At 68.3% G+C, this 56,139-nt stretch carries 53 protein-coding genes and 1 tRNA gene (2 of these 54 cut by a window edge); 30 read left to right on the top strand and 24 right to left on the bottom strand.

Going from position 1 to position 56,139, the window contains the following annotated elements; genetic code table 11:
• The 4 genes in view from ACW175_RS20030 to ACW175_RS20045 are tightly spaced (at most 56 nt apart) and all read right to left on the bottom strand, a layout consistent with a single transcriptional unit that may run on beyond the window.
• Positions 1–421: the start of an aspartate aminotransferase family protein gene (locus ACW175_RS20030; RefSeq protein WP_492101717.1), read on the bottom strand. It extends 935 nt beyond the left edge of the window; 421 of the gene's 1,356 nt are visible here — the first part of the coding sequence; its start codon is at positions 419–421; its stop codon lies beyond the left edge, outside the window.
• Complete coding sequence (locus ACW175_RS20035; RefSeq protein ID WP_492101718.1) at positions 418–1,872, bottom strand: NAD-dependent succinate-semialdehyde dehydrogenase; 1,455 nt, start codon at positions 1,870–1,872, stop codon at positions 418–420. Before ACW175_RS20035 ends, ACW175_RS20030 begins: the two co-directional genes overlap by 4 nt.
• Positions 1,873–1,880: 8 nt before the next feature.
• Positions 1,881–3,380 carry an aldehyde dehydrogenase gene (locus ACW175_RS20040; protein ID WP_492105016.1) on the bottom strand — a complete coding sequence of 500 codons (1,500 nt, stop codon included), beginning with the start codon at positions 3,378–3,380 and terminating at the stop codon, positions 1,881–1,883.
• Between the two features lie 56 nt (positions 3,381–3,436).
• The gene (locus ACW175_RS20045; RefSeq protein WP_492101719.1) at positions 3,437–4,120 is read right to left on the bottom strand and encodes a GntR family transcriptional regulator; all 684 of its coding nucleotides are present in this window, start codon (positions 4,118–4,120) and stop codon (positions 3,437–3,439) included.
• A 78-nt stretch (positions 4,121–4,198) separates the two neighbouring features.
• On the opposite strand from ACW175_RS20045, the gene aptA reads away from it, so the two are divergent.
• On the top strand, positions 4,199–5,518 hold the full coding sequence (gene aptA, locus ACW175_RS20050) for an omega-aminotransferase AptA (protein WP_492101720.1): 1,320 nt from the start codon (positions 4,199–4,201) through the stop codon (positions 5,516–5,518).
• An 82-nt stretch (positions 5,519–5,600) separates the two neighbouring features.
• Positions 5,601–7,064, top strand: coding sequence for a serine hydrolase (locus ACW175_RS20055; RefSeq protein WP_492101721.1), 1,464 nt, complete (start codon positions 5,601–5,603; stop codon positions 7,062–7,064).
• 3 nt (positions 7,065–7,067) lie between these two features.
• Here the strand turns inward: ACW175_RS20055 and ACW175_RS20060 are convergent, their stop codons facing one another.
• Positions 7,068–8,024 carry a bifunctional helix-turn-helix transcriptional regulator/GNAT family N-acetyltransferase gene (locus ACW175_RS20060; RefSeq protein WP_492101722.1) on the bottom strand — a complete coding sequence of 319 codons (957 nt, stop codon included), beginning with the start codon at positions 8,022–8,024 and terminating at the stop codon, positions 7,068–7,070.
• A 67-nt stretch (positions 8,025–8,091) separates the two neighbouring features.
• Entirely contained in the window at positions 8,092–8,574 is a 483-nt protein-coding gene (locus tag ACW175_RS20065; protein WP_492101723.1) for a hypothetical protein, read from the bottom strand.
• A 141-nt stretch (positions 8,575–8,715) separates the two neighbouring features.
• Between ACW175_RS20065 and ACW175_RS20070 the strand changes: the two genes are divergently transcribed.
• The 4 genes from ACW175_RS20070 (at position 8,716) to ACW175_RS20085 (ending at position 13,602) form a co-directional block, all read left to right on the top strand.
• A complete protein-coding gene (locus tag ACW175_RS20070) occupies positions 8,716–9,099 on the top strand; it encodes a BlaI/MecI/CopY family transcriptional regulator (protein WP_492101724.1) in 384 nt (127 codons plus the stop codon).
• The gene (locus ACW175_RS20075) at positions 9,099–10,745 is read left to right on the top strand and encodes a M56 family metallopeptidase (RefSeq protein ID WP_492101725.1); all 1,647 of its coding nucleotides are present in this window, start codon (positions 9,099–9,101) and stop codon (positions 10,743–10,745) included. The genes ACW175_RS20070 and ACW175_RS20075 overlap by 1 nt, the downstream gene beginning before the upstream one ends.
• A gap of 23 nt (positions 10,746–10,768) precedes the next feature.
• Complete coding sequence (locus ACW175_RS20080) at positions 10,769–12,112, top strand: M56 family metallopeptidase (protein ID WP_492101726.1); 1,344 nt, start codon at positions 10,769–10,771, stop codon at positions 12,110–12,112.
• 107 nt (positions 12,113–12,219) lie between these two features.
• Positions 12,220–13,602, top strand: coding sequence for a pectate lyase family protein (locus ACW175_RS20085; RefSeq protein WP_492101727.1), 1,383 nt, complete (start codon positions 12,220–12,222; stop codon positions 13,600–13,602).
• A 117-nt stretch (positions 13,603–13,719) separates the two neighbouring features.
• On the opposite strand, the gene ACW175_RS20090 is transcribed toward ACW175_RS20085, so the two are convergent.
• The gene (locus ACW175_RS20090) at positions 13,720–14,178 is read right to left on the bottom strand and encodes a hypothetical protein (RefSeq protein ID WP_099575844.1); all 459 of its coding nucleotides are present in this window, start codon (positions 14,176–14,178) and stop codon (positions 13,720–13,722) included.
• A 200-nt stretch (positions 14,179–14,378) separates the two neighbouring features.
• Here ACW175_RS20090 and aroC point away from each other — a divergent pair, with 200 nt between their 5' ends.
• The 3 genes from aroC (at position 14,379) to ACW175_RS20105 (ending at position 16,527) form a co-directional block, all read left to right on the top strand.
• Entirely contained in the window at positions 14,379–15,500 is a 1,122-nt protein-coding gene (aroC, locus tag ACW175_RS20095) for a chorismate synthase (RefSeq protein WP_492101728.1), read from the top strand.
• Between the two features lie 175 nt (positions 15,501–15,675).
• Positions 15,676–16,218, top strand: coding sequence for a response regulator (locus ACW175_RS20100; RefSeq protein WP_492101729.1), 543 nt, complete (start codon positions 15,676–15,678; stop codon positions 16,216–16,218).
• 48 nt (positions 16,219–16,266) lie between these two features.
• Complete coding sequence (locus ACW175_RS20105; RefSeq protein WP_492101730.1) at positions 16,267–16,527, top strand: hypothetical protein; 261 nt, start codon at positions 16,267–16,269, stop codon at positions 16,525–16,527.
• 13 nt (positions 16,528–16,540) lie between these two features.
• On the opposite strand, the gene queE is transcribed toward ACW175_RS20105, so the two are convergent.
• Both queE and queC read right to left on the bottom strand, forming a co-directional pair.
• Positions 16,541–17,173: a 7-carboxy-7-deazaguanine synthase gene (gene queE, locus ACW175_RS20110; RefSeq protein WP_492101731.1), complete on the bottom strand. Its 633-nt coding sequence runs from the start codon at positions 17,171–17,173 to the stop codon at positions 16,541–16,543.
• Complete coding sequence (queC, locus tag ACW175_RS20115; protein WP_492101732.1) at positions 17,170–17,913, bottom strand: 7-cyano-7-deazaguanine synthase QueC; 744 nt, start codon at positions 17,911–17,913, stop codon at positions 17,170–17,172. The genes queE and queC overlap by 4 nt, the downstream gene beginning before the upstream one ends.
• 480 nt (positions 17,914–18,393) lie before the next feature.
• Between queC and ACW175_RS20120 the strand changes: the two genes are divergently transcribed.
• The 5 genes from ACW175_RS20120 (at position 18,394) to ACW175_RS20140 (ending at position 25,400) form a co-directional block, all read left to right on the top strand.
• Positions 18,394–21,228 carry a TonB-dependent receptor gene (locus ACW175_RS20120; RefSeq protein ID WP_492101733.1) on the top strand — a complete coding sequence of 945 codons (2,835 nt, stop codon included), beginning with the start codon at positions 18,394–18,396 and terminating at the stop codon, positions 21,226–21,228.
• A 187-nt stretch (positions 21,229–21,415) separates the two neighbouring features.
• Positions 21,416–22,945: a hybrid sensor histidine kinase/response regulator gene (locus tag ACW175_RS20125; protein WP_492101734.1), complete on the top strand. Its 1,530-nt coding sequence runs from the start codon at positions 21,416–21,418 to the stop codon at positions 22,943–22,945.
• Between the two features lie 130 nt (positions 22,946–23,075).
• Positions 23,076–23,804 (top strand): helix-turn-helix transcriptional regulator, encoded by a 729-nt coding sequence (locus tag ACW175_RS20130; protein WP_099575837.1) that lies wholly within the window; start codon positions 23,076–23,078, stop codon positions 23,802–23,804.
• Between the two features lie 123 nt (positions 23,805–23,927).
• Positions 23,928–24,743: an acyl-homoserine-lactone synthase gene (locus tag ACW175_RS20135; RefSeq protein WP_492101735.1), complete on the top strand. Its 816-nt coding sequence runs from the start codon at positions 23,928–23,930 to the stop codon at positions 24,741–24,743.
• 225 nt (positions 24,744–24,968) lie between these two features.
• Entirely contained in the window at positions 24,969–25,400 is a 432-nt protein-coding gene (locus ACW175_RS20140) for a helix-turn-helix domain-containing protein (RefSeq protein WP_492101736.1), read from the top strand.
• A gap of 117 nt (positions 25,401–25,517) precedes the next feature.
• Here the strand turns inward: ACW175_RS20140 and ACW175_RS20145 are convergent, their stop codons facing one another.
• A complete protein-coding gene (locus tag ACW175_RS20145; protein WP_492101737.1) occupies positions 25,518–25,871 on the bottom strand; it encodes a PilZ domain-containing protein in 354 nt (117 codons plus the stop codon).
• A 247-nt stretch (positions 25,872–26,118) separates the two neighbouring features.
• On the opposite strand from ACW175_RS20145, the gene ACW175_RS20150 reads away from it, so the two are divergent.
• Entirely contained in the window at positions 26,119–27,105 is a 987-nt protein-coding gene (locus ACW175_RS20150; protein ID WP_492101738.1) for a glucokinase, read from the top strand.
• Between the two features lie 98 nt (positions 27,106–27,203).
• Here ACW175_RS20150 and ACW175_RS20155 read toward each other — a convergent pair whose 3' ends face one another.
• Positions 27,204–28,424, bottom strand: coding sequence for a methionine gamma-lyase (locus ACW175_RS20155; protein ID WP_492101739.1), 1,221 nt, complete (start codon positions 28,422–28,424; stop codon positions 27,204–27,206).
• 106 nt (positions 28,425–28,530) lie between these two features.
• Here ACW175_RS20155 and ACW175_RS20160 point away from each other — a divergent pair, with 106 nt between their 5' ends.
• From ACW175_RS20160 to ACW175_RS20175, 4 genes are all read left to right on the top strand, one after another.
• Positions 28,531–28,989, top strand: coding sequence for an Lrp/AsnC family transcriptional regulator (locus tag ACW175_RS20160; protein ID WP_492101740.1), 459 nt, complete (start codon positions 28,531–28,533; stop codon positions 28,987–28,989).
• 92 nt (positions 28,990–29,081) lie between these two features.
• Positions 29,082–30,497, top strand: coding sequence for a sensor histidine kinase (locus ACW175_RS20165; RefSeq protein ID WP_492101741.1), 1,416 nt, complete (start codon positions 29,082–29,084; stop codon positions 30,495–30,497).
• 47 nt (positions 30,498–30,544) lie between these two features.
• On the top strand, positions 30,545–31,948 hold the full coding sequence (locus ACW175_RS20170) for a glycoside hydrolase family 47 protein (protein WP_492101742.1): 1,404 nt from the start codon (positions 30,545–30,547) through the stop codon (positions 31,946–31,948).
• 141 nt (positions 31,949–32,089) lie between these two features.
• Positions 32,090–33,094 carry a glycerophosphodiester phosphodiesterase family protein gene (locus ACW175_RS20175; RefSeq protein WP_492101743.1) on the top strand — a complete coding sequence of 335 codons (1,005 nt, stop codon included), beginning with the start codon at positions 32,090–32,092 and terminating at the stop codon, positions 33,092–33,094.
• On the opposite strand, the gene ACW175_RS20180 is transcribed toward ACW175_RS20175, so the two are convergent.
• The gene (locus ACW175_RS20180) at positions 33,030–33,599 is read right to left on the bottom strand and encodes a hypothetical protein (protein WP_492101744.1); all 570 of its coding nucleotides are present in this window, start codon (positions 33,597–33,599) and stop codon (positions 33,030–33,032) included. The two genes, ACW175_RS20175 and ACW175_RS20180, sit on opposite strands and share 65 nt — an antisense overlap.
• Before the next feature lie 38 nt (positions 33,600–33,637).
• On the opposite strand from ACW175_RS20180, the gene ACW175_RS20185 reads away from it, so the two are divergent.
• Together ACW175_RS20185 and ACW175_RS20190 are read left to right on the top strand one after the other, a co-directional pair.
• The gene (locus ACW175_RS20185) at positions 33,638–33,910 is read left to right on the top strand and encodes a BrnT family toxin (RefSeq protein WP_492101745.1); all 273 of its coding nucleotides are present in this window, start codon (positions 33,638–33,640) and stop codon (positions 33,908–33,910) included.
• On the top strand, positions 33,870–34,151 hold the full coding sequence (locus ACW175_RS20190; RefSeq protein WP_492101746.1) for a BrnA antitoxin family protein: 282 nt from the start codon (positions 33,870–33,872) through the stop codon (positions 34,149–34,151). The genes ACW175_RS20185 and ACW175_RS20190 overlap by 41 nt, the downstream gene beginning before the upstream one ends.
• Positions 34,152–34,191: 40 nt before the next feature.
• On the opposite strand, the gene ACW175_RS20195 is transcribed toward ACW175_RS20190, so the two are convergent.
• The 7 genes from ACW175_RS20195 to ACW175_RS20225 form a co-directional block, all read right to left on the bottom strand.
• Positions 34,192–34,268 (bottom strand) — tRNA-Met (locus ACW175_RS20195).
• A 106-nt stretch (positions 34,269–34,374) separates the two neighbouring features.
• The gene (locus ACW175_RS20200; protein ID WP_492101747.1) at positions 34,375–35,418 is read right to left on the bottom strand and encodes a glycosyltransferase; all 1,044 of its coding nucleotides are present in this window, start codon (positions 35,416–35,418) and stop codon (positions 34,375–34,377) included.
• A 68-nt stretch (positions 35,419–35,486) separates the two neighbouring features.
• Entirely contained in the window at positions 35,487–36,611 is a 1,125-nt protein-coding gene (locus tag ACW175_RS20205; RefSeq protein ID WP_492101748.1) for an NAD(P)/FAD-dependent oxidoreductase, read from the bottom strand.
• Between the two features lie 8 nt (positions 36,612–36,619).
• Positions 36,620–36,910, bottom strand: a complete 291-nt coding sequence (locus tag ACW175_RS20210) for a hypothetical protein (RefSeq protein WP_492101749.1) — start codon at positions 36,908–36,910, stop codon at positions 36,620–36,622.
• 48 nt (positions 36,911–36,958) lie between these two features.
• Positions 36,959–37,237: a type II toxin-antitoxin system RelE/ParE family toxin gene (locus ACW175_RS20215; RefSeq protein WP_492105017.1), complete on the bottom strand. Its 279-nt coding sequence runs from the start codon at positions 37,235–37,237 to the stop codon at positions 36,959–36,961.
• Between the two features lie 5 nt (positions 37,238–37,242).
• Complete coding sequence (locus tag ACW175_RS20220) at positions 37,243–37,548, bottom strand: ribbon-helix-helix domain-containing protein (protein WP_492101750.1); 306 nt, start codon at positions 37,546–37,548, stop codon at positions 37,243–37,245.
• Positions 37,549–37,589: 41 nt separating this feature from the next.
• On the bottom strand, positions 37,590–41,021 hold the full coding sequence (locus ACW175_RS20225) for an indolepyruvate ferredoxin oxidoreductase family protein (protein ID WP_492101751.1): 3,432 nt from the start codon (positions 41,019–41,021) through the stop codon (positions 37,590–37,592).
• A 142-nt stretch (positions 41,022–41,163) separates the two neighbouring features.
• On the opposite strand from ACW175_RS20225, the gene ACW175_RS20230 reads away from it, so the two are divergent.
• From ACW175_RS20230 to ACW175_RS20260, 7 genes are all read left to right on the top strand, one after another.
• Positions 41,164–41,661: an Lrp/AsnC family transcriptional regulator gene (locus ACW175_RS20230; RefSeq protein ID WP_099575819.1), complete on the top strand. Its 498-nt coding sequence runs from the start codon at positions 41,164–41,166 to the stop codon at positions 41,659–41,661.
• 132 nt (positions 41,662–41,793) lie between these two features.
• Positions 41,794–42,687: a pirin family protein gene (locus ACW175_RS20235; protein WP_492101752.1), complete on the top strand. Its 894-nt coding sequence runs from the start codon at positions 41,794–41,796 to the stop codon at positions 42,685–42,687.
• A gap of 75 nt (positions 42,688–42,762) precedes the next feature.
• Positions 42,763–43,062: a hypothetical protein gene (locus tag ACW175_RS20240; protein ID WP_492101753.1), complete on the top strand. Its 300-nt coding sequence runs from the start codon at positions 42,763–42,765 to the stop codon at positions 43,060–43,062.
• A gap of 76 nt (positions 43,063–43,138) precedes the next feature.
• Positions 43,139–44,158, top strand: a complete 1,020-nt coding sequence (locus ACW175_RS20245; RefSeq protein ID WP_492101754.1) for an adenosine deaminase — start codon at positions 43,139–43,141, stop codon at positions 44,156–44,158.
• Positions 44,159–44,204: 46 nt separating this feature from the next.
• The gene (corA, locus tag ACW175_RS20250; protein ID WP_492101755.1) at positions 44,205–45,173 is read left to right on the top strand and encodes a magnesium/cobalt transporter CorA; all 969 of its coding nucleotides are present in this window, start codon (positions 44,205–44,207) and stop codon (positions 45,171–45,173) included.
• 44 nt (positions 45,174–45,217) lie between these two features.
• Positions 45,218–45,406 carry a type II toxin-antitoxin system HicA family toxin gene (locus ACW175_RS20255; protein ID WP_492101756.1) on the top strand — a complete coding sequence of 63 codons (189 nt, stop codon included), beginning with the start codon at positions 45,218–45,220 and terminating at the stop codon, positions 45,404–45,406.
• 4 nt (positions 45,407–45,410) lie between these two features.
• Positions 45,411–45,806 (top strand): type II toxin-antitoxin system HicB family antitoxin, encoded by a 396-nt coding sequence (locus ACW175_RS20260; RefSeq protein WP_492101757.1) that lies wholly within the window; start codon positions 45,411–45,413, stop codon positions 45,804–45,806.
• A 10-nt stretch (positions 45,807–45,816) separates the two neighbouring features.
• Here the strand turns inward: ACW175_RS20260 and ACW175_RS20265 are convergent, their stop codons facing one another.
• The 5 genes from ACW175_RS20265 to ACW175_RS20285 form a co-directional block, all read right to left on the bottom strand.
• On the bottom strand, positions 45,817–46,308 hold the full coding sequence (locus ACW175_RS20265; protein WP_492101758.1) for a DUF2199 domain-containing protein: 492 nt from the start codon (positions 46,306–46,308) through the stop codon (positions 45,817–45,819).
• Between the two features lie 54 nt (positions 46,309–46,362).
• Entirely contained in the window at positions 46,363–47,364 is a 1,002-nt protein-coding gene (locus tag ACW175_RS20270) for a DegT/DnrJ/EryC1/StrS family aminotransferase (protein WP_492101759.1), read from the bottom strand.
• A 154-nt stretch (positions 47,365–47,518) separates the two neighbouring features.
• Positions 47,519–49,069: a class I adenylate-forming enzyme family protein gene (locus tag ACW175_RS20275; RefSeq protein ID WP_492101760.1), complete on the bottom strand. Its 1,551-nt coding sequence runs from the start codon at positions 49,067–49,069 to the stop codon at positions 47,519–47,521.
• 144 nt (positions 49,070–49,213) lie between these two features.
• On the bottom strand, positions 49,214–51,292 hold the full coding sequence (locus ACW175_RS20280; protein WP_492101761.1) for a 3-hydroxyacyl-CoA dehydrogenase NAD-binding domain-containing protein: 2,079 nt from the start codon (positions 51,290–51,292) through the stop codon (positions 49,214–49,216).
• A gap of 419 nt (positions 51,293–51,711) precedes the next feature.
• Positions 51,712–52,938 (bottom strand): serine hydrolase domain-containing protein, encoded by a 1,227-nt coding sequence (locus tag ACW175_RS20285; RefSeq protein ID WP_492101762.1) that lies wholly within the window; start codon positions 52,936–52,938, stop codon positions 51,712–51,714.
• Between the two features lie 134 nt (positions 52,939–53,072).
• Here ACW175_RS20285 and ACW175_RS20290 point away from each other — a divergent pair, with 134 nt between their 5' ends.
• A complete protein-coding gene (locus tag ACW175_RS20290; protein ID WP_492101763.1) occupies positions 53,073–55,004 on the top strand; it encodes an ATP-binding protein in 1,932 nt (643 codons plus the stop codon).
• Positions 55,005–55,213: 209 nt separating this feature from the next.
• Positions 55,214–56,139 carry the 5' portion of a TetR/AcrR family transcriptional regulator gene (locus ACW175_RS20295; protein ID WP_492101764.1) on the top strand. The gene runs 301 nt beyond the window's last position, so the window shows 926 of its 1,227 coding nt (coding positions 1–926); the start codon lies at positions 55,214–55,216; its stop codon lies off the right edge, out of view.

Raw genomic sequence — 56,139 nt, forward strand, 5'->3', positions numbered from 1 at the left:
GGTTGGCGTCGCTGGCCGTGGTCGCGGTCTGCCACAGCGGCAGGCCGAACCGCTCGGCTAAAAGTTTGCCGACGATGACCGCCGAGGCGGTCGGCAGCATGAACCCGGCCCCGCGCTTGATCTGGTCGGCGACGGCCGCCGCCACCGAGGCGTCGCCATGCCCGAACATCGCCGGCGTGTCGCCCAGGCAGAAGTCGTCATAGAGCTTGCCGTCGACATCCGTGACCTGCGCGCCGACGCCCTGGGCGGCGAAGATCGGACTGGGAGAGGCCCAGTCGTTCATCCAGTGCATCGGCGCCCCGCCGCGCCAGACCGCCGAAGCGGCCTTGGCCATCGCCACCGAGCGCGGGTGCTCGGCGAGGAAGCGGCCGCGTTCGCTGGCGAGGAGGTCGGGGAGCGTGCGGGTGAGTTCGGCGATCATCCCACCCCGCCAAAGCACAGGTACTTGGTCTCCAGATACTCGTCCAAACCCTCGGACGAGCCCTCGCGGCCCAGGCCCGACTCCTTGACCCCGCCGAACGGCGCGACCTCGGTCGAGATCAGGCCTTCGTTGATGCCGACCATGCCGGCCTCGATGGCCTCGGCCACCCGCCAGCATCGGCCGACGTCGCGGCTGTAGAAGTAGGACGCCAGGCCGAACGGCGTGGCGTTGGCCAGGTCTATGGCCTCGGCTTCGGTCTCGAACTTCACGATCGGGGCGACCGGGCCGAAGATCTCTTCCTGGAACAGCGCCATTTGCGGCGTGGCGTCGACCAGCACCGTCGGCTGATAGAACAGGCCGCCCAGGCCGTGCAGGTCGCCGCCGGTCAGCACCCTGGCCCCGTCGCGGACCGCCTCGGTCACCAGCCGGTCGACCTTGCACAGCGCCTTGTCGTTGATCAGCGGACCGATCTGCACACCGTCGCCCGTGCCCGGACCGACCTTCAGCGCCGCGACCTTCCCGGCCAGCCGGGCGGCGAAGGCGTCGTGGATCCCCGACTGCACGATCAGCCGGTTGGCGCAGACGCAGGTCTGGCCGGTGTTGCGATACTTGCTGGCGATCGCGCCGTCGACGGCGGCCTCCAGGTCGGCGTCGTCGAAGACGATGAAGGGCGCGTTGCCGCCCAGCTCCAGGCTGAGCTTCTTCATCGTGCCGGCGCATTGGGCGTAGAGGAGTTTTCCGATCGGGGTCGAGCCGGTGAACGACAGCTTGCGCACCCGGCTGTCCTCGCAGAGGGCCTTGCCGATGGCGCTGGAATCCTTGCCGGTGACGACGTTCAGCACGCCCGCAGGCACGCCCGCCTCGATCGCCAGCCGGGCGATGGCCAGGGCGCACAGCGGCGTCTCGGCGGCCGGCTTGACCACCACGGTGCAGCCCGAGGCCAGGGCCGGCCCGACCTTGCGGGTGATCATGGCGATCGGGAAGTTCCACGGCGCGATGGCCGCGCACACGCCCACCGGCTGCTTGATCGAGACCAGGCGCTTGCCTGGCATCGGGGTCGGGATGGTGTGACCGTAGGCGCGCTTGGCCTCGTCGGCGAACCAGTCGATGAACGCCGCGCCATAGGCCACCTCGCCCTTGGCCTCGGCCAGCGGCTTGCCCTGTTCGGCGGTCATCAGACGCGCCAGATCGTCGGCGTGGGCGAGCATCAGGTCGCTCCACCGGCGCAGGATCGCCCCGCGCTCCTTGGCGGTCTTGGCGGCCCAGGCCGGGAAGGCGCGGTGCGCGGCCTCGATGGCCACCCGCGTCTCGCCGGCGCCCAGGTCGGCGACGTTGGCGATCACCGTCCCGTCGGCCGGATCGAGCACCTCGAAGGTCGTGTCGCCCTCGATCCAGAGGCCGTCGATGAAGGCTTCGGTTTCAACGAGATTCAGGCGGGAAGAATGGGTCATGGGGCGGGCTACCTCAACGTCACGGACACCGACTTCAGGTCGGCGTACTTGTGCAACGCATGAAGGCTGCGGTCGCGGCCAAACCCCGACTGCTTGAAGCCGCCGAACGGCATGGTGATGTCGCAGGCGTCCCAGCCATTGACCCAGACCAGCCCGGCCTTCAGCCGCCGCGCGCCGCGCAGGGCGCGGTTGATGTCGGACGTCCAGAGGCCGGCGGCCAGGCCATAGACGGTGTCGTTGGCCAGCTGCAGCGCCTCGTCCTCGGACTTGAAGCTCATCACCCCCAGCACCGGTCCGAACACCTCCTCGCGGGCCAGGGTGCTATCAGGCTCGACCCGGTCGAAGATGGTCGGCTCGACATAGAAACCGCCGGTATCGCGACGGATGCGCTGACCGCCCAGCACCCGGCGCGCGCCCTGGCTGTCGGCGGTGGCGATGTAGTCCAGCGCGGTGTTCATCTGCCGCTCGCTGACCATGGCCCCGAACTGGGTGGCCGGATCCAGCGGATCGCCGACGACCATGGCCTTGGCCGCGGCCACGACCTTCTCCAGGAACTCGTCCTTGATCGAGGCTTCGACCAGCAGGCGCGAGGCGGCCGTGCAGACCTCGCCCTGGTTATAGAACACGCCCCAGGCGGCGGCCTGGGCCGCCGAGTCCAGGTCGGGGCAGTCGGCGAAGACGATCTGGGGCGACTTGCCGCCCAGCTCCAGACTGACCCGCTTCAGGTTCGAGCGGGCCGAATATTCCATCAGTTTGCGGCCCACGGGACCCGAGCCGGTGAAGGCGATCATGTCGACGTCCTTGGACAGCGCCAGCGCCTCGCCCGCCTCGCCGCCCAGCCCCGGGATCACGTTCAGCACGCCCGGCGGCAGGCCGGCCTCCAGGGCCAGTTCGCCCAGCTTCAGGGCGGTCAGCGGCGACTGCTCGGCGGGCTTCAGCACCACCGAATTGCCCATGGCCAGGGCCGGCGCGACCTTCCACATCGCCATGTGCAGCGGGAAGTTCCACGGCACGATCGCCCCGATCACGCCCAACGGCTCGTGGACCGCATAGCTCAGGCGGTCGGCGGGCGAGGTCCCGACCTCGCCATACACCTTGTCCAGCGCCTCGGCGTACCAGCGGCAGGTGTTGATCGCCAGCGGGATGTCGACATTGCGCGCGTCGCTGATCGGCTTGCCGACGTCCAGGCTCTCCAGCAGGGCCAGGTCCTCGGCGTCGCGCTCCATCAGCTCGGCCAGGCGGAACAGCACCTTCTTCTTCTGGCGCGGCCCCTGGTCGCGCCAACGGCCGTCCTCGAAGGCCGTGCGGGCGCTGAACACGGCCAGGGCCACGTCCTCGCTCTGGCAGGCGACCACCAGGTTCAGCACCTGGCCATCGCGCGGCGAGACATTGCGGAAGGTCGCGCCCGTGACGGCCTCGACCCGCGCGCCGTCGATCACCGCCAGGCAGGGCAGCTCCAGTCGGGCGAGACGCTCGGCAATGTCGGCGGGCAAGGTCACGCGGGATATCCGTACTGATTGTGATCACAGTTTGCCTGACCACCCCAAGTGTCAAGCATCCGACTTTATGGGGCCGCGTCTACCGCGACCCGCATCTTTTCCATGCCTTCGGAAAGGTCAGCGGCGATGGCCCGGCGGGCGCCGTCCGCGTCGCCGGCCTTCAGGGCGGCCATGGCCTCGGCGTGGCGATCCGCGACAAGGCCATCGGCCCCCACCCGACCGAACACCACCCGCATGAACGGCCCGATTTGCAGCCACAGGCCGCCGGCCATCGACAACAGCACCTCCGCCCCCGCCCGCTCATACAGGGCGAAGTGGAAGGCGTGGTTGGCCGTCATGTAGCGGTCGACATCGCCCAGCCGCAGGGCCTCGTCGACATCGGCGTCGATGGCCTGCAGGCGCCTGACCAGGCTGGAGTCGGCGTTCGTCGCGGCGCTCGTGACGGCTCTGGCGGCCAGCTCCGGCTCGACCCACAGGCGGGCTAGGGACAGCTGCTCCAGGCGGTCGGCGGTCAAGGAGGGGACGGACAATCGCTTGTTGGCCGGGTTGATCGCCAGGGCCCGCTCGGCGACCAGACGACGGACCGCGTCGCGCACCGGCATCGGCGACACTCCGAGCTCGGCGGCCAGACTTCGCAGGGACACGCCCCTGCCCGGCGCGATGCGGCCGGTGATAAGAGCCTGGCGGATCGCCTCGTACACCCGGTCGTGGACGGCTGTTGAATCCGCGAGCGGCTTTCGGGCCTTCATCTCATCCCGCTCCGTGAGGGCTTGCCAGTTGACCCGCAATTGCGATCACAATGCAAGACCCGGATGGAGTTCCCCGCCATGCCCGATTTCGGCGCCAACGACCTCGACGCCTTCTGGATGCCGTTCACGCCGAACCGGCGGTTCAAGAGCCATCCGAGGATGCTCTCGTCGGCCAAGGGCATGATCTACAAGACGCCGGAGGGGCGCGAGGTGCTGGACGCCACCTCGGGCCTCTGGTGCGTCAACGCCGGTCACGACCGCCCGAGGATCCGCGAGGCCATCCAGCGCCAGGCGGCCGAGATGGACTATGCCCCCTGCTTCAACATGGGCCACCCGCTGGCCTTCCAGTTCGCCGCGCGCCTCGCCCAGATCACGCCGAAGGGGCTGGACCGGATCTTCTTCACGAACTCCGGGTCGGAGTCGGTCGACACCGCCCTGAAGATCGCCCTGGCCTATCACCGCGGCCGGGGCAAGGGGACCAAGACCCGGCTGATCGGCCGCGAGCGCGGCTATCACGGCGTCGGGTTCGGCGGCATCTCGGTGGGCGGCATCCCGACCAACCGCAAGTATTTCGGATCCTTGCTCACCGGCGTCGACCACCTGCCCCACACCCACGGCGTGGCCGGCAATCTGTTCGCCAAGGGCCAGCCCGAGCACGGCGCCCACCTGGCCGACGACCTGGAGCGGATCGTCGCCCTCCACGACGCCTCCAACATCGCCGCGGTGATCGTCGAGCCGGTGGCCGGATCGACCGGCGTGCTGGTCCCGCCCAAGGGCTATCTGGAGCGCCTGCGGGCCATCTGCGACAAGCACGACATCCTGCTGATCTTCGACGAGGTGATCACCGGCTTCGGACGCCTGGCCGCCCCGTTCGCCGCCGACCGCTTCGGCGTCACGCCCGACCTGATGTGCCTGGCCAAGGGCCTGACCAACGCCACCGTCCCCTGCGGCGCGGTCGCCGCCTCGACCCGGATCTACGACGCCATGCTCGAGGGCGCTGATGCCCCGATCGAGCTTTTCCACGGCTACACCTATTCCGCCCACCCCCTGGCCTGCGCGGCGGGTCTCGCCACCCTGGAGACCTATCAGGAGGACGACCTCTTCAATCGCGCCGCGTCGATGGAGGCCTATTGGCGGGAGGCCATGCACAGCCTGGCCGACGCCCGCCATGTCATAGATATCCGCGACCTGGGCCTCGTCGCCGGGGTCGAGCTTTCGCCCCGCCCCGGCGCGGCCACGGCGCGGGCCATGGAGGTGTTCGAGACCTGCTTCGACGAGGGCCTGCTGATCCGCGTCACCGGCGACATCATCGCCCTGTCGCCGCCGCTGATCCTTGAGAAGAGCCACATCGACCGGATGGTCGAGACGCTTCGCAAGGTGCTCGCCAAGGTCGACTAGGCGCGAGCGCACATTACCGATTGTTGTGTTGCCCTCGAGGGCCGGAACATCTGAACTCCTTGCCACACAAGGGGTGCGCCGCATGAACATGATCCGACAGGCCGCGATGACCGTGCTCGTCTGCGTAGCGGCGGCGCCGGCCTTTACCGCGCCAAGCTGGGCCGCGAGCCCGACGGTCGAGCAACGCGTCCAGGGCGTCACCACAGGCCTGCGGGGCGCCGTCGAGATCAAGGGCGCGCCGCCGGCGAAGCAGAGCCTTCAGGGCCAGATGGCGGCCCTGCATGTGCCCGGCGTCGCCATCGCGGTGATCCGGGGCGGCAAGATCGAATGGGCGCGCGGCTTCGGTGTCACCCGCCAGGGTGGCGAGCCGGTGACCGCTGACACGCTGTTCCAGGCCGGCTCGGTCAGCAAGCCGGTCGCCGCCATGGCGGCCCTGGCCGTCGTTCAGGACGGCCGGCTGTCGCTGGACACCGACGTCAACCAGACCCTGAAGAGCTGGACCCTGCCGGCCAGCCCGTTCACCGCGACCACGCCGGTCACCCTGCGGGCGCTGCTGTCTCATACGGCCGGAACCACCGTGCACGGGTTCGCGGGCTACGCGGCCGGCGAGCCTGTCCCCACCCTTCCGCAGGTGCTGAGCGGGACGGCGCCGGCCAACTCCGCCCCCGTCGTCGTCGACCAGGCCGTGGGAAGCGCCTACCGCTATTCGGGCGGCGGCTATTCGATCGCCCAGCAGATGGTTGTCGACGCCACGGGCCAGACCTTCCCCGCCGTCGTCCACGACAAGGTCCTCGCGCCGATCGGCATGACCCGCAGCACCGAGGACCAGCCGCTGGACGCCGCGCGATCGGCCCACGCCGCCTGGCCGCACGACACCAAGGGCGCGCTTATCGCGGGCGGTCCCCACACCTATCCGGAAATGGCCGCCGCCGGCCTATGGACCACCGCCAACGACCTGGCCAGGTTCACGATCGACCTGGCGAAGTCGGCGAACGGCGAGAGCGGCCACGTCCTGTCGCCGAAGACCGCCCGCGAGATGCTGACGCCGGTGAAGTCGGACTACGGCCTGGGCCTGTCGGTCCAGGGCGCCACGGCGCGCAAGTACTTCTACCACAACGGGTCCAACGCCGGGTACAAGGCGGTGATGCTGGCCTATCCGGACACCGGCGACGGCGTCGTCGTGCTGACCAATGGCGACCAGGGCTACCAACTCAGCGAGGCGATCGTCCGCGCCGTCGCGGTCGAATACGGCTGGCCCGACTATCACCCCATCGAGCGCCCGGTCGTCCCCATGCCCCCGGCCGAGCTGGCCAAGTTCGTCGGAACCTTCACGCTGGGCGACGCCGGCGACTTCACGATCCGCCGCGACGGCGACCGGCTGGTGGCCGATATCTGGACGGGCGTCGTCGACCCGCTGTTCCCGGACACCGCCAGCGGTTTCTTCATCACCGCCCAGGATCTGAGGATTGTCTTCAGCGATCCCGACCACGGCGTGCTGAGCCTGCGCGACGACAAGATGGCGTTCACGCGCAAGCCGGCGAAATGATCGCTACCCCTTCGTCCCGAGCGACATCGCCACGTCGCAGCGCTCATAGCGCGCCCCGAAAGTCCGCATGATCTCCGCGTCGTGGACGAAGCCCAGCTTCTCATAGAGGTGGATGGCCGCCGCGCACTTTTGGTTGGTCAGCAGATAGACCTTGTCCATGCCCAGGCTGGCGGCGCGCTCCAGGGTCTTGGCCAGCAGGAACTCGCCGACCTTCAGGCCCCGGGCGCTCTCCAGGACGCCCATCTTGGTCAGCTCGACCCAGCCGTCCTTGGACACCATCAGGGCGCAGGTCCCGACGACGCCCAGCTCCGCGGTCTCGGCGAACAGCACCACCCCGCCCTTGTCGAGGATCAGCTCGCGCGGCCGCGACAGCAGGGCGATGTCGTTGTCCTCCAGGGCGAACATGGCCTGAATCCACTCGGCGTTGATCCGGTAGAAGGCCTCGGCCAGGTCGTCGGAGAAGTCGCGGGCCCACAGGGTCGGCGGGCCGGCGCGTTCGATGCGCGTCAGTAGCGAGGCCTCGGCAAGCCGCGCCTCGACCTGGGTCAGGCCCTGCATGAAGTCGCCGGTGAGCCCCGCGACCAGCTCGGCGGCGGCCGGCTCGATGCGCGGCAGAAGCTCGGTCTGGACGCGGACCAGCAGGGCCTCGCCCTTCTCGGTCAGGGCCAGTCGCCTGGAGCGCCCGTCGCCGGGCACGGGCCGCGCCTCGACGAAGTCGCCCAGCGTCCCGAGGGCGCGGGTGACCGTCGGCTGGGCCAGCTGCAGGCGCTCGGCCAGTTCGCCGACCGCGATCGGGCCGTGCAGGCGAATGGTCATCAGCAGGGACATCTGAGCGGGCTGCACCGGCAAGTCGAGCGCGCGCGCCACCTCGGCGGCGTCGGCCTGCATACGCTCGGCCAGCCGCTTCAGCCGGCTGCCCAGGAACCCCACTCCAAATCCCGCCAGCAGATCGACTTCCATGGCCGCACCCTTCTTCATAGCACGCTATATAGCTAGCTATGAAAAATCCGGATTGGCAAGAGGCCGGTCACATTCTGAAAGGCGGAACGACGACGCAGCGCACCTCGCCCTTCACGACCGTGACCGCCGCCGAACGCGCGCCGGTGAGATCATAGAACCGGTCGCGCCCGCCCAGCGATACGAGCAGATAGTCCGGCGCGCTGAACTTGCAGACCGAATAGCGAACCTTCTCGCCGCCGATCCGGTCGACCAGATGCGTGCAGGACATCGTCCCGCCCAGCCGCCGGTACAGCGCCTCGTCATAGGGCGTCGCCTGCGGGTATCGGCGAAGGCTTCGGAAGATCGCCGGGTCGAGCGGGGCGCAGGCGGGGCCGCCGACACGCCAGACCGCGTCCCTGCGCGCCCGCTCGACACGATCGTGGCGGTCCATGACCCGCCAGCCCGCGCCGATCAGAGCCGCGAAACCGAGGGCGACCGCCACCCAGCGCCAGCGGCTTGGCGCGCGCCCTTCCAGGGGCAGCTTGCCGATACGAACCTGCTCCGTCGCCATATCTAAACTCACGCATGTAAATTAGAAGTACGTGCGTAAATCAGAAAACCGAGCCTGTCACTAGAGAGAACAACGATCACCACGCTTGACGCAAGCTCGTGACATTTGTAGCGTACTCGCGACACCACTGAGGCGCACCCCATGAGCGAACCCTCCGACCTGGAACTGGAAGTGCTGAAGGCCTTCTGGCGCGGCGGCGCGATGAGCGCCCGCGAGGCGCAAAGCCTGATCGAGCCCGAGCTCGGCTGGAGCGCCTCGACCACCCGCACCGTGCTGGAGCGGATGGTGGCCAAGGGCCTGCTGGTCCGCCGTTCCGTGCATGGCCTGGCGGTCTATGAGGCCCGGACAGCCAAGGTCGACGTGATCGGCGGCGTGCTGAACCGCCTGCGGGGTCTGCTGGAGATCAACGGCCGCCTGCCCGCCTCGGCCTTCGCCGGCAGCCAGATCCTGTCCGAGACCGAGATCGAGGAACTGGAAGCCCTGCTCAACACCGCCGGGTCCAAGGTCACCGGGGAGGACAAGTGATGCACCCGCTGCTGACCTCCACCGCCCTGGGCTTGATCGCCGCCTGGCCCGTCGGCGCCCTGGGCTTTGGCCTGGGCCGCCTGGTCGAGCGCCTGACCGATGATCCGCGCCCGCGCGCCGCCGCCTGGAGCCTGGCCTACGCCCTGCCCGCCGGAGCCCTGGCCGCCACGGTGGCCCTGACCTTCGCCCCCGCGGTGATCAAGCCGGCCGCGCCGGCCGCGGCGATCGTTCCGGGTCCGGTCCGCATGGTCGTTGTCGAGATGGCCGCCAGTGGCGAGCAGCCCCACACCGCCCAGGCGTGGTCGCCCTCGCCCGTCCTGATCAACGGCCTGGCCTGGAGCCTGGTCGGGCTCTCGGCCGCCGGCCTGCTGACGCGCGGCTGGCGCTGGAACCGGGGCCGTCGCCGCCTGGCCCGGGTCCGCGCCGACGCCGAGCCGTGTCAGGACTTCGCCCTGGTCGAGGCCGTCCGCCTGCGCGCCAGCCGCCTGCGGGTCAGCGCGCCGCGCGTGCGGATCAGCGCCGCCGTCTCCGAACCGCTGCTGGCCGGCGCCCGCCGCCCGGTGATCCTGCTGCCCAAGGCCCTGGCTCAGAGCGCCGACACCCGCCGGCTGGAACTGGTCTGCGGCCATGAGCTGGCCCACCTGCGGCGCGGCGACAACTGGCGGATCCCGGCCGAGGAAGCGCTGGCGGGCCTCTTCTGGCTGGTCCCGCCGGTCAAGGCCCTGCGCGGCCGGATGCTGGCGGCCCGCGAGGCCGTCTGCGACCTGACCGCGCTGGACGGCGCCGCCCCCGAGGCCCGCCGCGACTATGCCCGCGTGCTCGTGGAGGCCCTGAAGATGAACGCCCAGCCCTCGCCTGGGTTGGTCTTCGAGTCGGCCTTCACCGGCCGCGACCGCAACCTGGCCGCCCTGCGCCTGTCGGCGATCCTGCAGCCGCGAGGCCGCGCCTCCGCCCTGCGCGTCGGGCTGGTCTTTGTCCTGGGCGGCGCCCTGACCGCCGCCACCGGGGCCGGCTCGCTGGCCCTGGCCGACCAGGCCCGCCGCATCGCCCCGCCGCCTTCGCCCGAGACCGTCGCGGCCGTCGACGCGGTGGCGGCCGTCGCCGCCGAGGACGCCGCGCCGGCCGCCGAGGCCGCGCCGGCGGCGGAAGCGGCGCCGGCCTCCGAGGCCGCGCCCGCCGCGTTAGCGCCAATGGCTCCCATGGCTCCCATGGCGGCGCCAATGATCGCCCTCTCGTCGCCCCCCGCTCCGGCAATGGCCCCGCTGCGCGTGTCGTCGGGTCCGAACCCCAACCCGAATCCCCAGCCCAATCCCCGCCCGAACCCAAATCCAAATCCAAATCCAAATCCGAACCCGAACCCGAACCCGAACCCGAACCCTTCAGCGGCTTCGTTCGAAATCCTGTCGGACACGACGGAGACGAACTACGACCAGCGCAAAATGGTCTTCGTCGGCGACGTGATGGTCAGGGGTCAGGTGAATCCGGTGAAGGTCAGCGTTAAGATCGACGGAAGACCCGCCGCCCTTGGCTTCCAGCCGAGCGACCTCCCGCGAGGCGCGATCCAGCGCCTGGAGATGACCGACGCGCGCGTCACCGTGGACGGCAAGGTGTTGATCGACGTCGTCCTCAACAATCCGCAGAAATAACCTCGAGCTCGTGGAGTGACCCCATGAACGCGCTCTTCGCCTCCGCCGCCCTGGGTCTGGTCGCCGCCTGGCCAGCCAGCGGGCTGGGCTGGATGCTCGGCAAGGCCGCCGACCGGCTGACCGACGATCCCCTGACCCGCGCCACGGCCTGGAACCGCGCGGTGGCCCTGCCGCCGACGGTGCTGGGCCTGATGGTCGGGATCTCGGCCCTGCCGAAGGCGGCCACCGATCCAGTCTATCAGGTCGCCCTGACCTCGAAGGCCGTCGCCTCGGCCGGGGCGGCGATGACAGAGGCCTCGGCGCGGGCCCTGTCGGGCGTCGACGGCGTCGAGGCGGCCGGCGCGATCCTGATCCTCGGCGCGCTGGGCGGCCTGGCGGTGGCGGGGGTGCGGCAGGGGATCGGCCGCGCCCGGCTGAAGCATATCGTCGCCAAGGCGCGCCCGGCCTCGCAGGAGCTGACCCTGGCCGTCCGCGCCGCCGCCCGTCGGCTCGACACGCTCCGCCCGGAGGTCAAGATCAGCGACGACATCGACCAGCCGATGCTGGCCGGCCTGACGACGCCCACGATCCTGTTGCCCGCCGAGATGGTCGGGCGGCTCGACGTCCAGCGTCTCGTGCCGATCTGCGCCCACGAGCTGGCCCATCTGAAGCGCGGCGACAACTGGCGGCAGTTGGCCGAGCACCTGCTGGGCGGCCTGCTGTGGATGGTCCCGCCGTTCGCGCTGATCCGCGCCCGCGCCGCCGCCGTGCGCGAGGAACTGGGCGACGCCCTCGCCCTGGACGGCGCCAGCGCGAGCGACCGCCGAGGCTATGCCGAGACCCTGATCGAGGTGCTGCGCCACCGCGCCGCGCCCGCCCTGCATCCCGCCTTTACCGGCAAGGGAAGGAAACCCACCACCATGCGCCTGAAAGCCATCACCGCCCCGCGCGACCCCGCCAGCTTCGCCCGCCGCGCCCTGCTAGGCCTGGCCGGCCTGCTGGCCATGGCCCTGGCCGCCGGGGCCTCGATCGCCCTGGCCCGGCAGGCCGAACCCCACAGCAACACCCGCACCGTGATCACCGACAACACCACGGGCCAGTATGTCGACATCCGCTCGGACTATGTCCGAGTGAGCAATGCCGAGCTCATCAATGGCCGCCTGAAGGTTCCGGACGGCCAGACCTCGACCTATCACGGCAATGTCGAGGTGCGCGGTCGCCTGCGCGCCCCGGCGACGATCGTGCTGCTGAACGGCGAGACGCCGCCGCCCGGCTTCGATCCGACCACCTTGCCGCGTGGCGCGATCAGTCAGGTTCAGGTCGTCAATCGCAGGGTCAAGGACCGCTCGCAGGTGACGCTGAACATCATCATGAAGCCCAGCGTCTAGCCTGGGGTTAAAGCGATGACACCGGTGGACAAAGCCGGTGTCGCCCCGCATCCTCCCCCCGATTGAAGGCGACGCCGCGGACGGTCGCCACACCCTTGGGGACGGACATGCTGGACCGCCGACTTCACCGCGCCGTCGGCGTCCTGACCCTGACCATGACCCTGGCGCTGCTGGCGGGACAAGCGTTAGCGGCGGAGGTGCTGGCCTTTCCGGGGGCCGAGGGCGCGGGACGGCTGGCGACCGGCGGCCGGGGCGGGGCGGTGCTGCACGTCACCAATCTCGACGACTCCGGCCCGGGTTCCCTGCGGGCCGCGATCGAGGCCAAGGGTCCGCGCACGGTGGTCTTCGACGTCGCCGGCACGATCCCGCTCAAGACCCCGCTGAAGATTTCCAACGGCCAGATCACCCTCGCCGGCCAGACCGCGCCGGGCGGCGGCGTGACCCTGCGCGACCAGACCCTGGTGGTCAGCGCCGACGATGTGGTGATCCGCTTCATCCGCTCGCGCCTGGGCGCGGAGAGCAAGGTCGAGGGCGACGCGATCTGGATCAACGGCGGCCGGCGGATCATACTCGACCACGTCTCGGCCAGCTGGTCGGTGGACGAGACCCTGTCGGCCTCGGCCCGCTACGATCGAGAGGGCCCCAATGGGCGAGAGGGGGGCTTCCACGACCTGACCGTCCAGTGGTCGATCATCGCCGAGAGCCTGGCCCACTCGATCCACATCAAGGGCGACCACGGCTATGGCAGCCTGATCCGCGGCGGCGACGGCAGCCGGATCAGCTTCCACCACAATCTCTGGGCCAACCACATGGCCCGCATGCCGCGTCCCGGCAACTACGAGGGCCCGGACAAGGACCCTATCGGGGCGTTCTTCGATTTCCGCTCGAACGTCTTCTACAACTGGGGGCACGACCGGGCGGGCTACAACGCCGACGCCGCCACCCTCTCGGCCTACAACTTCGTCGACAACGCCTATCTCCCCGGCCCCAACTCGGAGAAGCGCATCGCCTTCAAGGAAAGCGATGCGCTGGCCAAGGCCTATTTCGCCGGCAACAGCATGGACGGCGTGGTCCCGGCCGATCCCTGGAGCCTGGTGACCTTCACGATCCCCGAGCCCGCCGGCTATCGCCTCGCGGCGCCGGTCGAGGTGGCGCCGGTGACGCCCGAGCGCGCCGACAAGGCCTATGCCCGCGTGCTGGCCGACGCCGGCGCCTCGATCTGGCGCGACCGGGTCGACCAGCGGATCGTCGAGGGCGTCAAGACCCGAACCGGCAAGGTGATCGACACCCAGGCCGAGGTCGGCGGTTGGCCGGTCCTGCCTGCCGGCGAGCCAGCCCTGGACACCGACCGCGACGGCATGCCCGACGCCTGGGAAAAGACCCACGGCCTCGATCCGCGCAAGGCCGACGGCGCGGCCCTGGCCAAGGACGGCTCGGGCTGGACGAACCTGGAACTCTATCTGGCCGACGCGGCCAGACACCGGGGATAGGAAAGACATCGGGGATAGAACAAGCAGCGTCCGCGCGGCCGCCGATGCGGAAGCGTCACGGTCGGCGACGACTTCCGCACGCGCGTTCAGACGGCCAGGCCGCGCGGACGCGCCGAGTCATTCCGCCGGGCTGAGGACCTTGAAATCGGCCTTGGGGCGCGCCGCGTCGCCGGTCTTCACCGTGAAATCGTAGTCGCTCCAGTAGATCGCGATGATGTTTGGCGAGCTGCTGTTGAACGACACGGTGTGGGACTCACGCCGCGAGGAATAGATGCTCAGATAGTAGACGTCGTGCGTCGCGTCCTCGAAGGCCAGGTACATCGAGCCGCTGAACGCGCCGCTGGGTCCCTGGGCGTCGACGCGGACCTGGTAGCTGTAGAAGCCGGCGTTCGCCAGCAGCTCGATCCCGAACACCGTGCCCTTGTCATTGGCCACGACGCAGTTCTGCGGCGAGTTGCCGTTCACCGTCGCCGATTGACCCACCTGCATGCCACCGGCGGCGGTCGCCGTGTGGTACTTGCCCCGGTCGGAGCATTCGCCGCAATCACCCGAAAAATTCGCCACACCACCGGTCATTTGCTTCTCCCATCGTTTTTTCGTGAGCGATAGGCGCGCCCCGGTTCCGGGGATCGACGCCGATCAGCAAGGTACCAGCCCTTTTCCAAAATACAACTTAGAAGTTTTTCTATGATTTATTCGATTCAAACGAGCATTCGAGCTTGAGCTTTGGGACCCGCGACTTTGCCCCGCCGCGCGTTTCCGCTAGAAGCCGCCCCATGTCGCACAACACCTTCGGTCACCTGTTCCGCGTCACCACCTGGGGCGAAAGCCACGGCCCGGCGCTTGGCTGCGTCGTCGACGGCGTGCCGCCCGGCATCGCCCTGACGGCCGAGATGATCCAGGCGTTCCTCGACAAGCGCCGCCCCGGCAACGGCAAGTTCGTCACCCAGCGTCAGGAGCCGGACGCGGTGCGCATCCTGTCGGGCGTGTTCGAGGACGACCGCACCGACGGCCAGCGCACGACGGGCGCGCCAATCAGCCTGATGATCGAGAACACCGACCAGCGGTCCAAGGACTATGGCGAGATCGCCCAGGCCTTCCGCCCGGGCCACGCCGACTATCCCTATTTCGCCAAGTACGGCGTGCGCGACTATCGCGGCGGCGGCCGCAGCTCGGCCCGCGAGACCGCCGCCCGGGTGGCCGCCGGCGCGGTGGCGCGTCTGGTGATCCCCGGCGTGACCGTCCGCGCCGCCCTGGTGCAGATCGGTCCGCACACGATCAACCGCGACAACTGGGACTGGGCCCAGACCGAGCAGAATCCCTACTGGTCGCCGGACGCGGCGATCATCCCCGTCTGGGAAGAGCACCTGGAGACGATCCGCAAGGCCGGCTCCTCGACCGGGGCCGTGGTCGAGGTCGAGGCCGTGGGCGTGCCCGCCGGCTGGGGCGCGCCGCTTTACGGCAAGCTGGACGCCGAGCTGGCCGCCGCCCTGATGTCGATCAACGCCGCCAAGGGCGTCGAGATCGGCGAGGGCTTCGCCAGCGCCGCCCTGACCGGCGAGGACAATGCCGACGCCATGCGCCTGGGCGAGAACGGTGAACCGATATTCTTGTCCAACCACGCCGGCGGCGTGCTGGGCGGCATCTCGACCGGTCAGGCGGTCGTGGCGCGCGTGGCCTTCAAGCCGACCTCGTCCATCCTGATCCCGCGCCAGACCCTCAACGAGGCCGGCCAGGAGATCGACCTACGCACCAAGGGCCGCCACGATCCGTGCGTCGGCATCCGCGGCGTGCCGGTGGTCGAGGCCATGACCGCCTGCGTGCTGGCCGACGCCTTCCTGCGCCATCGCGGCCAGACCGGCGGCCACGTGTTCGCGCCTGGCGAGAGCCGCCGTTAGAGCGACCAGCGTTCGAAAAACAAGGTTTTCCAGCACTTACCACTGATTAGGCTCAGCTTTCGGGTTGACGTGCATACGATTGCAGCGGTAAGGCTCGATTAACGCATCCCCAGGCGCGCGAATAGCACACGCCATGGTTGTGGTGCGTTTGCGCGATGACCAGGGGGCTCTGCGCGTGCGGTTCGATCTCCTGAAGATCCTGCTGGTCGATGACAACCAGCACATGCGGATGCTGCTGACCGAGATCCTGCGGGCGATCGGCGTGCGCCATGTCTTCGAAGCCATGGACGGCGCCGAGGCGCTGGCGATCCTGCGCACCACCGCGATCGACGTGGTGTTCACCGACCTGTCGATGAACGGCCTGGACGGCATCGACTTCGTCCAACTGGTCCGCCAATCGCCCGACAGCCCCAATCCGTTCGTGCCAATCGTGATGATCACCGGCCACTCGACCGAGCGCCGGGTGCATGAGGCCCGCGACGCCGGCGTCAACGAGTTCCTGACCAAGCCGATCACGGCGCGCGGCGTCATCCACCGCCTGACCCTGCTGATCGAGAACCCCCGCCCGTTCGTCCGCGCCGACGACTATTTCGGCCCCGACCGCCGACGTCGCGACGACCCGCGCTATCGGGGCGAGCGGCGGCGCGAGGACGACAAGCGGGCGCACTATGTCGATGACCCGCGGACCGAGCGCGGCCATCCGACGCGGAGAATTTAAACCTTTCGACCGGTAGAAGATGGTGAACAGCGTTTGACGAGCTTCACCATGACCCTTCGCCGCCTCGCGCCCCCTTCCCGCCTCGCGCCCCCTTCCCGCCGCGCGCCCATGGCCGCCATCCTGACGATGGTCGCGCTCTCGCAGACCGGCTGCCTCGCGGCGGCCGCCGTCGGGACCGTGGCGGGCGCGGCGATCGGCGTCACCGGCGCGGTCGTCGGCGGCGCGGGCAAGGCCGTCGTGGCCACCGGCAAGGCGGTGATCCCCGGCGACGGCAAGAAGGACCGCGATCGCGACAACGACCGCCGCTAATCCGTAGCGGGCCTCAGGGCAGGCCCAGATATTTGTGCGTCTGGACGCTCAAGCGCCATCGCGGGTGGGCCAGGCAGTAGGCGACCGCCAGTTGCGTGTTCCGGTCACGATCCGGCCCGTCCATCGGCTGCAGGTAGAACCGCTCGAAATCCAGATCCGCGAAGCGCTCCGGCAGGGCCTTGTCCTGCGGGTAGACCAGCTTCAGCTCCTGGCCCGAGGTCTGGACCACGGGCGCGTCGGCCTTGGGGCTGACGCAGATCCAGTCGATCCCCGCCGGCGCTTCCAGCGTGCCGTTGGTCTCGCAGGCGATCTGGAAGCCGCGCGCGTGCAGAGCCTCGATCGCGGCGTCGTCCAGTTGCAGGAACGGCTCGCCGCCGGTGCAGACCACCAGCCGGTCGTCCGCCCCGCCGGTCCACTGGGCCTCGACCGCCGCCGCCAGATCATCGGCCGTGGCGAACTTGCCGCCGTTCTCGCCGTCGGTCCCGACGAAGTCGGTGTCGCAGAAGGTGCAGACGGCCTTGGCCCGGTCCTGCTCGCGGCCGGTCCACAGGTTGCAGCCCGAGAAACGGCAGAACACCGCCGCCTTGCCCGCCTGTCCGCCCTCGCCCTGCAGGGTGAGGAAGATTTCCTTGACCGAATAGGTCACGCCTTCACCGGCTCTTCGGGCAACGCCTCGCGTCCCGCCGCGGCCCACGCGACATAGCCCTTCTCGCGCAGCTCGCAGGCCGGGCAGGTTCCGCAGCCGTGACCCCAGGCGTGGAGTTCGCCGCGTTCGCCCTGGTAGCAGGTGTGGCTTTCCTCGATGATCAGCTTAACGAGGTCTTCGCCGCCCAGCGTCTTGGCCAGGGCCCAGGTCTGCGCCTTGGTCAGCCACATCAGCGGCGTCTCGACCCGGAAGTTCCGATCCATGCCCAGGTTCAGGGCGGTCTGCTGGGCGTCCAGCGTGTCGCGGCGACAGTCGGGATAGCCCGAGAAGTCGGTCTCGCACATCCCACCGACCAGGGCGTCGACTCCCCGGCGGTCGGCCAGGGCGGCGGCGTAGATCAGGAACACCAGGTTGCGCCCCGGCACGAAGGTCGAAGGCAGGCCGCGCTCGGTCATCTCGATGGCGCGGTCGGCGGTCAGGGCCGACTGGGCCACCTGGCCGAAGCTCCTGATGTCGAGGACGTGGTCCTCGCCCAGGCGATCGGCCCATCGCGGGAAGCGGGCGGCGACCTCGCGGCGCACGGCCTGGCGCGCTTCCATCTCGATGGAATGGCGCTGGCCATAGTCGAAGCCGACCGTCTCGACGCGCTCATAGCGCTCGAGGGCCCAGGCCAGGCAGACGCTGCTGTCCTGGCCGCCTGAGAACAGAACAAGCGCGCCAGTGGAGGTGTTCGGGCTCATGCGAGCCTCTCGATGTGGAAAAGGGGGAACATGGCCCCTCCTCTACACGAGGCAAGGCCAAGCCGGAACCGCCGGGGCGGGATCGCGGGCGCGGGCGGCCGACTCACGCGATACTCGACCCACGAACACCGACGAAGTCTTTCGCCCGCGAAACATGGCCATATCTCGCTATTGCGAGATATTTTCACCACCTATGACGCCGAGTTCCGTTACGGAAGCTCCAAACCCGATCTTCTAATTCGATGGAAGCTTACCCGCATCAGGAGAACACCACCTCCCGGAAAGTGAAAAGGCGTAACCTATCGCTGTTCACTTACGTTCAGGCCGGTTGACAGCTTTCAAACGCAAGTATGCAATCTCCGAATGCTGCGATGGGTTCGCCGTAAGCCCGCGTAGTGAGAACAGTACGGCGCCGAGGAAACACCGACCCTCGCAGGCTCCACCCATAAGGCGCCGCCGCGGGTCCAGGGAGGGAATTCAATGTCGCAAACTCTGCGTATGCGGAGCCTATTGGTCATGGGCGCTTCGGCGGTCGCGATCTCCGGCTTCGCCGTCCCCGCGTTCGCCCAGCAGGCCGCCAAACCGGCCCCACAGAGCACCACCGTCATCGAGGAACTGGTCGTCACCGCCCAGAAGAAGGAAGAAGCGCTGCAGGACGTGCCGATCGCCGTGTCGGCGTTCAGCCAGGACTCCCTCGAGGCGCAGAAGATCGACGGCGGCCCCAACCTTCAGCAGGCGATCCCGAACGTCACCTTCGCCAAGAGCAACTTCACCAACAGCTTCAACTTCCAGATCCGCGGCATCGGGGCCAAGGCCGTCGGCGCCTCGGCCGACCAGGGCGTCGGCGTCCACCTGAACAACGCCCCGATGCAGTCGGGCAACCTGTTCGAGGCCGAGTTCTACGACGTTGAACGCGTGGAAGTGCTGCGCGGCCCGCAGGGCACCCTCTACGGCCGCAACGCCACCGGCGGCGTGGTCAACGTCATCACCGCCAAGCCGACCGACCAGTTCGAGGCCAATGTCCGGGCCGAGTACGGCAACTACAATTCGATCAAGCTGCGCGGCATGGTCAATGTGCCGATCTTCGGCGACAAGCTGGCCGTCCGCCTGTCGGGCACGTCGCTGAAGCGCGACGGCTTCGTCACCAACACCTTCAACAATCACGTCGTCGACGATCGGGACCTCTATTCGACCCGCGTCCAGGTGATGTTCAACCCGACCGACAAGCTGCGCACCAACTTCCTGTGGGAACGCTTCCACGAAGACGACAACCGCGCGCGCACCGGCAAGCAGCTCTGCACCAAGGACAACGGCCCGGCCACGGTCGGCGGCGTGCCGACCGGCGCGGCGCGCGGCTTCCTGACCCAGGGCTGTCTGCCGGCCTCTCTTTACGGCTCCAGCGCCTACGGCACGGTCAACACCTCAGGCACCCTGACGGGTCTGCTGGGCAACATCTTCGGCTTCACCTCGGGCGACACCAACCTGGGCGACACCACCTCGACCAACCTGCGCGAGATCGAGACGGCGCTGGATCCGCTCTACCGTTCGGGCTCGAACGTCTACCAGTTCACCATCGCCTACGACCTGACCGACGAACTGACGGCCACCTCGATGACGGCCTACAGCAAGGGCAGCGTCTATACGAAGCAGGACTACAACCGGAACGTCTCGCCGGTCCCCTTCAACAACACGCCCTTCACGCCGGGCGGCTTCTTTACCGACCCCCAGGTGGGCGCCACCAACAAGTTCACCACGATCGACGTCTCGTCGGGCCGTTCGGAACAGTTCAGCCAGGAACTTCGCCTGCAGTCGGCCTATGCCGGCCCGCTGAACTTCACCGTCGGCGCCATCCACTTCACCTACCGGACGCTGACCGACTACTACGTGATCGGCAACTCGCTGACCCTGTCGTCGCTGGCGCTGAACGCCTCCAAGGGTCTGTCGCCCACCTGCAACCCGGCGACCACCGCCAACTGCATCGGCATCGACACCGCGGCAGACCCGACCGGCGACGGCCACAACTACTATGACAACCGCACGCCCTACACCCTGGTGTCGGACGCGGTCATGGGCGAGGTCTACTACCAGCTGAACGACGACCTGAAGTTCACCCTGGGCCTGCGCCAGACCCGCGACAAGAAGGCGGTCAAGAACTACTCGACCGTGCTGCTGGCCCCCGGCTACGGCCTGACCCTGAACCCGACCAATCCGGACCAGCGCGCCCGCTTCAGCGAGACCACGGGCCGCGTCGGCGTGGACTACAAGGCTCATCTGGGCTTCACCGACGACACCCTGCTCTATGCCTTCTATTCCAAGGGCTACAAGGGCGGCGGCATCAATCCGGGCGTTCCGGCGGGCGCGGTCGGCATCCGCCAGACCTTCGACCCCGAGTTCGTCAACGCCATCGAGATCGGCGCCAAGAACACCCTGGCCGGCGGCAGCGTGCTGATCAACGCCACGGGCTTCTCGTACGACTACAAGGGCTATCAGATCTCCAAGATCGTGAACCGCACCTCGGTGAACGAGAACGTCGACGCCAAGGTCTACGGCTTCGAACTGGAAAGCATCTGGTCACCGGTGCGAAACCTGAAGCTGAACGCCAACATCGGCTACCTGCACACCAAGATCGCGGATGGCGTCACCTCGATCGACACGATGAACCGGACCCAGTCCAATCCGGCCTATACGGTCGTGAAGGTGGGTCCGAACTCGTCGGCCGTCGGCGCCAACTGCGTGCTGGCCACCGCCGGCGTCGCCACCCTGCTGGCCGCCGGCGCGGGTGGCACCCTGCCCTGGGCCTGCTCGGGCGCGGCGGCCTATCAGGCGTTCCTGTCGACCCCGGCCGCCCTCGGCGGCGCGGGCCTGCCCGCCCCCACGGCGGCCTTCCTGGCCAACGCCACGGGGCTCTACACCTACGGGGCCGGCTACTCGATCGAAGGCACGACCGCGAACCTGTCGGGCAACGAGCTGCCCAATTCCCCGCACTGGACCACCTCGATCGGCGCCCAGTACCGCTTCGACCTGCCCTCCGGCTGGTCGGCGACCCTGCGCGGCGACTACTACCGCCAGAGCCAGCAGTTCGCTCGGGTCTACAACACCGAGTACGACCGCCTGAAGTCGTGGGACAACGGCAACATCACCCTGAAGGTCGAAAAGCCGGAATGGGGTGTCTCGATCGACGCCTATGTGAAGAACATCGGCAACAAGACGCCGATCGTCGACGCCTACACCACCGACGACAGCTCCGGCCTGTTCACCAACGTGATCACCGCCGAGCCGCGCCTCTACGGGGTGTCGATCTCCAAGTCCTGGTAAGTCCAGTTACGCAAGAAAATGGCGGGGCGTCGGGTCATCCGACGCCCCTTTTTCGTCTCGCGCCCGGAGCGTCGACGGAAAGATGAGCGATTTCCCGCGATTACCACGCCGTGACCGCGTTCAACTTAACGACTCCGCAAGGCGAGCCGGGGCAATGTGACGTTCCAAAGTCCCAGCGAAGCGCCGCATGGAAACGCTTTACCGTCTGATCGATCTGAGCGACCCGATCGCCCCCGGCGCCGCCTGCGCCGAGGTCGCCGCGATGTTCGACGCCGATCCGGCCAAGCCCGCGATCGCGGTCGTCGAAGCCGGAAAGCCCGTCGGCCTGGTCTATCGCGACGTGCTCCAAGGCATGATGCGGGTAGCCGCCGAGACCCTGGCCGACAAGCCGGTTTCCCAGGTCATGGACGCCACGCCGCGCATCGTCGCGGCGGCCTCCGACTCCAACAGCTTCGTCAACGCTCTGGCCGACAGCCCCACGCCCGTCTTCCGCACCGCCTATATCGCCGTGGACGAGGCCGGCCGCTATGTCGGCGTCGGCGGCCTCGGCTCGCTGCTCGCCTCTCACCGCCGCCGCCAACGCGACGCCAGCGACGCCATGGGCCTGGTCGAGCGCATGGCCGTCGACATCGGCGCCCACCTGGACGGCGTCCTGGCCATCACCGAACGCCTCGAGCAGCAACGCCTGACGCCCGACGCCTCGGCGTTCGTGCGCGCCATCGGCGACACCAGCCGCGACATGAGCGCGACACTGAGCCGGGCCATCGACCTGCACCGCTCAAGCCACGGCCAACTGCTCTTCAGCCCGACCCCGACCCGCCTGCGCGACCTGGCCGACGCCGTCGAGGCGCGCTGGGCCGAACGCGCCCACGAGGGCGGCTCCACCCTGCTGGTCTCCTATGACGGCGATCCCGAATGCGGGGTCGAGGTCGACGGCGAGCGCCTGCTGCAGGTGTTCGACATCCTGATCGAGAACGCCCTGGCCGCCGGCCGCGGCATGATCGAGGCCCGCCTGACGGCCCGCTGCCAAGGCGACCACGTCCAGCTGGACGGCCTGGTGCGCGACAATACCGAGGGCCACGCTGACGAGCGCCTGACCCTCATCGCCGACCCGCTGGGCACGACCAGCCAGCAGGACCGCAACGAGATGGCCCTGGGCGTGGGCCTGGCCCTGGCCCACCGCGTCCTGCGCGCCATGGGCGGCCCGCTGCACGCCGAGGCCAATCGCGGCTCCGGCCTGACCGTCGGCTTCGGCCTGACGCTCGCGCCCGCCGCCACCGAGGCCGAGGTCCACGAGGAACAGGCCGTCGCCAGCCGCGCCGCCCACATCCTGATCGTCGACGACAACGCCACCAACCGCATGGTCGCCGAGGCCCTGTGCGACATGTTCGAGTGCACCTCGGAACAGGCCGTCGATGGCGTCGAGGCGGTCGAGATGGCCAAGAGCGGTCGCTTCGACCTGGTGTTGATGGACATCAAGATGCCGCGCATGGACGGCGTGGCCGCCACCCGCGCCATCCGCGAAGTGGGCGGTCGCGTCGGCGGCATACCGATCGTGGCCCTGACCGCCAACGCCGATCCGGCCGACGTCCAGACCTATGTCGCCGCCGGCATGCAGGACGTGGTCGAAAAGCCGATCAAGCCCGAGCGCCTGGCCACCGTGCTGAGCGCCCTGCTGAGCGGCGACGAGGACCAGGACGAGGAAGAGGCCGCCTAAAAGGCGGCGTCCCGACTTTTCCCGCGACAATTGGAAACCGGTTTCCAACGCTACCCTGGATAGCACACGCTTGGCGCCGAGGCGTATCCAAGCCTAGCTTCGCCTTTCGCGTGAGTACGGAGCGGCGTGCGTGCTGAATACGGCGGAACAACAGGCCTGGGCGTTTCTCAGCCAGGCGCCGCACCTGGGCTCGGCCCATGAGGTCGAGACCCATTTCGCCCAGGCGATCGGGGCTTTCGGCTACGACCGGTTCTGCGCCACCCTGGTCAATGCCGAGCACTACGGCAAGGAGCCGCCCACGCTGAGCCGCCGTGACTTCGACGGCTGGGACCAACGCTACTGGAGCGAACGCTACGTCGTCCACGATCCGTGCGTGAAGCTGCTGCTGAAGTCGCCCCGATCGTTCGCCTGGACCGACGCCAAGCCGCTCGGCGACGGCCGCGCCCAGTCCATGTGGGGCGAGGCCTCGGAGCTGGGCATGAACGACGGCTATGTCGTCCGCGTCTTCGGTCCGGCCGGGCAGGAAGTGCTGATCCGCATGTCGACCGAGGCGCGCGACACCGATCCGACCGCGCGCGCCGTCATCGACAGCCTGGCCACGGTGTTCGGCACGATCATGCTCAAGCACTGGGAAATGCAGGACGACAATCCCGGCTACGGGATCATCTCCGAGCGCCAGGCTCAGTGCCTCTACTGGGCCAGCCGCGGCAAGACCGACTGGGAGATCGGCGCGATCCTGGAGCTGTCGCCGCGCACGGTTCACCACCACATCGAGGCCGCCAAGAAGCGCCTGGGCGTGGTCAAGCGCCAGGAAGCCGTGCTCAAGGCCGGCGAGCTGGGCCTGCTCAGCAAGCTCTGATCCAGACCTCCGACGCTCTGGCAAGCATCCTCCGCGCGCATGGCTTAGGCCTTTTGGCCTATCGTGCGCCGAAGGCATCATGCCCCCTAATGCAGGCCGTCCAAGCCAGTAAGGGGGCCGGCCATGATCCACATCATCACTTCCGAGAACCGTCATCTCTACGGCCCGCAGCTGTGGGCCATGCACGAGGAGCGTCGGCGCCAGTGCGTCGAGAAGAACGGCTGGGTCGACCTGGTCGTGCTGGCGGGCGGCGAGGTCGACGACTATGACGACCACCGCGCCATCTATCTGCTGGGCTTCAACGACGCCCTGGAGCTGGAAGTCGGCCTGCGCCTGAGGCCGACCGACGACCGCTGCATGCTGGCCGACAAGTTCGCCCACCTGATCGCGCCGGGCGAAACGCCCAAGAAGGGCGCTGACGTCTGGGAGGCCTCCCGCCTGTTCACCACCGAGACCTATCGCCAGCGCAAGGGCCCGGGCCGCGGCGAGCGCGTGTTCGAATGCTGGGCCGCCGCCTTCGAACTGGCCCTGCGCCATGGCGTGACCCGCCTGGTCGGCATGATCGACATGCGGCTCTATCCGGGCATCCTGAACTCGCCGATCGACACCCGCCTGGTCGGCATTCCCCGTCCCTACCCCTACGGCGTGGTCGCGGGGTCCGAGATCGCCGTCTCGCGGGATCTGCTGGATCGCGTGCTGGAAGCGATCGGGCGAGAGTCGCCGATCGGCTACGAGATCGACGCCCTGGACATGAAGGCGTTCGGCGATCTGGCCTCGGTGCAGCGCCAGGTCACCCGGGCCATGACGCCGCAACTCTCGGCCGGCGCGCCCCGCGACGAGACCCTGGCGGCCGAGACCTTGTTCCGGCTGCACGACAACAGCGGCGAGGCGCGGCGCATCTGGAATGACCGCGCGGGGGGCGCGCGCCTTCACGCATAGGATTTGCGGCGTGCGCAGATGCACGGACTGTGGTCTACTCGCCTTGAACGGCAGCGGATCGCTCTTCGGTTGGCGGCGAATCGTCCGCTCGGCGACTAATCTTTCCGGATCGGGGAGGCTAGCCAAGCCATCGCGACGTAACGCCGCGCTATGAACGCCCCAGCTTCCGCCGACGTTACGGTCGTGTCATTTTCTCCGAACAACCGTTGGAGGCGGAAAAAACAGATGAGCGAAGAAACCGAAGGCCGACGCCCCAACCCTGTCGACATGCACGTGGGCGGCCGTGTCCGCATGCGTCGCAAGCTGCTTGGCGTGAGCCAGGAGCAACTGGCCGACAGCTTGGGCCTGACCTTCCAACAGGTGCAGAAGTACGAACGCGGCGCCAATCGCGTCAGCGCCTCGAAGCTGTACGAGATCGCCAAGACCCTACAGGTCCCGGTCTCGTTCTTCTTCGACGGCCTGGCCGATCCGATGAGCGGCGCGGAAGTCGATGACGCCGCCCAGCACGCCGAGAAGGTGGTCCAAGAGTTCCTGACCACGCCGGAAGGCCTGGAACTGGCCGAGGTGTTCCCGCGCATCGGCCGCGGTCGCGTCCGTCGCCAGGTTCTGGACCTGGTGCGCGCGATGGCCGATGAGGCCTCTCGCGAAACCGCCTGAGGCCAAGCGCGCTCCGCTCAAGCGCGCCCCACTCTAGCGACACATGAGAAGACCTCGGCTGGGGGGCCGAGGTCTTTTTCATATCCAGGGCCCTGCTGTCCTAGTCCAAAAGATAACCTAGCCGGTCGGGGCGTCCGATTGCGAGGCCAGCCAGATCCGTTTGGCGGCGCCCGCGACGGCTGGGGTCAGGCCGCGCAGGTCGTAGGTCTTGGTGATGCGCAAGCCGATATCGCGATCCCGCTGCCAGGCCACCGTCACATCGTGAGCCAGACCAGCGACCAGATCGACCAGTTGCGCCTTTCCCGGAGGCGCGGCGCCGGACAGCATCTGGATGCGCGCGCCGCTGCTCGACAGGTCCCGGATCACACAGCCCCACGCGAAGGCGCCGCACAGGATCTTGCCCGACCTCTGGGTTTGAATACGGACGGCTGTCCGTCGATCTTGATCGCCGCCTGACGCGTACTTCGCCATGCGGGGATAAACGCACGCCGCGGTTAATCGGCCGTCTAAATTTAGGATTTTAGTCGTAAAGGTTAACGCCACGAGGTCCCGCCTCCGTGCTTCCCCCGGCGCCGCTCCAGGGTCGCCCGCCTGGCGTGCGCGCGATGACAACCTTGTCATTATGCAACCCCGCGACGATAGGCGCATTTCACGGAACAATGTTACCGGTACAACAAGCGTGCGCACGGATGAAAACCGGCGCGAGAGGAAACGACCCATGGCGAAAGGCTCGGTGCTTCTGGCCGACGTGAACGGCCGTGACCTGGCGGTGGCCGTGGTCCGTCCTGGCGATCCTCCGCGTGATCATCGCGAACTGCCCTGCGCCTCGCTGCGCGAGCTGGAGCGGCATCTGACAGCGACCCTGGGCGGACGCGGCGACCTGATCGGCGCTGCGATCTGTGGCGCGGGTCCGGAAATCGACGGCGCGATCGCGCTGACGGCCGGCGACTTCTCCATCACGCAGTCCTGGCTGCGAGCCGTGCTGAAGACCCCGCGCGTGGCCTTGCTCAACGACTTCGCCGCCTGCGCCCTGGGCGCGCCGCGCCTGTCGCCGGCGGCCATGACCGTGATCCGCGACGGCAAGCCGGCCAAGGCCGCCCAGATCGCCGTGATCGGCCCCAATCTCGGCCTCGGCGTCGCCGCGCTCACGCCGCACCGTCTCGACGGCTGGACGCCCGTGGTCAGCGAGGGCGGCCACGTCGACTTCATGCCCGGCGAACCGCGCGAGGTTCCGGTCTTCGACGCCCTGCAGGCCAAGTACGGCCGCGTCTCGGTCGAGCACTTCCTCTCGCAGGCGGGCCTCGTCGACATCCACGCCGCCCTCGGGCCGGCGAACGGCGGCAGCGGCGAGGTCGACGGCGACGATCTGATCCTGTCGCGCGCCCGCGATGGCGACGCCCGGGCGCGCGAGGCCCTGTCGATCTTCAGCGGCTTGCTGGGCGCCTTCGCGGGCGACGCGGCCCTGATGTTCGCCGCGCGTGGCGGGATCTACATCAACAGCCCGCTGATGGGACGCATCGACAGCCTGATCGACACCGCCGCCTTTGGCCGCCGGTTCGAGGACAAGGGGCGGATGAGCGGCTACCTCAGGGATATCCCGGTCTATCTGACGCGCGGGCGCTGCACCTTGCTGGGCCTGTCGGGTCTCTTCACGGCGAGCGACATGAAGTACGCGGCCAACGAGGTGAAGTTTCTGGACTGCTAGAGCGTTTTCCGACGAAGTGGGCACCGGTTCGTCGTCAGAAAATGCGTTAAAACAGAGACCTAGAGCATTTCACCGATCCAGTTGGATCGGAAAATGCTCTAGGCCAGCGCCTCCAGCCGCACCGCTTCCAGCGCGCCTTCCAGGTCCTCCAGGATATCGGCCACATCCTCGAGACCGACCGACAGCCGCACCAGTCCCTCGCCGATGCCCGCCGCCGCGCGCTCTTCGGGCGAATAGGGCGAGTGGGTCATGCTGGCCGGGTGCTGGATCAGCGTCTCGGCGTCGCCCAGCGACACCGCCCGGCGGATCATCGACAGACGGTTCATCATCGCCACCCCGGCCGGGTGGCCGCCCTTCAGTTCGAAGGCGATCATGCCGCCGCCGGCGCGCATCTGGCGTTCGGCCAGGGCGTGCTGCGGGAAGCTCCGCAGCCCCGGATGGAAAACCCGCGCGACGGCCGGATGCGCCTCCAGCCAGCGCGCGACCGCCTCGCCGCTCTCGCTATGGCGCGCCATGCGCAGCGTCAGGGTCTTCAGGCCCCGCATCACCAGGAAGGCGGTGAACGGCGACATCACCGCGCCGGTCATGTCCTTGACGCCGACCAGCCGCACGCGGGCCATGTCCTCGACGCCGCCGACGGCGATACCGCCCACGAGATCGCCGTGACCGCCCAGATACTTGGTCGCCGAGTGGACGACGATGTCGGCGCCCAGGGCGAGCGGCCGGGTGAGGACAGGCGTGGCGTAGGTGTTGTCGACCACCACCTTGGCGCCGGCCCCCTTTCCTCTGGAAGAGTGGGCGATCCGGCTGATGGCGGAGATATCCACGAGGCGCATGTTCGGATTAGCCGGGGTCTCGAAATAGACGATCCGGGTCCTGTTCGAGATCGCCTCGGCCAGGGCTTCGGGCCGGGTCATGTCCACGGTCCGCACCGTCACGCCGAACCGGGTCAGGCCGTCGCGCAGGAAGGCGAAGGTGCAGCCATAGAGCGTCTGGTCGGTGATGACCTCGTCGCCCGCCCGCAGGAAGCTCCACAACGTGGCGGTGGTCGCCCCCATGCCCGAGGCCGTGGCGACGGCCGCCTCGCCGCCCTCCAGGCTGGCCAGGCGGCGCTCCAGCAAGTCGGTCGTCGGGTTGGAGATCCGCGAATAGAAATGGCCTTCCCGCGTCCCGGCGAACATCTCGCCGCCGGCCTCGGCGCTCTCGAACGCGAAGGTCGAGGTCAGGTGCAACGGCGGGGTCAGCGCCCCGTGCTCGTCGGCGGGGTCATAGCCCGCATGGATCGCCCGCGTGGAAAAGCCGCCCTGGTCGTTGCGCATGTCTCTCTCCCTGTCACGCGAGAGTGGCGCGAACCTGGGCGCCATGGATTGCGAAGTCTGCCACGATGAGCTTCAGTTTTGGCAGATTCTGCTCAAGAGACGCCCCATGGACACCAAGGACCGCCAGATCATCCGCGAGCTGCAGAAGGACGGCCGCCTGACGAACCAGGAGCTGGCCGAGCGGGTGAACCTGTCGCCCTCCCCCTGCCTGCGGCGCGTGCGCAACCTGGAGGCCGAGGGGGTCATCACCGGCTACACGGCCCTGGTCGACCAGAAGGCCTATGGCCTGCCCATCACCGTCTTCGTCCGCGTGCGGCTGAACAGTCCCAGCCAGGACCTGATCACCGGCTTCGAGGCCCAGGTGCAGCGCATCGACCAGATCCTGGACTGCTTTCTGCTGGCCGGCAGCGACGACTATCTGTTGCGGGTGATCGTCGACAGCCTGGAGGCCTATGAGACCTTCATGCGCCGCAAGCTGCACGCCATCCCCGGCATCGCCTCGATCGACACCAGCTTCGCCTATGGCGTGGTCAAGCAGACTCGGGTGTTCCCGGTGGCCGGCTGAGCCCACCTACCTCAGGGTGCGGCAATTCGTCCGACAACCTGTCACGGGAAGTTCAGCCCATACGGCCGCCGTGAGCGCTACCATGGGCGGCGATGATCAATGAAGCGCCGCCTCTTTCTGGGTCGCCCAGCGTCACCACGGCGCTGAAGCACGCGCCGTTGGGCATCGCGATCTTCGACAACCAGATGCGCTACCTGGCCGCCTCGCGGCAGTACCTGACCGACCAGCACCTGCCGCCCGACATGCCGCTGATCGGCCGGCGACACTACGACGTCTTCCCCCATATCCCGCGAAAGTGGCGCGACCTGCACGCCCGGGTCCTCGCCGAGGGCGTCGAGCTGCGCCACGAGGGCGACCCGTATGTCGACCGCGACGGCCGCACCGAATGGATTCGCTGGTCGATGGCGCCCTGGCGCACGGACCCCACCGACGACGGGGCCGGCGAGATCGGCGGCCTGGTGCTCTACACCGAGGTGGTCACGGCCAATATCGAGGCGCGACTGAAGCTGGAGGCCGCCGAGGCCCGCTACCGCGCCGTGTTCGACCAGGCGGCGATGGGCGTGGCGCGCCTGACTCCCACCGGCGAGATCCTGGAAGCCAATGACAGCTTCTGCGCCCTGCTCCGGCGCGACCGCGACGCCCTGCTGGGCGTTTCGCTGCAGAGCCTTGTGCATCCGGACGTGCTGGATCAGACGCTCCTGTCGAGCGCGGCCCTGCTGTCGGGCGAGATCGAGACTTGCTCGGCCGAGCGGCGGTTCCTGGTCGGCCAGGGCGACCTGTGGATCCACCTGACCGCCTCCATGGTCCGCGTCGACGGCCAGCCGGCCTACATCCTGGCGATCATCTCCGACATCAGCGTCCGCAAGGAGGCCGAGAACGCCCAAGCGCGCCACCAGAGCCAGCTGCGCCTGCTGATCAACGAGCTGAATCACCGGGTCAAGAACACCCTGGCCACGGTCCAGTCGATGGCCGCCCAGACCCTGCGCAACGAGCCCGACCCGGTCGTGGCCTTCGAGAAGTTCGAGGCCCGCCTGCTGGGCCTGTCGGGCGTTCACGACATCCTGACCCGCGAGAGCTGGCACGGCGCCGAGCTGGGGGAGGTGGTCGAGCGCGCCCTGCGCCCGTTCGACCAGGCCAGCGCGCGCTTCACCATCGAGGGTCCGGCCGTACGCCTGCGGCCCGGCGGGGCCCTGACCATGGCGCTGATCCTGCACGAGATGGCCACCAACGCCCTGAAGTACGGGGCGTTGTCGAACGCCGGGGGCCGGGTGTCGCTGTCGTGGACCTATGACCCCGACAGCCGCGCGCTGGAGCTCCTCTGGACCGAGACCTGCGGTCCCGTCGTGACCCCGCCCACCCGCAAGGGCTTCGGCTCGCGCCTGATCGAGCGCAGCCTGGGCGGCGAGCTGAAGGGCGCGGCGACCATGGACTATCGCCCCGAAGGCTTGAGCTGCATCCTGCGCGCCCGCCTGCCGGAGAGTCCGGCGAACGAAGCCTCGCCGGTTTAGGTCAGCGCCTCTCGCCGAGGCCCGCGGTCGCCGTTAGGTTTGGTTCCATGACGCTCGCCCGACTCACTCGCCGCTCCGCCTTCGCCGCCCTCGCCGCCGCCGGGCTCACGCCTGGCCTGGCCCTGGCCGCTCCCCCAAAAGGCGCGCCCAAGGAGGACTGGAAGGCTCTGGCCGCCGATGTCCGCAAGGAGTTCCAGTGGGCCTGGCAGGGCTATGTCGCCAAGGCCTGGGGCAAGGACGAGATCAATCCCGTCAGCGGCACGTCGCAGTCGTTCTTTGTCGAGGGCCACGATCTTGGCCTGTCGCTGGTCGAGGCGCTGGACACCCTGTGGATCATGGGTCTGGACGCCGAGTTCCAGGCCGGCGTCGACTGGGTGAAGTCGTCGCTGGACTTCGACGTCAATGGCGAGGCCCAGGTCTTCGAGACCAATATCCGCCTCGTCGGCGGCCTGATCTCGGCGCACCTGGCCTGCGGCGACCCCGTGCTTCTGGCCAAGGCCAAGGACCTGGCCGACCGCCTGCTGAAGGCGTTCGACGCCTCGCCCCACGGCCTGCCCTGGCGCTATGTCAACCTGAAGACCGGCGCGGTCCGCGATCCCGAGACCAACCTGGCCGAGATCGGCACCTACATCACCGAGTTCGGGGTGCTGAGCCAGCTGACCGGCGACAGGCGCTATTTCGACGTCGCCAAGAAGGCGATGAAGCACGCGCTCGACAAACGCTCGAAGCTGGGCCTGATGGCCGCCAACATCGACGCGCGCACCGGCGAGTGGATCAGCCGCGCGGCCAGCATCGATATCTATGCCGACAGCTTCTACGAATACCTCTGGGACGCCTGGGAACTGTTCGGCGACGAGGACTGCAAGCGCTGGGCCCAGGAAGTCACCGCCGCCCAACTGGCCCACCAGGCCAAGCGCTACGACGGCCGCCTGTGGTTCCCAATGGTCGACTATGAGACCGGCGCGGTGCTGAACACGTCGCAGAGCGAACTGGCCGCCTACTATGCCGGGCTGCTGGCGCAGGTGGGCTACAAGAAGGAAGGCGACGACTACCTGGCCTCGTTCACCGAGATGCAGGCGACCTACGGCGTCATCCCGGAATCGATCGATGTCGCCACCCGCCAGGCGCGCCGCAAGGCCACCGGCCTTCGCCCCGAATATGCCGACGCCTGCCTGAACCTGTGGCTGCTGGACCGCGACGACCGCTATCGCCAGCTGACGGCGATCCACTACCGCGAGATGAAGGCGACCAGCCGCGCGACCTATGGCTACACCGCGCTGAAGGACATCACGACCAAGCCGATGACCCAGGGCGACAACTGCCCCGGCTACTGGTGGTCCGAGCAGATGAAGTACTACTACCTGATCTTCTCGGACACGCCGCGCATCGACTACGCCAAGCTGCAACTGAGCACCGAGGCCAACGTCCTGCGCGGGTTCCGGAAGGTTTGAGGCCTTTCACTCCAGGACAAGTTCTCGCACTGAAAGCCTGAGGCGCCCTCGCCTTGGCGGCGTCATCCCAATGAGTCCGAACCGCCGCACGCCTGTCGCCTGAATCAGCGATGCAGTGGGAAGGGCTGGGGAGCTTGGACCATGCGACTTCGCGCGCTTTCGATCGCCATGACCGTCGCGGTCGCGGCCGGTTCGGCCCATGCCGCCGACCTGCGTGACCGCCTCTATGATCCGGCCGACGGCGTCATGGTCGTGGCTCACCGCGCCTGCCATGCGCCGGCCCCGTCGCGCGGCCTGACCAGCGCCCTCCCCGAGAACTCTATCGCCGCCCTGGAGCGCTGCATCGCCCTGGGCGTCGACCTGGTCGAGATCGACGTGCGCCGCACCCAGGACGGCGCCCTGGTCCTCATGCACGACGACAAGGTCGACCGCACCACCACCGGCAAGGGCAAGGTCGCGGACCTGACCCTCGGCGAACTCCAGGCCTTTCGCCTGAAGGCCGACGGCCAGGCCACCGACGCCGCGCCCCCGACCCTGTGCGCCTTCCTCAAGGCCGCCCGCGGCCGCATCCTGGTCAATCTCGACATCAAGGACGGCCCGCTCTCGGCCCAGGTCGCCCGCGTGGTTCACGACGTCGACGCCGACGACTGGGTGCTGTTCAAGGCGCGCGCGGATCTGGGCGACGCGCCGATCGCCGACCAGCCGCTCTACAAGACCCTAGCCTTCATGCCGATCGTCGGCGGCAAGGGCGGTCGGCGCACCGAGCAACTGGCCGCGATCACCGCCGCCCAGGCCTCCGGCGCGCGGGCGATCCCGGCCATCGAAATGGACGCCCTGAAGGCGGACGGCTTCGTGGCCGTGCGCGACGCGGCCCGCGCCGCCCGCGTCCGCGTCTGGACCAACAGCCTGACCGGCAAGGGCCTGAAGGGGCTACCCGACGCGGCTGGCGACAGCCATGCCCTGACCGATCCCGGCAAGGCCTGGGGCGGCCTGATCGCCCAGGGCGTCAGCGTCGTCCAGACCGACTACCCGGCCGCGCTGCTCGACTATCTGAACGGCCAGGGCCTGCGCGGCGGGACCATCACCGTCGCAGACGCGCGATCGTCTTCTCCAGAGCCGAGCGCCGCTTCGCCCAGGAGCCGCTGAGCGCGGCCGCCTCGGCGTCGAGATCGCGGCGACGGCGCTCAAGGTCGGCCTCGGCGTCGCGTTGTTCGGTTTCGGCCGTTTCCAGCGCGGCCTCGGCTTCCGCGAGCGCCTGCTTCCGCTGGGCCTCGGCCTGGTCGTCGACCTTCGGTTTCGGCTTGGCCTTCGGCAACTTGTCGACCGCCGACTTCAGCCCGCCCTCGGCCCGCCGGATCACCGCGCCCGGCGCGGCCAAGGCGGCCTTCGCGTCGGGCGCATCGGGCGCCTCCTGAGCGACGCCTTCCTTGAACAGATCGCGATCCGTCTCCCAGGCCGCCAGGGCCTTGGCGCGCGAGGTCTCCGCCACCGTGTAGCGATGGAAGCCGTCCGACCACGTAAAGACCTTGAGCGCGCGCGCCATGGAGCGAGAACGAGTGGCGCCGAGAAGCCGTTGCTTGCTCACCCCGATCGCGCTATTTTCGTAGCTACAAGAATTGATATCGCAAATGGCGATCTTTAAGCTTAACACACCCTATGAGATAGTTTTGTCGGAGGAACGCTTCCGACATGGATATCGAATTCGATGAGGAGAAACGCCGCCAAACGCTGGAGCATCGCGGCTTGGATTTCGCGGATGTGGCTTCAGTGTTCGACGGGCCAGAGCTTACATCTCTCGACGACCGCGAGGACTATGGAGAAAATCGCTTTCAGACAGTCGGCCGACTACACGGACGCCTGATCATGGTCATTTGGACGCGACGCGGAAATGCGCGGCGCATTATCTCGATGAGGAAATGCAATGCCCGAGAACAACGAAAATTCGGAAAGCTCGTGGGTTGATCCCGATGACGCGCCCGAATGGACCGAAGACCAGTTCGCTCGTGCTCAATTCAGCATTGGGGGCAAGGTCATCCGGCCCGCCAACGGCACGCTGACGCGGCCTGGCCGCCCGAAATCCGACAATCCCAAGAAGCAGGTCACCTTACGCCTGGACCAGGAAGTGATCGAGAAGCTGCGCGAAGGCGGTCCCGGCTGGCAGAGCCGGGCGAACGAAATCCTCAAGAAGGCCGTCTGCGCCTAGCTTGGAAGAGTTTGAATTCTAAGAAGAAACTCTTCCGTCCTGGTGGCGGGGGGCGGGATCGAACCGCCGACCTGTGGGTTATGAATCCACCGCTCTAACCATCTGAGCTACCCAGCCATCGCCAGGACGGACGGGGGTCATACTCCCGAGCGCGCTTCGCATCAAGCCTTAGAGTCGAGGTGGGTCTGGCGGCGAAACCGCGCACAGTTTCGCCTGACCCACTTTACGAAAGCATTCCGTCAAGCGCCGCTTCCAGGCGCCGGGCCAGCGCGTCGGGGCCATAGTCGCGCAGCACCAGCTCGCGGGCCGCCGCGCCCAGACGCCGGGCGGCGGCGCGGTCGCTGATCAGCTCGCCCAGGGCCTCGGCCAGGCGGTCGGGATCATCGTCCGGCACGAGGCGGCCGGTGACGCCCTCCTTGAGGATCTCGACCGGCCCGTCGATCTCGGTAGACACCACCGGCAGGCCGACGGCCATCGCTTCCAGCAGGGTCAGCGGGAAGCCTTCCTGGTGCGACGGGAAGGCGAACAGGTCGCCCGTGGCCAGGAAGCCCGCGACGTCGTCGGTCCAGCCCGTCAGCTTCACGCACGGATCGAGATCGAGTTCCTTGATCAGCGCCTCCAGGCCGGCGCGCTCGTCGCCCTCGCCGGCGATCTCGCAGGTGACGTCGAGGTCCCAGGCGCGCAGCTTGCCGACGGCCCGGATCAAGACGTCGAAGCCCTTCTTGGCGTGCAGCCGACCGGCGGCGACAATCTTCACCGGGCCCTCCTCGCGCGCGAAGGGCCGGGCCTGGACGGTTGGCGGCTTCACCGCGTTCCGCACGACATGGACATGGTCGGCTGGCGCGCCGCGCTCCAGGGCCAGGTTCGCCAGGTGCTGACCGACGCACAGATAGTGGGTCCCCGCCGTCACGTCGAAGCTGGGCTTGTGGACGCAGACGGCCTGGACCACGTCGGCCGACGCCGCCTTGGCGAACAGCCGCGCCGGGCGCTGGCCGTGACTGAGGACGATCGCCGGCTTGCTCGTCCGGACCACAGCCCGCGCCGCGCCGAGGGTGATCGGGTCCCAGTCGGTGAAGGCGGGCATCTCGGCCAGCGGCGGCGTCCGCCCGGCCTGAGCCAGCGCCACCTTGCCGCCCTTGCGCACGACGCCGACGCAGCGTCCGCCGCGCTTGGCGGCCCAGGCCTCGAGGATCGGCTGGTAGTCGAGGAAGACCTGCTCCAGACCGCCCAGACCCTTGCCCAGCATGGCGTGCAGCAGGTTGGTCAAGGCGGACTCCAGGGGAAGCTGTACGGCGGCGGACCATCGGCGCGGGCCGATCCGGTGTCAACGCGAAGCTAGAGGGCCGGCTCCCCCAGCAGGCGGGCGGCGACCGTCTCGCCGATCGCCAGGGAGCTGGTCAGGCCGGGACTTTCGATGCCGAACAGCGCCATCAGGCCTGCGAAGCCGTGGTCCTCGACGCCGCGCAGCTGGAAGTCGGGCTGCGGTTCGTCCGGCCCGTGCAGCTTGGGACGCACCCCGGCATAGTCGGACTGCAGGGCGCCGTCGGGCAGGCCCGGCCAGAACTTGCGGATATAGGCGGCGAAGACATCCGCCTTGGCCGGATCGACCGAATAGTCTGGCGCGGGGACATATTCCAGGTCCGGCCCGAACACCGCCTGGCCGCCCAGGTCGTTGCGGTAGTGAGTGCCCAGCGCCCCGTGGATAGGCGGCGGATAGATCAGCCGCTGGAACGGCGCCTTGCCGGTCAGGCGGAAATAGACGCCCTTGCCGTAGTGGGCCTTGGGGATGTGATCCGCCGGATAGCCCTCGATCCGCCCGGCGACGTCCTGCGACGACAGGCCCGGCGCGGTGACCAGCAGGCGGCAGGTCAGGCTGGTGGGATCCGCGCCGCCGGCCCGGATCGTGAAGCCGCCGCCCGGTAGCGCCTGCGCGCCCTCGAACGGCGTGCCCAGCACCACCGCCCCGCCGGCGGCCTCGATCTCGCCCTGCAGGGCCAGCATGTAGTCGTGGCTCGCGAAGACCCCGCTCCGCGGCGACAGCAGCGCCGCGTGGGCGTTGAGGCCGGGCTCCAGGGCGCGGGCCTGCGCGCCGGTCAGCCGCTCCATGCCCTCGACGTCATTGGCCAGGGCCTGGTCCCAGATCGCGTCCAGGCGCGGGATCTCGTCGTCCGACGTCGCCACCACCAGCTTGCCGCAGCGCTTGTAGGCGACATTGTGCTTGTCGAGGAACGCATACAGCAGCCGCCGCCCCTGCACGCACAGCCGCGCCTTCAGCGATCCGGTCGGATAGTAGAGCCCGCCGTGGATGACCTCCGAATTGCGCGAAGACACGCCCTGTCCGATGTGGCCCTGCTCTTCCAGAACGGCGACGATCAGGCCGCGTTTGGCGAGCGCGTAACCGCAGGCCAGGCCCACGGCGCCCGCGCCGACCACGACAGCGTCGAAATCGAATTCGGTCATGGCGGCGCCTACGACCCGGCTTGCGCCTTCAGGTCCGCCAGCATGTCGGACAGCGAGCGCTTGCCGCCGATCCAGTCGGCGGGGTCCTGAGTCTCGACCACTTCCAGCTTGTCCAGCAGGGCCTCCAGCTTCTCCGGACCGCCAACGATCTCCGCCGCCCGGCGATAGTTCAGCTCGGCCAGTTCCGCGGCCACGCCCTCGTCCAGAGAGGCGAACTCACCCCGCTCGACCCGCGCCTGCAGGTCGGCGGCGTCCTCGGCGCTGAGGGTGACGGTCACGGGCTTGGCGGAATTGGTCATGGCGGCAAGCCTAGCACGATGCGCCGGGCGCGCCACGCGGGTCCCTGATCATTTCAGCGCCACGGGCCTACGCGCGCCATGTCGGACACTGAGGATGAGGATGTCCGTCGCTCGTATCCGATACAGGATCACATAGGGCGGAACCGTCACACCACGTACGGCCGAGCCGTATCGCGGCTTCAGTCCGTAACCTTCAGGCGCACTCGCCAGGCTCTCGCAGCGCTGCAGCAACTGCGCGACGAAAGCCACGGCGGCCTGGGGCTTGTCGCGCTTTATGTCCTCGCCAATACGACGGATTTCCTTGGCGGCCAGCGCGCTGAGCCGCACTGGTTTCAAGCGCGGTCGTCCTGGGCGGCAAAGCGCTCATATTCGTCTTTCAGCGCGTGCAGGAACTCGAAAGCGTCGACCTCGCCGACATGCGTTCCGGAATCGGCTTCGATCCGGCCCGCCAGGGCCTGAAACGCCGCCTCGCCCCCAACCAATTCGACGGCGCGAAAGTGCTCAAGCTCCAAGAGCGCGGCCGTGACGGCCTCATCCAGGCTGCCGAACTCTCCTGAGGCAACGCGCGCATTCAGTTCCTCCACCGCGCTGCTGGGAAGGGTCACCGAAACCGAGGCGTCGCGAACCGGCTTGTTCATGGCGGGAAGCCTAGCACAGACTTCCCGCCACGATACGGTGGTCAGCTACCGCCCCACTGCGCCCACAGCTTGGCCTCGGCCGCTTTCGCCGTGACCACCGAGGCGTCCTTGACGTGGCCGTAGCCGCGGATCTGTTGCGGGATCTCGGCGATCTTGACCGCCAGCGACAGGCTCTCCGGGGAGAGGCCGGCGGCCAGGCGGTCGAGGGTCGTCTCGTAGGACGCCATCAGGCCGCGCTCCATCTTGCGCTCCTCGGTGTGGCCGAAGATGTCGAGCGCGCCGCCGCGCAGGCCCTTCATCCTTGCCATCATCGGGAAGGCGGCGTCGAGCATCCAGCCGCCGAAGGCGATCTTCTTGGGCTTGCCGTCCGGGCCCTTGGGGGCCAGCAGCGGCGGAGCGAGCCAGACCTTGGCCTTGCCGCCCTTGAAGGTCCCGGCCAGCTCGGCCTTGAAGCGACCGTCCGTGTACAGACGAGCGACCTCGTACTCGTCCTTGTAGGCCATCAGCTTGTAGAGATTGACCGCCGCCGCCCGGGTCAGGGCCTCGCCGCCAATGCCGGCTTCGGCCGCGCGGACCTTTGCCACCTTGTCCGCGTAGCGCTGGGCGTAGGCGGCGTTCTGATAGGCCGTCAGCTCCTTGATGCGGTGGGCGATCAGGTCGTCCAGCGGCATGGTCTCGGGCGTGGCGACCTTGTCTTCCTTGACGGTGATCGAGGCCGGGTCGTGGGCGACGCGCCGGCCCAGCTCGAAGGCCTGCAGGTTGGCCTCGGCGTCGACGCCGTTCAGCTTGATGGCGCGATAGAGGGCGCGGCTGGAGACCGGGATCACCCCGCGCTGCCAGGCGAAGCCCACCATGATCATGTTGGCGTAGATGGCGTCGCCGAACTCGGTTTCCGCCAGGCGCTGGGCGGGACAGGCGTCGAAGCTATTGGTCGCGCCCTTCACCCGGCGGGCCATGGCGCTCGAGTCGAACTTGACGTCTCGGCTGGTGACGAAGTCGGCCGTGGGGGCGAAGTCGCTGTTGCCGAAGGCGCGCGTGCGGTCCTTGGCGTAGAGCGACAGGCCTTCGGGCGAGGCGGCGACCAAAAGGTCGCAGGCGATCAGCACGTCGGCGCTGGCGGCCGGGACGCGGCCGCCGACGATGGTCTCCTCGGTCTCGCCGATCTTGACGTGGCTGAACACCGAACCGCCCTTTTGGGCCAGGCCGGTCATGTCGACCACGCTGCCGGCGCGGCCGTCGATATGGGCGGCCATGGCCAGGATCGAGGCCACGGTCGTGACGCCGGTGCCGCCGACGCCGGTGAACAGGATCTTGCGCACGCCGGTCAGCGGCTCGAACTCGGGCAGCGGCGTCGACTCGGCGGTCAGGGCAGCCGGCGTCTTCTTGGCGTTGGCGCTTTCCGCGCCTTCCAGCGTGATGAACGAGGGGCAGAAGCCCTCGACGCAGCTGTAGTCCTGGTTACAGGACGACTGGTTGATCTTGCGCTTGCGGCCAAACTCCGTGGCCAGCGGCTCGACCGAAACGCAGTTGGACTTCACCGAGCAGTCGCCGCAGCCTTCGCAGACCAGCGGATTGATGAACACGCGCTGCGTCGCCTTGGCCATCGAGCCGCGCTTGCGGCGGCGGCGCTTTTCGGTGGCGCAGGTCTGGTCGTACAGCAGCACCGTCACGCCGGCCGTGTCGCGCAGCATCTCCTGCACGCGCATCAGGTCCGAGCGTGGGAAGACCTCGACGCCCGGGGCCAGGTCGTTGACGCCCTCGTAGCGGTTCAGCTCGTCGACGACGATGACGGTCTTGGTCACGCCCTCGGCCGCCAGCTGGCGGGTGATCTGGGCGGGGGTGAAGCCGCTCTCGGCGCGCTGGCCGCCGGTCATGGCGACGGCGTCGTTATAGAGCAGCTTGTAGGTGATGTTGGTCTTGGCCGCGATCGCGCCGCGAATGGCCAGCGAGCCGGAGTGGTTGTAGGTGCCGTCGCCCAGGTTCTGGAAGACGTGCTTCTCCGAGGTGAACGGCGCCGCGCCGACCCAGGTCAGGCCCTCGCCGCCCATGTGGGTGTTGAGGTCGGTCATCGGGTCGTTGAACCCGGCCATGTAGTGGCAGCCGATGCCGGCGAGCGCGCGCGAGCCCTCGGGCAGCTTGGTCGAGCTGTTGTGCGGGCAGCCCGAGCAGAAGAACGGCTTGCGGGCCTGGTCGGCGGCCAGGCTGACGGCGGCGACGCCGGCGGCCGAGACGCGGTTCAGATAGGCGCGGGCCCGCTCCATGTGCGGGCCGTCGGGCAGACGGTCATAGATGGCCAGGGCGATTTCGGCCACCGACAGCGAGCCGAGCTCCGAGAGCAGCGGCGCGCCGCGTTCGTCGACCTTGCCGATGATGCGCGGGCGCGCCTGGGCGGGCAGATCATAGAGGGCCGCGCGCGCCTGGGGTTCGATCAGACCGCGCTTGTGCTCGATGACCATCAGGGTCTCGAGGCCGGCGGCGAAGGCCCGCAGGCCCAGCGGCTCCAGCGGCCATGGCATGCCGACCTTGTAGATGGAGACGCCCAGGTCGGCGGCTTCCTGCAGGGTCATGCCCATGGCCGTGAAGGCCTCCAGCACGTCCTTGTAGGCCTGCCCCTGGCAGACGATGCCCAGGCGCGCCTTGCCGACCTTCACGTGCGAGGCGCCCAGCACCACGCGGTCGATATGGTTGGCGCGGGCGAAGGCCAGGGCCGCCGGGAGCTTGTGGAGCCGCATCCGCCGCTCCTTCTCCATCGGCTGGTCCTTCTGCCGGATGCCCAGCCCCCCGGGCGGAAAGGCGAAGTCGGGAATGATGGCCTGGTGGCGATCCAGCGAGACGTCGATGGTCACGCCGCTGTCCATGGTGTCGGCCAGGGCGATCATGCCCGTCCACAGACCCGAGAACCGCGACATGGCGATGCCGAGAATGCCGTAGTCCAGCACTTCTTGAACATCGGCCGGCGACAACACCGGCATCTCGAAGTCCTGGAAGGCGAACTCGGACTGCGACGGCAGGGTCGAGCTCTTGCAGGCGTGGTCGTCGCCGGCCACCGCCAGCACGCCGCCGGTCGGGAAGGTCCCCGCGAAATTGGCGTGCTTGAAGACGTCGCCCGTGCGGTCGACGCCGGGCGCCTTGCCGTACCACATGCCGAACACGCCATCATAAAGCGCGCCGGGGAACAGGTTGGCCTGCTGACTGCCCCATACGGCGGTGGCGGCGAGGTCCTCGTTGAGGCCTTCCTGGAAGACCACGTCGTGCGCGGTCAGCAGTTTCTTGATGCGCGCGGCCTGCTGGTCGAGGCCGCCCAGGGGCGAGCCGCGATAGCCGGAAAGATAGCCCCCGGTGTTCAGGCCCGCGAGGCGATCCAGGCGCTTGCGATCCAGCAGGACCCGCAGCAGCGCTTGCACGCCAGTGATGAAGGCTCGACCATTTTCGAGCACGTATTTGTCGTCGAGAGTGACTTCAGAGTGCCGCATGGCAAAAATTTTCCTCCGGGGTCTTCTCGCCCGTAACGCAATATCTTATAGAAGCGCGGAAATTGTTTGCCCAAGGCGTGCCCGACTCAGGCCCCCTTTGCGCAAAATTGGAGCGTCAACGCCCACTTGGGGGAGGAATTTCTTGTCCGAACAACTCGACGCCGTGGATGCCAAGATCCTGGATCTCATCCAACACGACGCCGGACTGTCCGTCGCGGAGATCGCCGAGCGAGTCGGCCTCTCGTCCAGCCCGTGCTGGCGCCGGATCAAGCGCCTTGAAGACGCCGGCGTCATCCAGCGTCGCGTCACGATTCTGGACCGCGAAAAGCTGGGCCTGGGCTTCGAAGTCTATTGCACCGTCAAGCTGTCCCTTCCGACCAAGGAAAATCTGGACACGTTCGAACAGGCCGTCGCCAAGTGGGCCGAGGTCGTGCAGTGCGCCACCGTCACCGGCGCCGCCGACTACGAGATGCGCATCGTCACCCGCGACATGCACGCCTTCGACGAGTTCCTGCGCGAGAAGCTGCTGTCGCTGGGGCTGGTCAGCAACATCGAGAGCCGCATCGTCATCCGCGGCGTCAAGAACTCGACCGCCGTGCCGCTGGGTCTCGTGAGCCCGTACGTCAGCCCGCTGAGCTGAGATCCTCATTAGTTTATCGTCGTCATCCCGCGCATGAAGCGCGGGATGACGTGTGTGGGCGTTGGGGAGGATTTATCCAAGCATCCCCCACAAACCCCCGCTAAACTGCGCCCACCCTTCCCGGAGCGCCCCATGATCGACCTCGTCTTCGAAGCCCGCCGCCGTGATCTCGGCAATTTCGAAGTGGGCCGCATCCTGCCCTTCCACGCGCACCGCATGGTCGGGCCGTTCACCTTCCTCGACCACATGGGTCCGGCGGCCTTCCAGCCCGGCTTCGCCAAGAACGCCGACGTGCGCCCGCACCCGCATATCGGCCTGTCGACCCTGACCTATCTGTTCGAAGGCGAGATCACCCACCGCGACAGCGTCGGCTCGCTGGCGGTGATCAAGCCCAACGAGGTCAACTGGATGACGGCCGGCTCGGGGATCACCCACTCCGAACGCTTCGAGGGCCTGCGCGAGCACGGCGGGCGCATGGACGGCATGCAGGCCTGGATCGCCCTGCCCAAGGAATATGAGGAGATCGCCCCCAGCTTCACCCACCATGAAGGTCCGGCCGACCTGCCCTACTATGAGAGCGGCGGACTGAAGGCGCGACTGATCGCCGGCGAGGCGTTCGGCGCCAAGTCGAACGTGCCGGTCTATTCGCCGCTCTTCTATGTGCACTGGGAGCTGGAGCCGGGGACCACCGCCGCCCTGCCCGCCGAATATGCCGAACGCGCCGCCTATATCGCCGCCGGCCGCGTCGAGGTCGACGGCCGCGAACTGGTCGAGACCCAGATGGCGGTCTTCGCCCCGGGCGACACCATCGTCTTCAAGGCCATCGAGCGCTCCACCGTCATGCTGATGGGCGGCGAGCCGGTCGGCCCGCGCTTCATCGAGTGGAACTTCGTCTCCTCGTCCAAGGACCGCATCGAGCAGGCCAAGGCCGACTGGAAGGCCGGCCGCATGAAGCTGCCCGACCTGGACCACGACGAGTTCATCCCCCTGCCGGAAGGCCCGCCGCCTCCGCCCCAGCCGCTGTAGAGCGCGCGCAACCGAACCTCGGCCTTGGGATTATCTCCTGACCCGGCGCCAAGGCCGGAGAGGGAGAAGACGCTCATGCGTATCGTGACGATCGCGGCAGTGGCCGCTCTGGGCCTGACGGTCATGGCCTGCGAGAACAAGGCCGAGAAGGCCCAGGAAGCGACCACCGAAAGCGCCGCCGCCGCCAATCAGGCCGCCGCCGCCTCGCAGGCCGCGACCGACGCCGCCAACGCCACGGCCGACGCCGCCGCCGCGCCGACCGAAGCGTCCAAGGAAGCCGCGGGCGATGCGGCCGCCGCCGCCGGCAAGGCCGCCGAGGAAGCCGGCGACGCCGCCAAGAAGGCCGGCGAAAAGGCCAAGGACGCCGCGCACTAATCCAAACGCCGTCGTCCCGCGCATAAAGCGCGGGATGACGGTTGATTGCAGGCGCGATGGCGGCTCATAAAACGCCATGACCGACACCGCCCTTACCGAATTTGTCCGCGGCCTGCCCAAGGCCGAGCTGCATATGCACATCGAGGGCAGCCTCGAGCCCGAGCTGATGTTCGAGCTGGCTCAGCGCAATGGCGTCACCCTGCCCTTCGCCTCGGTCGAGGACATCCGCGCGGCCTACGCCTTCTCGAACCTGCAGGACTTCCTGGACATCTATTACCAGGGCGCGGGCGTGCTGATCACCGCCGAGGACTTCAAGGACCTGGCCCTGGCCTATTTCAAGCGCCTGGCGGCCGATGGCGGGACCCACGCCGAGATCTTCTTCGATCCCCAGACCCACACCGATCGCGGCGTCGCCTTCGGCGTGGTGATGCAAGGCCTGCTGGCCGGCATGGACGAGGCCGAGAAGACGCTGGGCGTCACCTCCAAGCTGATCCTCTGCTTCCTGCGCCACCTGTCGGAAGAGGCCGCCTTCGAGACCCTGGAACTGGCCAAGCCGTGGCTGGACAAGATCGCCGGCGTCGGCCTCGACAGCTCGGAAGTCGGCCACCCGCCGGCCAAGTTCGCCCGCGTGTTCCAGGCCGCCCGCGACCTGGGCCTGAAGATCGTCGCCCACGCCGGCGAGGAAGGCCCGCCCGAATATGTCTGGGAGGCCATCGACCTGGTGAAGGTCGACCGCATCGACCACGGCAACCGCGCCCTGGAAGACGAGGCCCTGACGGCGCGCCTGATCGCCGACGGGACCACCCTGACGGTCTGCCCGCTGTCGAACCTGAAGCTATGCGGCGTGCCCAGCCTGGACGTCCACCCGCTGAAGAAGATGCTCGCCCTGGGCCTGAAGGCGACCGTGAACTCCGACGATCCGGCCTATTTCGGCGGCTACCTGCTGGAAAACTACATGGCCACCGCCGGCGCCGTCGGCCTGACCCGCGAGGAGATCGTCACCCTGGCCAAGAACAGCTTCACCGGCTCGTTCCTCGACGCGGCAGAAAAGGCCCGGCGCGTGGCGCAGGTCGAAGCCTACGCGGCCAGCCACTGAGCGCGTGAGCCTCTCCCTGTGAGCCTCTCCCTGTGAGCCTCTCTCTGTGAGCGTCGTCGCCGCCAGCGCCTATATCGACGGCCAGATCGTTCGTCCGCTCAGCCTGGGCGATCCCGACAGCCTGCGCCCCCGCGAGGGCGAGTTCGTCTGGATCGGCCTGGTCGAGCCCGACGAGGCAGAGCTGCGCGTGCTGCAGCAGGCCTTCCGCCTGCACCCGCTGGCGATCGAGGATGCGCTGAACGCCCGCCAGACGCCCAAGGTCGATGTCTATGGCGATCAGCTGTTCGTCGTCGCCAAGACCGCGCGGCTGGACAACGACCGCATCGAATATGGCGAGACCGACTTCTTCGTCGGGCGCCAGCACCTGATCACCGTGCGCCACGGCTCGGCCCGGGCCCACAGCGGGCTGCGCGCCCAGCTGGAGGCCGCCCCGGCCCTGCTGTCGCACGGCGTCGACTACGTGCTGCACGCGGTGCTGGACTTCATCGTCGACGGCTACATGCCCGTCGTCGACGCCATCGAGGAGGAGCTCGCCGGCTTCGAGCGGCGAGCGCTGGACGCCTTCCTCAGCCGCGCCGAGATCGCCCGCATCTTCAACCTCCGCCGGGCGCTGATGAAGTTCAAGAAGCTGCTGGGCCCCATGACCCAGGTGGTCAGCGCCCTGGAGCATCACGAGCTGCCCTGCATCGACAGCGATGTCCGGCCCTATTTCCGCGACGTCCGCGACCACATCCAGCGCACCGAGATCCTGGTCGACAGCCTGCGCGAGGTGCTGACCTTCGTGTTCGAGATCAGCAGCCTGCTGGAACAGCAGCGCCAGGGCGTCATCACCCGCCAACTGGCCGCCTGGGCCGCCATCCTGGCCGTCCCGACCGCCGTGGCCGGCATCTACGGCATGAACTTCGAGCACATGCCCGAGCTGAAGTGGGAATATGGTTATTACGGCGTGCTGGCCGTGATCGTCGGGGTCTGCGCCATGCTGTACAGGCGGTTCAGGAAGACGGGCTGGCTTTAGGCTCGCCTTGACGGTAGCGAAATCATACTCATAAATACACACTCATGAATAGTCGTGAGGTGATCTCCGCGCTGGAGGCCGACGGCTGGGTCGAGGTAGCCCGGCGCGGCTCCCACGCTCAGTTCAAGCACCCCACGAAGCCGGGTCGCGTGACCGTTCCGCATCCCAAACGAGACCTTCCGGTCGGGACGCTGCGGTCGATCGAACGGCAGTCGAGCCTGATCCTGAGGTGAGCCAATGACAAGCTATATCGCCCTCATCCACAAGGACGCCGACAGCGAGTTTGGGGTCTCCTTTCCCGACCTGCCCGGGTGCGTCAGCGTCGGCGCGACCCTGGAGGAGGCCCGCGCCAATGCCGAGGAGGCCCTGCTCCTTCACGTCGACGGCATGGTCGAGGATGGCGAGTCCATTCCCGCGCCCTCGACCCTGGACGAGGTGATGGCCAATCCCGTGAACCGCGATGGCGCGGTGATCATCGTGCCCCTAGAGACCGCCCAGCCCAGGACGGTGCGGGTCAATATCACCCTGCCCGAGACCACGCTGCGCGATATCGACGCCTATGCCGAGACCCACGGCTTCACACGCTCGGGCCTGCTGGCGCGCGCCGCCAAGCGAATGATCGACGCGGCGTAGTGGGCCGCCTCTAACCTTCGCAAACCTCCAGGATTTCGTGATGCCGCGCGGTGTCGATGCCGTCGCGCTGGTCCTGGGCCAGGCGGCTCTTGTCGCCTTCCAGCAGGATCAGGGTCGGCGGCTCTTCCGGGGTCTGGAACTGGATCAGCAGGCGGGTCCCCAGCGTCGTGCCCGGGTACGGCGCGAGGCGGTTGGCCAGTTTCGCCGGATGCGGCGGCTCCTCGCGGCCGTCAGCGTCGTAGAGGTCGAGATAGCGCTCGAAGACCTCGGCCTCGACCTCGGCCCAGGCGCCCCAGCCGAAATAGTCGTCCGTCCCCTTCAGGGGGGTGGGCAGGATGCAGCGGATGAAGACCCGGTCGCCCCACTGGCAGAGGTCGTCATTGTAGCGGACCTGGACGTCGCGCTCGGCCTCGGGGATCGCCCAGACCTCGTCGGGCAGGGTGAAGCCCCAGTCGAGGGACAGGGATTCCAGGGACTGGGGCTCTTGAGACTCTTCGGCCATCGCAACCTTCGGCGTGAATATGCGCCGATGCTTAGGCCAAGTCGCCGCTCGCCTCTAGGCCACCGCGTCGCGCAGGACGTCGCACAGGCGGTCCAGGCCCTCGATGTCGAGGTCGGGATCCAGGGCGATGACCACGGTCGAGGCCGCCAGGTGGTCGGCGGTCGGGGTGTCGTCGGCGGCCAGGGCGCGGTCGCGGACCGAGCAGCTGGCGGCGATCCCGGCCGCCTGGAGCTTCCAGGTCACGGCGCCGGCGTCGTCGGTCGGCAGGGACAGCGCGCAGGTCCGCGAGATCCAGCTCATGCCCCAGCCCGGCTGGAAGCCGACGCCGCTGTCCAGCAGCAGGACGCGCAGTTGCTGAGCCGCGCCGCACAAGCGCTGGCGCAGGCCTGGCCAGGCGGCCAGGCCGTCGTCGCCGGCGAAGGGCGCGGCCTCGATGGCGTTGATCGGGGTGGCGTCCTCGCAGGCGACGAAGACGCCCTGCCCAGCGGGCAGACCCACCAAAGCAGGAACAGGCGCGGCGATCACCACGTCGAAGGCGCCGGCGGCGTCGATCAGGATGGGCAGGCCGGTCTCGGCGCGGAAGGCGGCCCAGGCGCGCATGTCGGGGGCGCGGCCGTGGGCGGCGGCGGGCACGATCGCTTCCAGCGGCCCGGGCGCGTCGGGCAGGCGTTCGCGCAGGTGGCCGGTGTCGAACATGGCGCTGAACGGGTCGACATCGACCAGCCAGGGCTTGAGACCCGCAGCGGCGATGCCGGCCAGGGTCTCCGGATCGGCCAGGGCCGAGACGACGCAGACGCCGCCTTGGCGCACGCTCAGGGCCTTCAGCGCGCCGGCCGTGGCCTCGACGCGATCGGCGAAGGCGCGCACGGCGACGGGACGGGCGAAGCGGGCGGCCAGGCGCTGGTCGAGGTCCGCGCCGTGTCCGGCGACGCCCAGGGCGGCGGCGACGGCGTCGAAATCGATCGGCGCGCCAGAAGCACGGAGGAACGTCTTCGCCCCATTCCCTTCTTGAGTGGGAGCGGCGATCGGAGCGGCGGCGGCGGATTTCGGGAGCATGGGTTTAGAACGCATTCCACGACGAACCGGGCGACCTCCATGGCCGCACCATATGGTTAAGCAACCGTATTCATCGATTCCGGCAGGCCTAATGCGGCGCGCCGTCGCGGCAAAAAGTTCAGTGACTAGGCGAAACTTGCCCCGGAACTCGCCCCTAAACCTGTCCTGGAGCCTGCCATGAGTCGCGCAGTTCGCGCTTCAGCACCTTGCCGATGTGGCTGCGCGGCAGGCTGTCGACGATCTTCACGTCGGCCAGCCGCTGGGTCTTGCCGACCTGTCCATTGACGAAGGTCTTGATCGCCTCGGCGTCGGCCTCGCCTTTCACGGCCACGAAGGCCACCGGGGTCTCGCCCCAGGCGTCCGACGGCACGCCGACCACCGCCGCCTCGACCACCGCCGGATGCTGGACCAGCACCGCTTCCAGGTCGGACGGATAGATGTTGAAGCCGCCGCTGATGATCATGTCCTTCTTGCGGTCCATCAGGGTCAGGAAGCCCTGCTCGTCGAACCGGCCGACATCGCCGGTGCGGATGAAGGTCCAGCCCTCGGGCGAGGTCCAGATGGCCTCGGCGGTCTTGTCCGGGCGGCCGTGATAGCCGTTCATGGTCGCGGCCGAGCGGCCGACGATCTCGCCGACCACGCCGGGACCGACCTCCCCGCCGTCCTCGTCGATCAGGCGGATGTCGTGGCCGGGCGCGGGCTGGCCGACCGTGTGCAGCTTGTCCGGATGCTCGTGGGCGATGAGGATGCAGGTGCCGCCGCCCTCGGTCATGCCGAAATACTCGACCAGGCCGCCGGGCCAGCGCTTCAGCACCTCCCCCTTCAGTTCAGCGGCGAACGGGGCGCTGGTGCAGAACTTCAGGTGGGTCGAGGACAGGTCGTAGCGGTCGAAGTCCGGCCGCTCCATCAGGCGGCGGTACTGCACCGGCACCAGCATGGTGTGGGTCATGCGGTGCTTCTGGGCCAGCTCCAGATACTTGCCGGCGTCGAACTTCTTCATCAGTACGACGGTCCCACCGCCGGCCAGGGTGGGGAAGAAGCAGACGAGCGTGGTGTTCGAATAGAGCGGGGTCGACAGCACGGACACCGCATTGGGGCCGTAGCCGACCGCGTCGCCCCGGAAGACGTGCTTCCAGCGCATGCCGTGCGACTGGACGATGCCCTTGGGCGTGCCGGTGGTGCCGCTGGAATAGATGATGTTGAACGGATGCTCGGGGCTGATCGCGACCGGGCGCGGCGTCGCGTTTTCGGGCGCCAGCCAGGCGTCGAAGGCGTCGCCGGCGCCTGAACCGTCCAAGGCGATGTGGCGGACGGCGATCGGCGCGGGCTTCTGCGCTTCGGCTACCCCGGCGTCGAGGAAGAACAGCCTGGCCCCGCAGTCGGCGACCATGCCGGCGATGGCCTCGGGCGTCGAGGACGGCGCGATCGGGGCCACCGCGACGCCGACGCGCAGGCCGCCGACGAACACCGCCGCATAGGGGATGGACGACAGGGCGCAGACGGCGATGGCCTCGCCGGGGGTGATCCCGTCACGCTGCAGGGCGGCGGCGACGCGGTCGACCAGCGCGTCGAACTCCGCGTAGGTCACCGCCTCGCCGGTCTCCATGATCACGGCCGGATGGTTGGGGCCTTCCTGAGCGCGCTGGCGCAGGATGTCGCCCATCACGCCGTAGTCGGCGGACATCATGGCGGCGATGGTGGTCATGGGGACGCCTCTAGCAAACTCCCTTCCCCCTTGGATGGGGGAAGGGTCGGGGATGGGGGTGACACCGTCGGACGTGGGAGCGGGGCGTTGCCGCCGCATCACCCCCACCCCTGCCCCTCCCCCATCAAGGGGGAGGGAAGAGTTTTAAGCGTCCTTGAAGCCCTTGCCCTCGGCCACCAGCCGCTCCAGCAGGGCCGACGGCTTGAAGTCGTCGCCGTGCTGGGCGTGGAACTCCTTCATCTTGGCCAGGATCTTATCCAAGCCGACCAGCTCGCCCCAGAACATCGGACCGCCGCGATAGACCGGCCAGCCGTAGCCGTTGATCCAGACGATATCGATGTCGGACGCCCGGATGGCCTTGCCCTCTTCCAGGATCTTCGCGCCCTCGTTGACCATCGGATAGAGGCAACGCTCCAGGATCTCCTGGTCGCTGATCTCGCGACGCTGGATCTGGCGCTTCTCGGCGAAGTCGCGGATCACGCCCTCCACCTCGGCCGACGGCTTGGCGTTGCGGTTCTCGTCGTAGTCGTAGAAGCCCTTGCCGTTCTTCTGGCCGCGACGGTCCATCTCGCACAGCACTTCGCGCACGGTGGACGAGCTGGTCTTGGCCGGGTCCCAGCCGATGTCGAGGCCGGCCAGGTCGCTCATGGCGAACGGCCCCATCGGCAGGCCGAAGTCGTACAGCACCCGGTCCACGTCCCAGGGCATGGCGCCTTCCAGGATCAGCTTCTGGGCCTCGCGCTGGCGCTGGGCCAGCATCCGGTTGCCGACGAAGCCGTGGCAGTTGCCGACCAGCACGGCGACCTTGCCGATCTTCTTGCCGATCTGCATCGAGGTGGCGATCACCGACTTGTCGGTCTTGGCCCCGCGCACGATCTCCAGCAGGCGCATGACATTGGCCGGCGAGAAGAAGTGCAGGCCGATCACGCTTTCCGGCCGCGAGGTCGAGGCGGCGATCACGTCGATGTCGAGATACGAGGTGTTCGAGGCCAGGATCGCGCCCGGCTTGGCGATCTTGTCCAGCTTGCCGAAGACTTCCTTCTTGATCTCCATCAGCTCGAACACGGCCTCGATGATCAGGTCGCAGTCGGCCAGGTCCTCGAGGTTCATCGAGGGCGTCAGCAGGCCCATCCGCTTTTCGACGTCATCCTGGGTCAGGCGACCCTTCTTGGCGGTGTTCTCGTAGTTCTTGCGGATGATCCCGACACCGCGCTCGAGGTTCTCCGGCTTGGCCTCGATGATCGTCACCGGAATGCCGGCGTTGAGGAAGTTCATCGAGATGCCGCCGCCCATGGTGCCGGCGCCGATGACGCCGACCTTCTTGACGGGGATCAGCGGGGTGTCGTCCGGCACGTCGGGGATCTTGGCGGCCTGGCGTTCGGCGAAGAATACATAGCGCTGGGCGGCCGACTGGCTGCCGGTCATCAGCTCCATGAACAGCCGGCGCTCTTCCTTCAGGCCCTCCTCGAAGGGCAGGTTCACCGCCGCCTCGATGCATTTGATGTTGTTCTCCGGGGCCATGAAGCCGCGGAACTTCTTGGCGTTGGCCTTGCGGAAATCGGCGAAGATCTCGGGCTTGCCGCGCGCGGCCTCGACCTTGTCGTTCAGCTCGCGGACCTTGTTCAGCGGCCGGCCCTCGGCCAGCACCACGCGGGCGAAGGCGATGGCCCCGTCGCGCAGGGCGCCTTCCTCGACCAGGGAGTCGAACAGGCCCATGGCCAGCGCCGCCTTGGCGGGCACGTGCTGGCCGCTGGTGACCATCTCCAGCGCCTTTTCGACGCCGACGATGCGCGGCAGGCGCTGGGTGCCGCCCGCGCCCGGCAGCAGGCCGATGTTCACTTCGGGCAGGCCGGCCTTGGCCGAGGGCACGGCGACGCGGTAGTGCGCGACCAGCGCCACTTCCAGGCCGCCGCCCAGGGCGGTGCCGTGGATCGCCGCCACGACGGGCTTGGGCGAGTTCTCGATGACCGCCTGCACGTCCTGCAGCGACGGGCCGGTCATGGCCTTGCCGAACTCGGTGATGTCGGCCCCGGCGATGAAGGTCTTGCCCTCGCAGATCAGCACGATCGCCTGGACGGCCGGATCGGCGATGGCCGCGTCGAACGCGCCCTTCAAGCCTTCGCGGACGGCGGCCGACAGCGCGTTGACCGGCGGCGAGTTCAGCGTGACGACGCCAATGTCGCCTTCGACGGAAAGATCGGTGACGGCGTTGATCGCGGCCATGGCGTTTCGACCCCTATTTTTGTTTGAACGGTTGTTTGAAGCCAGCGTGCACGCTCGCGCGAAGATGTCCAGACCTCCGCGACGGCACGAGCTTTCGGGACGCATCGGGACAGGGCGCCGTTGACGAATTTCGCCACATACTACAAATTCGAAATCACGGTTTCAGCCGAGATCATCCGTGGGGGTGGATGCGGCGTCGAGGGGCTGATCGACGCCGCATTTACCTGAAATCCAGAGAGAATGATCCGCGCTGGGGAGGGCGTTCGCGGGAAATCACAGTCTTCGGATGCGCCTTGCACGCGTCCCGATAGTTCGAAGCCGGTGAAATCCGCGAGCGTGGCGCGTTGCCCGCAATGCGTCGGACTTTGGTAAAGCGCAACTCGGCGCGGGAGCTGCCTCCCGCGCCGCTTTCTTGCGCGTCAGCCCCCCGCTTCGGTGAAGCTCGAATAGACCAGCGTCCGCAGCTCCCGGCGGATCGGGTACGAGGTCGACGGCATCAGCTGGGTCATGAACACCACCGCCAGATCCTCGACCGGATCGATCCAGAACGCCGTCGAGGCCATGCCGCCCCAGAAATATTCCCCCAGCGAGCCCAGGTTCTTGGTCCGGGCCTGGTCGATGGTCATGGCGAAGCCGAGTCCGAAGCCCAGGCCTTCGAACACCGCCTCGCTGAACAGCGACTTGGAGACCTGGACCAGTTCCTTGCCGCCCGGCAGGTGGTTCATGGTCATCAGCTTGATGGTCTTGGGGCTGAGCAGGCGCGCGCCGTCCAGTTCGCCGCCGTTCAGCAGCATCCGGCAGAAGCGCATGTAGTCGTCGGCGGTCGAGATCAGGCCGCCGCCGCCCGACTTCATCGACGGATCCTTGAAGAAGTGGCTCTTCTCCGGATCGTCCTGCAGCACGACCCGGCCCGACGGCGTCAGGGCGTAGCAGGCGGTGAAGCGGTCGCGCTGGCTTTCGGGCACGAAGAAGCCGGTGTCGACCATCTTCAGCGGGTCGAAGACGCGGGTCTTCAGGAAGACGTCGAAAGGCATCCCCGAGATCTTCTCGACCAGATAGCCCAGCACATCGGTCGAGACCGAATAGTTCCAGGCCTCGCCCGGCGAGAACTCCAGCGGCACGGTCCCCAGCGTGTCGACGAAGCCCTGCAGGCCGCCTTCGCTGTCGACGCCGTCCAGCTTCAGCTTGCGATAGGCCGCGTCGACATTGGTCCGCTGCTGGAAACCATAGGTCAGGCCCGAGGTGTGCCGCAGCAGGTCGATCGTTCGCATCGGCTCGCTGGCGCGCTTCGATTGGAACGCGCCCTCGACCCCGGCCGCGAACACACCCAGGTCGCGCCAGGCCGGGATGAAGCGGTGCACCGGATCGTCCAGCGACACCAGGCCGTCCTCGACCAGCATCATGAAGGCCACGCTCGTGACCGGCTTGGTCATCGAGTAGATGCGGAACAGGCTGTCGGCCTTCAGGGGCTTTCCCCGCTCGACATCGGCGCTGCCCAGCACCGAGGTGTAGGCCAGCTGGCCGCGCCGCCAGACTTGAGTAAGGGCGCAGGGCAGTTTTCCGGTGTCGATATACTTGGACTGGATGAAGCTATCGATGCGCTTCAATCGTTCGCTCGACAGTCCGACGGCTTCTGGCGTGCTCAAGATCCTGGTCTCCCCTTGCGACCTGTTCCGGTCGTGTTTGCGTACCGCTAAATCGAAATCGAAGACGGGGCTTTTTGCCGCAACGTAAACTTTACCCGATCCTGCGAGTATCGATTGAAAACGAGGAAACGGGGATGGGCAAGGTCTTGGACGCCGAGGCTGCCTCCAGAATTGAAGCCGCGGCCGCCGACTGGTTCTTCCAGAGCAGCCTCGACATGTTCGTCGTCCTGGAAAGTCGCACGATCGCCCGCGTCAATCCCGCCTGGGTGCAGCTGACCGGCTGGTCGCCCGCCGAGTCGGTCGGCCGGCACATGCACGACTTCTTCCACCTGCATGACAGGCCGGTCATCGAGGACATCGGGCGGGCGCTGGACGCCGGCGGCCAGGCGTCCGGCGAGCATCGCCTGGCCCGCAAGGGCGGCGGCTGGCTGTGGGTGCGCTCGAAATCCAAGGTGCTGGAAGGCGGCGGTCTGATGATCGTCTACCAGGACTTCAGCGAGGACCGCGCCCGCGAGATCGCCCGCCAGCAGGCCGAGCGCTCCAACGAACTGGTGCGCAGCGCCGCCGGCGTCTACGTCTGGCGCTTCGATCCGCGCAAGGGCGTCTATGTCTTCGAGCAGGACATCCCCACGCCCAGCGCGCCGCGGGGCGGGGTGCGGACCATGACCATCGCCGAAATGACGATGTCCATCCATGCCGAGGACCGCGAGCGGGTCTGGGAGGTCTTCTCCCATACCCTGCGCACCGGCGAGCATGTCGAGATCGACTACCGGTACCTTGATCCCGCGACCGACAAATGGGCGCACATGCACTGCGCCTGGCGCGGCGTGCGCGGCGCCAGTCCGAACGCCTGGGACGTCATCGGCATCAGCCAGGACGTCACCGAACTGGTCGCGGCCCGCGACGCGGCCCTGGGCGCGGCCGAGGCCAAGAGCCAGTTCCTGGCCAATATGAGCCACGAGATCCGCACGCCCATGAACGGCGTGCTGGGCGTGCTGCACCTGTTGAAGACCGAGACGCTGAGCGACGACGGCCGCCGGCTGCTGAACGAGGCGCTGGGCTGCGGCGAGATGCTGTCGGAGCTGCTCAACGACATCATCGACTTCTCGAAGATCGAGGCCGGCAAGCTGGAGCTGGGTTCCGAGCCCGTCGATCCGGCCGAGCTGCTGGTCGGGGTCGCCGACATGCTGCGGCCCCAGGCCGAGGCCAAGGGCCTCTATCTGCGCGTCGAGACGCCGCGCCAAGGCGAGGCGGGCGAGTTGGGCTGGGCGGCCACCGACCCGCTACGCCTGCGCCAGGCCCTGTTCAACCTGCTGGGCAACGCCGTGAAGTTCACGCTGGAGGGCGGCGTCGTGGCGCGCCTCTCGGGCCAGCGCACGGATGACAGGCTCCGCCTGCGCTTCGAGATCACCGACACCGGCGTCGGCATCGACGAGGACTCCGGCAAGCGCCTGTTCGAACGCTTCCGGCAGGGCGACGGATCGACCACCCGCCGCTTCGGCGGCTCGGGCCTGGGCCTGTCGATCTGCCGCCGCCTGGCCGAGATGATGGGCGGCGAGGTCGGCTTCACCAGCGAACACGGCAAGGGCTCGACCTTCTGGCTGGAGGTCGAGGCCGACGCCTGCGCTGAACCGGCGACGCACGCCGACGAGCCCGACGCCGCGCTGTTCGACGGCCTGAATGTGCTGCTGGTCGAGGACAACGCCACCAACCGCCTGATCGCCGGCCGCATGCTGGAGGCGCTGGGCGCGCGGGTGGCCACCGCCGAGGACGGGGTCCAGGGCGTGGCCGCGGCCCGCGCGGGCTTTGACCTGATCCTGATGGACATCCAGATGCCCGTCATGGACGGCGTCGAGGCCACCCAGCGCATCCGCGCCCTGAAGGGGCCGGCCGGCAAGGTCCCGATCCTGGCCATGACCGCCAACGCCCTGGCCCACCAGCAGGCCAGCTATCTGGCGGCGGGCATGGACGGGGCGATCGCCAAGCCCTTGTCGCCCCTGGCCCTGACCCAGGCCATCGTCCGCGCCCTGACCGCCGAGCCCTCGGCGGCGCTGAGAGCGTCTTGATCAGGATCGCGGTCCCCGGCGGCGCGCACGCGACCAAAACCCGCCACGCTGAAACATTCCTGACAAACCATGACGCTAGGTCAGCGCCAATTGTCCCTCGACGGACGGAGCGCCCTTTAAGCCGGCCCTCCTCGCGCCTAGATTGGACCGGACAGTCCAGTCACCGGCGCGGCCGCCGATTTTTGGTGACGGGACCTGGGGATGTGACGATGGATGACGGTCGGGTCGCGGGGGCGGCGACAGCGCGCTACGCCCGCAAGAAGGAGACGATCCTGGCGGCGGCCACGGCGATCCTGAACCGCCAGGGCGTGCGCGGCATGACCCTGGCCGACGTCGCCGCCAATGTCGGGCTGAACACCACCAGCGTCACCTACTACTACCGCAAGAAGGACGACCTGGCCGCCGCCTGCTTCATGCGCGGCCTGGAACGCTTCGAGGCCATGGTCGAGGAGGCCGCCGCCGAGGCGACGCCCGCCGCGCGCATCCTGAAGTTCCTCGACCTCTACCTCGATCTGAACCGCCGGGTCCGCCTGGGCGAGGCCACGCCCCTGACCAGCTTCGCCGAGATCAAGGCCCTGAAGGAGCCCCTGCGCGGCTCGGTGGTCAACGCCTTCAACGACCTGTTCCGCCGGGTGCGCGGCTTCTTCGACGATCCCAGCCTGGCTCATCTGGACAAGCGCCAGCGCACCGCCCGCACCCACCTGCTGATGGAGCAGGTGTTCTGGTCGGGCCGCTGGCTCCGCCGCTACGATGTCGACGACTATGGCCGCGTGCGCGACCGGATGGGCGACATCCTGCTGAACGGCCTGCCCGCCGCCGGCCAGGTCTGGGCCCCGCGCGCCCTGCCCGACCCGACACCGGTGTCGCCCGAAGGCCAGGAATGGCGCGAGACCTTCCTCGTGGCCGCCACCCGCCTGATCAACCAGCGCGGCTATCGCGGCGCCTCGGTCGAGGAGATCTCGGCCGCGCTGAACGTCACCAAGGGCTCGTTCTACCACCACCACGACGACAAGGACGCCCTGGTCGCCGAGTGCTTCGAGCGGACCTTCACCGTCACCCGCCGCTCGCAGCTGGACGCCCGCGACCTGCCGACCGACAACTGGACGCGACTGGTCTCGACCGCCGCCGGCCTGAC

This window comes from Caulobacter sp. FV1ye6ST (assembly GCF_058681225.1).

What these genes read in the sequence shown, in the direction of transcription:
- ACW175_RS20190 (WP_492101746.1), top strand. Translation starts at nt 33,870, where the DNA reads ATGCCCGAGAACAACGAAAATTCGGAAAGCTCGTGGGTTGATCCCGAT.
- ACW175_RS20275 (WP_492101760.1), bottom strand. Translation starts at nt 49,069, where the DNA reads ATGACCACCATCGCCGCCATGATGTCCGCCGACTACGGCGTGATGGGC.
- ACW175_RS20160 (WP_492101740.1), top strand. Translation starts at nt 28,531, where the DNA reads ATGGACACCAAGGACCGCCAGATCATCCGCGAGCTGCAGAAGGACGGC.
- queC (WP_492101732.1), bottom strand. Translation starts at nt 17,913, where the DNA reads ATGAGCCCGAACACCTCCACTGGCGCGCTTGTTCTGTTCTCAGGCGGC.
- ACW175_RS20155 (WP_492101739.1), bottom strand. Translation starts at nt 28,424, where the DNA reads ATGCGCAACGACCAGGGCGGCTTTTCCACGCGGGCGATCCATGCGGGC.
- ACW175_RS20175 (WP_492101743.1), top strand. Translation starts at nt 32,090, where the DNA reads ATGCGACTTCGCGCGCTTTCGATCGCCATGACCGTCGCGGTCGCGGCC.
- ACW175_RS20140 (WP_492101736.1), top strand. Translation starts at nt 24,969, where the DNA reads ATGAGCGAAGAAACCGAAGGCCGACGCCCCAACCCTGTCGACATGCAC.
- ACW175_RS20290 (WP_492101763.1), top strand. Translation starts at nt 53,073, where the DNA reads ATGGGCAAGGTCTTGGACGCCGAGGCTGCCTCCAGAATTGAAGCCGCG.
- ACW175_RS20225 (WP_492101751.1), bottom strand. Translation starts at nt 41,021, where the DNA reads ATGCGGCACTCTGAAGTCACTCTCGACGACAAATACGTGCTCGAAAAT.
- ACW175_RS20145 (WP_492101737.1), bottom strand. Translation starts at nt 25,871, where the DNA reads ATGGCGAAGTACGCGTCAGGCGGCGATCAAGATCGACGGACAGCCGTC.
- ACW175_RS20065 (WP_492101723.1), bottom strand. Translation starts at nt 8,574, where the DNA reads ATGGCGACGGAGCAGGTTCGTATCGGCAAGCTGCCCCTGGAAGGGCGC.
- ACW175_RS20280 (WP_492101761.1), bottom strand. Translation starts at nt 51,292, where the DNA reads ATGGCCGCGATCAACGCCGTCACCGATCTTTCCGTCGAAGGCGACATT.
- ACW175_RS20070 (WP_492101724.1), top strand. Translation starts at nt 8,716, where the DNA reads ATGAGCGAACCCTCCGACCTGGAACTGGAAGTGCTGAAGGCCTTCTGG.
- ACW175_RS20150 (WP_492101738.1), top strand. Translation starts at nt 26,119, where the DNA reads ATGGCGAAAGGCTCGGTGCTTCTGGCCGACGTGAACGGCCGTGACCTG.
- ACW175_RS20205 (WP_492101748.1), bottom strand. Translation starts at nt 36,611, where the DNA reads ATGACCGAATTCGATTTCGACGCTGTCGTGGTCGGCGCGGGCGCCGTG.
- ACW175_RS20255 (WP_492101756.1), top strand. Translation starts at nt 45,218, where the DNA reads ATGAATAGTCGTGAGGTGATCTCCGCGCTGGAGGCCGACGGCTGGGTC.
- ACW175_RS20090 (WP_099575844.1), bottom strand. Translation starts at nt 14,178, where the DNA reads ATGACCGGTGGTGTGGCGAATTTTTCGGGTGATTGCGGCGAATGCTCC.
- ACW175_RS20210 (WP_492101749.1), bottom strand. Translation starts at nt 36,910, where the DNA reads ATGACCAATTCCGCCAAGCCCGTGACCGTCACCCTCAGCGCCGAGGAC.
- ACW175_RS20135 (WP_492101735.1), top strand. Translation starts at nt 23,928, where the DNA reads ATGATCCACATCATCACTTCCGAGAACCGTCATCTCTACGGCCCGCAG.
- ACW175_RS20220 (WP_492101750.1), bottom strand. Translation starts at nt 37,548, where the DNA reads ATGAACAAGCCGGTTCGCGACGCCTCGGTTTCGGTGACCCTTCCCAGC.
- ACW175_RS20120 (WP_492101733.1), top strand. Translation starts at nt 18,394, where the DNA reads ATGTCGCAAACTCTGCGTATGCGGAGCCTATTGGTCATGGGCGCTTCG.
- aroC (WP_492101728.1), top strand. Translation starts at nt 14,379, where the DNA reads ATGTCGCACAACACCTTCGGTCACCTGTTCCGCGTCACCACCTGGGGC.
- ACW175_RS20265 (WP_492101758.1), bottom strand. Translation starts at nt 46,308, where the DNA reads ATGGCCGAAGAGTCTCAAGAGCCCCAGTCCCTGGAATCCCTGTCCCTC.
- ACW175_RS20240 (WP_492101753.1), top strand. Translation starts at nt 42,763, where the DNA reads ATGCGTATCGTGACGATCGCGGCAGTGGCCGCTCTGGGCCTGACGGTC.
- ACW175_RS20105 (WP_492101730.1), top strand. Translation starts at nt 16,267, where the DNA reads ATGACCCTTCGCCGCCTCGCGCCCCCTTCCCGCCTCGCGCCCCCTTCC.
- ACW175_RS20075 (WP_492101725.1), top strand. Translation starts at nt 9,099, where the DNA reads ATGCACCCGCTGCTGACCTCCACCGCCCTGGGCTTGATCGCCGCCTGG.
- ACW175_RS20245 (WP_492101754.1), top strand. Translation starts at nt 43,139, where the DNA reads ATGACCGACACCGCCCTTACCGAATTTGTCCGCGGCCTGCCCAAGGCC.
- aptA (WP_492101720.1), top strand. Translation starts at nt 4,199, where the DNA reads ATGCCCGATTTCGGCGCCAACGACCTCGACGCCTTCTGGATGCCGTTC.
- ACW175_RS20270 (WP_492101759.1), bottom strand. Translation starts at nt 47,364, where the DNA reads ATGCTCCCGAAATCCGCCGCCGCCGCTCCGATCGCCGCTCCCACTCAA.
- ACW175_RS20185 (WP_492101745.1), top strand. Translation starts at nt 33,638, where the DNA reads ATGGATATCGAATTCGATGAGGAGAAACGCCGCCAAACGCTGGAGCAT.
- ACW175_RS20235 (WP_492101752.1), top strand. Translation starts at nt 41,794, where the DNA reads ATGATCGACCTCGTCTTCGAAGCCCGCCGCCGTGATCTCGGCAATTTC.
- ACW175_RS20045 (WP_492101719.1), bottom strand. Translation starts at nt 4,120, where the DNA reads ATGAAGGCCCGAAAGCCGCTCGCGGATTCAACAGCCGTCCACGACCGG.
- ACW175_RS20165 (WP_492101741.1), top strand. Translation starts at nt 29,082, where the DNA reads ATGATCAATGAAGCGCCGCCTCTTTCTGGGTCGCCCAGCGTCACCACG.
- ACW175_RS20260 (WP_492101757.1), top strand. Translation starts at nt 45,411, where the DNA reads ATGACAAGCTATATCGCCCTCATCCACAAGGACGCCGACAGCGAGTTT.
- ACW175_RS20035 (WP_492101718.1), bottom strand. Translation starts at nt 1,872, where the DNA reads ATGACCCATTCTTCCCGCCTGAATCTCGTTGAAACCGAAGCCTTCATC.
- ACW175_RS20060 (WP_492101722.1), bottom strand. Translation starts at nt 8,024, where the DNA reads ATGGAAGTCGATCTGCTGGCGGGATTTGGAGTGGGGTTCCTGGGCAGC.
- ACW175_RS20125 (WP_492101734.1), top strand. Translation starts at nt 21,416, where the DNA reads ATGGAAACGCTTTACCGTCTGATCGATCTGAGCGACCCGATCGCCCCC.
- ACW175_RS20080 (WP_492101726.1), top strand. Translation starts at nt 10,769, where the DNA reads ATGAACGCGCTCTTCGCCTCCGCCGCCCTGGGTCTGGTCGCCGCCTGG.
- ACW175_RS20055 (WP_492101721.1), top strand. Translation starts at nt 5,601, where the DNA reads ATGAACATGATCCGACAGGCCGCGATGACCGTGCTCGTCTGCGTAGCG.
- ACW175_RS20170 (WP_492101742.1), top strand. Translation starts at nt 30,545, where the DNA reads ATGACGCTCGCCCGACTCACTCGCCGCTCCGCCTTCGCCGCCCTCGCC.
- ACW175_RS20085 (WP_492101727.1), top strand. Translation starts at nt 12,220, where the DNA reads ATGCTGGACCGCCGACTTCACCGCGCCGTCGGCGTCCTGACCCTGACC.